Source organism: Janthinobacterium sp. PSPC1-1 (assembly GCF_049897625.1).
Taxonomy (GTDB): domain Bacteria; phylum Pseudomonadota; class Gammaproteobacteria; order Burkholderiales; family Burkholderiaceae_D; genus Janthinobacterium; species Janthinobacterium tructae.
In genome coordinates this window covers 1-55,600 of sequence record NZ_JAFCWP010000002.1, presented here as the reverse complement: position 1 = coordinate 55,600, position 55,600 = coordinate 1, and the positions used below count along the sequence as shown (strand labels likewise).

53 protein-coding genes and 1 tRNA gene (1 of these 54 cut by a window edge) are annotated in these 55,600 nt (G+C 62.9%); 21 read left to right on the top strand and 33 right to left on the bottom strand.

Annotated features, from left to right (window positions below):
* The 4 genes from ACP7EG_RS07775 to ACP7EG_RS07760 form a co-directional block, all read right to left on the bottom strand.
* On the bottom strand, nucleotides 1-1,221 hold the 5' portion of the coding sequence (locus ACP7EG_RS07775) for a methyl-accepting chemotaxis protein (protein ID WP_426087192.1). It extends 441 nt beyond the left edge of the window; the window shows 1,221 of its 1,662 coding nt (coding positions 1-1,221); its start codon is at nucleotides 1,219-1,221; its stop codon lies off the left edge, out of view.
* Between the two features lie 195 nt (nucleotides 1,222-1,416).
* A complete protein-coding gene (locus tag ACP7EG_RS07770) occupies nucleotides 1,417-3,525 on the bottom strand; it encodes an EAL domain-containing protein (RefSeq protein ID WP_426087191.1) in 2,109 nt (702 codons plus the stop codon).
* Nucleotides 3,526-3,569: 44 nt separating this feature from the next.
* Nucleotides 3,570-4,001, bottom strand: a complete 432-nt coding sequence (gene yiaA / locus ACP7EG_RS07765) for an inner membrane protein YiaA (RefSeq protein ID WP_426087190.1) — start codon at nucleotides 3,999-4,001, stop codon at nucleotides 3,570-3,572.
* A gap of 85 nt (nucleotides 4,002-4,086) precedes the next feature.
* Nucleotides 4,087-5,034 carry a DUF808 domain-containing protein gene (locus ACP7EG_RS07760; RefSeq protein WP_426087189.1) on the bottom strand — a complete coding sequence of 316 codons (948 nt, stop codon included), beginning with the start codon at nucleotides 5,032-5,034 and terminating at the stop codon, nucleotides 4,087-4,089.
* 177 nt (nucleotides 5,035-5,211) lie between these two features.
* On the opposite strand from ACP7EG_RS07760, the gene ACP7EG_RS07755 reads away from it, so the two are divergent.
* Together ACP7EG_RS07755 and ACP7EG_RS07750 are read left to right on the top strand one after the other, a co-directional pair.
* Nucleotides 5,212-5,853, top strand: a complete 642-nt coding sequence (locus ACP7EG_RS07755; protein WP_426087188.1) for a LysE family transporter — start codon at nucleotides 5,212-5,214, stop codon at nucleotides 5,851-5,853.
* Between the two features lie 103 nt (nucleotides 5,854-5,956).
* The gene (locus ACP7EG_RS07750; RefSeq protein WP_426087187.1) at nucleotides 5,957-7,585 is read left to right on the top strand and encodes a DUF6600 domain-containing protein; all 1,629 of its coding nucleotides are present in this window, start codon (nucleotides 5,957-5,959) and stop codon (nucleotides 7,583-7,585) included.
* Between the two features lie 195 nt (nucleotides 7,586-7,780).
* On the opposite strand, the gene ACP7EG_RS07745 is transcribed toward ACP7EG_RS07750, so the two are convergent.
* Nucleotides 7,781-8,749 carry an IS1595 family transposase gene (locus tag ACP7EG_RS07745; RefSeq protein WP_426087186.1) on the bottom strand — a complete coding sequence of 323 codons (969 nt, stop codon included), beginning with the start codon at nucleotides 8,747-8,749 and terminating at the stop codon, nucleotides 7,781-7,783.
* Nucleotides 8,750-8,971: 222 nt separating this feature from the next.
* Between ACP7EG_RS07745 and ACP7EG_RS07740 the strand changes: the two genes are divergently transcribed.
* On the top strand, nucleotides 8,972-9,268 hold the full coding sequence (locus tag ACP7EG_RS07740; RefSeq protein WP_141171188.1) for a DUF493 family protein: 297 nt from the start codon (nucleotides 8,972-8,974) through the stop codon (nucleotides 9,266-9,268).
* Here the strand turns inward: ACP7EG_RS07740 and ACP7EG_RS07735 are convergent.
* Nucleotides 9,261-10,460, bottom strand: a complete 1,200-nt coding sequence (locus ACP7EG_RS07735; RefSeq protein WP_426087185.1) for a multidrug effflux MFS transporter — start codon at nucleotides 10,458-10,460, stop codon at nucleotides 9,261-9,263. The genes ACP7EG_RS07740 and ACP7EG_RS07735 overlap by 8 nt on opposite strands.
* A 125-nt stretch (nucleotides 10,461-10,585) precedes the next feature.
* Here ACP7EG_RS07735 and ACP7EG_RS07730 point away from each other — a divergent pair, with 125 nt between their 5' ends.
* From ACP7EG_RS07730 to ACP7EG_RS07705, 6 genes are all read left to right on the top strand, one after another.
* On the top strand, nucleotides 10,586-12,058 hold the full coding sequence (locus tag ACP7EG_RS07730; RefSeq protein ID WP_426087184.1) for a PLP-dependent aminotransferase family protein: 1,473 nt from the start codon (nucleotides 10,586-10,588) through the stop codon (nucleotides 12,056-12,058).
* 75 nt (nucleotides 12,059-12,133) lie between these two features.
* Nucleotides 12,134-12,838: a lipoyl(octanoyl) transferase LipB gene (gene lipB / locus ACP7EG_RS07725; protein ID WP_096232776.1), complete on the top strand. Its 705-nt coding sequence runs from the start codon at nucleotides 12,134-12,136 to the stop codon at nucleotides 12,836-12,838.
* Nucleotides 12,839-12,877: 39 nt separating this feature from the next.
* A complete protein-coding gene (gene lipA, locus ACP7EG_RS07720; protein ID WP_035823261.1) occupies nucleotides 12,878-13,894 on the top strand; it encodes a lipoyl synthase in 1,017 nt (338 codons plus the stop codon).
* Nucleotides 13,895-14,037: 143 nt separating this feature from the next.
* Entirely contained in the window at nucleotides 14,038-14,706 is a 669-nt protein-coding gene (gene ung, locus ACP7EG_RS07715; protein ID WP_426087183.1) for a uracil-DNA glycosylase, read from the top strand.
* A 105-nt stretch (nucleotides 14,707-14,811) separates the two neighbouring features.
* Entirely contained in the window at nucleotides 14,812-15,123 is a 312-nt protein-coding gene (locus ACP7EG_RS07710) for a DUF1778 domain-containing protein (protein ID WP_426087182.1), read from the top strand.
* Nucleotides 15,098-15,580, top strand: coding sequence for a GNAT family N-acetyltransferase (locus ACP7EG_RS07705; protein WP_426087181.1), 483 nt, complete (start codon nucleotides 15,098-15,100; stop codon nucleotides 15,578-15,580). The genes ACP7EG_RS07710 and ACP7EG_RS07705 overlap by 26 nt, the downstream gene beginning before the upstream one ends.
* 92 nt (nucleotides 15,581-15,672) lie before the next feature.
* Here the strand turns inward: ACP7EG_RS07705 and ACP7EG_RS07700 are convergent, their stop codons facing one another.
* The 4 genes from ACP7EG_RS07700 to ACP7EG_RS07685 all read right to left on the bottom strand — a co-directional run bounded on the left by ACP7EG_RS07700 (nucleotide 15,673) and on the right by ACP7EG_RS07685 (nucleotide 19,691).
* Nucleotides 15,673-17,829, bottom strand: a complete 2,157-nt coding sequence (locus ACP7EG_RS07700; protein ID WP_426087180.1) for a TonB-dependent receptor — start codon at nucleotides 17,827-17,829, stop codon at nucleotides 15,673-15,675.
* A gap of 99 nt (nucleotides 17,830-17,928) precedes the next feature.
* Nucleotides 17,929-18,267 carry a hypothetical protein gene (locus ACP7EG_RS07695; RefSeq protein ID WP_426087179.1) on the bottom strand — a complete coding sequence of 113 codons (339 nt, stop codon included), beginning with the start codon at nucleotides 18,265-18,267 and terminating at the stop codon, nucleotides 17,929-17,931.
* A gap of 67 nt (nucleotides 18,268-18,334) precedes the next feature.
* Nucleotides 18,335-19,156, bottom strand: coding sequence for a helix-turn-helix transcriptional regulator (locus tag ACP7EG_RS07690; protein WP_426087178.1), 822 nt, complete (start codon nucleotides 19,154-19,156; stop codon nucleotides 18,335-18,337).
* The gene (locus ACP7EG_RS07685; protein WP_426087177.1) at nucleotides 19,146-19,691 is read right to left on the bottom strand and encodes a YbhB/YbcL family Raf kinase inhibitor-like protein; all 546 of its coding nucleotides are present in this window, start codon (nucleotides 19,689-19,691) and stop codon (nucleotides 19,146-19,148) included. The genes ACP7EG_RS07690 and ACP7EG_RS07685 overlap by 11 nt, the downstream gene beginning before the upstream one ends.
* A 216-nt stretch (nucleotides 19,692-19,907) precedes the next feature.
* Between ACP7EG_RS07685 and ACP7EG_RS07680 the strand changes: the two genes are divergently transcribed.
* On the top strand, nucleotides 19,908-21,065 hold the full coding sequence (locus ACP7EG_RS07680) for a PepSY-associated TM helix domain-containing protein (protein WP_426087176.1): 1,158 nt from the start codon (nucleotides 19,908-19,910) through the stop codon (nucleotides 21,063-21,065).
* 91 nt (nucleotides 21,066-21,156) lie between these two features.
* Nucleotides 21,157-21,579 carry a PaaI family thioesterase gene (locus ACP7EG_RS07675; protein WP_071080114.1) on the top strand — a complete coding sequence of 141 codons (423 nt, stop codon included), beginning with the start codon at nucleotides 21,157-21,159 and terminating at the stop codon, nucleotides 21,577-21,579.
* A gap of 68 nt (nucleotides 21,580-21,647) precedes the next feature.
* Here ACP7EG_RS07675 and ACP7EG_RS07670 read toward each other — a convergent pair whose 3' ends face one another.
* From ACP7EG_RS07670 to ACP7EG_RS07640, 7 genes are all read right to left on the bottom strand, one after another.
* Nucleotides 21,648-22,343 (bottom strand): anti-sigma factor, encoded by a 696-nt coding sequence (locus ACP7EG_RS07670; protein ID WP_426087175.1) that lies wholly within the window; start codon nucleotides 22,341-22,343, stop codon nucleotides 21,648-21,650.
* Entirely contained in the window at nucleotides 22,340-22,930 is a 591-nt protein-coding gene (locus ACP7EG_RS07665; RefSeq protein ID WP_426087174.1) for a sigma-70 family RNA polymerase sigma factor, read from the bottom strand. Before ACP7EG_RS07665 ends, ACP7EG_RS07670 begins: the two co-directional genes overlap by 4 nt.
* Before the next feature lie 96 nt (nucleotides 22,931-23,026).
* Nucleotides 23,027-23,548, bottom strand: coding sequence for a peroxiredoxin family protein (locus ACP7EG_RS07660; RefSeq protein WP_305053618.1), 522 nt, complete (start codon nucleotides 23,546-23,548; stop codon nucleotides 23,027-23,029).
* 86 nt (nucleotides 23,549-23,634) lie between these two features.
* On the bottom strand, nucleotides 23,635-24,321 hold the full coding sequence (locus ACP7EG_RS07655; RefSeq protein WP_426087173.1) for a BON domain-containing protein: 687 nt from the start codon (nucleotides 24,319-24,321) through the stop codon (nucleotides 23,635-23,637).
* Nucleotides 24,314-24,910 (bottom strand): phosphoheptose isomerase, encoded by a 597-nt coding sequence (locus tag ACP7EG_RS07650; protein WP_071080119.1) that lies wholly within the window; start codon nucleotides 24,908-24,910, stop codon nucleotides 24,314-24,316. Before ACP7EG_RS07650 ends, ACP7EG_RS07655 begins: the two co-directional genes overlap by 8 nt.
* A gap of 57 nt (nucleotides 24,911-24,967) precedes the next feature.
* Nucleotides 24,968-25,327, bottom strand: a complete 360-nt coding sequence (locus ACP7EG_RS07645; RefSeq protein WP_426087172.1) for a YraN family protein — start codon at nucleotides 25,325-25,327, stop codon at nucleotides 24,968-24,970.
* An 11-nt stretch (nucleotides 25,328-25,338) separates the two neighbouring features.
* Nucleotides 25,339-26,541, bottom strand: a complete 1,203-nt coding sequence (locus ACP7EG_RS07640; protein ID WP_426087171.1) for a penicillin-binding protein activator — start codon at nucleotides 26,539-26,541, stop codon at nucleotides 25,339-25,341.
* Between the two features lie 159 nt (nucleotides 26,542-26,700).
* Here ACP7EG_RS07640 and rsmI point away from each other — a divergent pair, with 159 nt between their 5' ends.
* Complete coding sequence (gene rsmI, locus ACP7EG_RS07635) at nucleotides 26,701-27,609, top strand: 16S rRNA (cytidine(1402)-2'-O)-methyltransferase (protein ID WP_141171168.1); 909 nt, start codon at nucleotides 26,701-26,703, stop codon at nucleotides 27,607-27,609.
* A 39-nt stretch (nucleotides 27,610-27,648) separates the two neighbouring features.
* Here rsmI and ACP7EG_RS07630 read toward each other — a convergent pair whose 3' ends face one another.
* On the bottom strand, nucleotides 27,649-28,242 hold the full coding sequence (locus ACP7EG_RS07630; protein WP_426087170.1) for a hypothetical protein: 594 nt from the start codon (nucleotides 28,240-28,242) through the stop codon (nucleotides 27,649-27,651).
* A 213-nt stretch (nucleotides 28,243-28,455) separates the two neighbouring features.
* Between ACP7EG_RS07630 and ACP7EG_RS07625 the strand changes: the two genes are divergently transcribed.
* A tRNA-Pro gene (locus ACP7EG_RS07625) sits at nucleotides 28,456-28,532 on the top strand.
* Nucleotides 28,533-28,707: 175 nt separating this feature from the next.
* Here the strand turns inward: ACP7EG_RS07625 and ACP7EG_RS07620 are convergent.
* From ACP7EG_RS07620 to ACP7EG_RS07565, 12 genes are all read right to left on the bottom strand, one after another.
* Nucleotides 28,708-29,631, bottom strand: a complete 924-nt coding sequence (locus tag ACP7EG_RS07620) for a hydroxymethylglutaryl-CoA lyase (RefSeq protein WP_426087169.1) — start codon at nucleotides 29,629-29,631, stop codon at nucleotides 28,708-28,710.
* A 1-nt stretch (nucleotide 29,632) separates the two neighbouring features.
* Nucleotides 29,633-30,565, bottom strand: coding sequence for a 2-hydroxyacid dehydrogenase (locus tag ACP7EG_RS07615; RefSeq protein ID WP_426087168.1), 933 nt, complete (start codon nucleotides 30,563-30,565; stop codon nucleotides 29,633-29,635).
* 10 nt (nucleotides 30,566-30,575) lie between these two features.
* On the bottom strand, nucleotides 30,576-32,603 hold the full coding sequence (locus ACP7EG_RS07610; RefSeq protein WP_426087167.1) for an acetyl/propionyl/methylcrotonyl-CoA carboxylase subunit alpha: 2,028 nt from the start codon (nucleotides 32,601-32,603) through the stop codon (nucleotides 30,576-30,578).
* A 160-nt stretch (nucleotides 32,604-32,763) separates the two neighbouring features.
* A complete protein-coding gene (gene bioB / locus ACP7EG_RS07605) occupies nucleotides 32,764-33,810 on the bottom strand; it encodes a biotin synthase BioB (RefSeq protein ID WP_141171161.1) in 1,047 nt (348 codons plus the stop codon).
* Between the two features lie 31 nt (nucleotides 33,811-33,841).
* Nucleotides 33,842-34,633 carry a dethiobiotin synthase gene (bioD, locus tag ACP7EG_RS07600; protein WP_426087166.1) on the bottom strand — a complete coding sequence of 264 codons (792 nt, stop codon included), beginning with the start codon at nucleotides 34,631-34,633 and terminating at the stop codon, nucleotides 33,842-33,844.
* Nucleotides 34,623-35,819 carry an 8-amino-7-oxononanoate synthase gene (gene bioF, locus ACP7EG_RS07595; RefSeq protein ID WP_426087165.1) on the bottom strand — a complete coding sequence of 399 codons (1,197 nt, stop codon included), beginning with the start codon at nucleotides 35,817-35,819 and terminating at the stop codon, nucleotides 34,623-34,625. Before bioF ends, bioD begins: the two co-directional genes overlap by 11 nt.
* A 1-nt stretch (nucleotide 35,820) precedes the next feature.
* Complete coding sequence (gene bioA, locus ACP7EG_RS07590; protein ID WP_426087164.1) at nucleotides 35,821-37,149, bottom strand: adenosylmethionine--8-amino-7-oxononanoate transaminase; 1,329 nt, start codon at nucleotides 37,147-37,149, stop codon at nucleotides 35,821-35,823.
* A 19-nt stretch (nucleotides 37,150-37,168) separates the two neighbouring features.
* A complete protein-coding gene (locus ACP7EG_RS07585; protein ID WP_096232729.1) occupies nucleotides 37,169-37,957 on the bottom strand; it encodes an enoyl-CoA hydratase/isomerase family protein in 789 nt (262 codons plus the stop codon).
* Nucleotides 37,958-37,978: 21 nt separating this feature from the next.
* The gene (locus ACP7EG_RS07580; protein WP_070312650.1) at nucleotides 37,979-39,601 is read right to left on the bottom strand and encodes a carboxyl transferase domain-containing protein; all 1,623 of its coding nucleotides are present in this window, start codon (nucleotides 39,599-39,601) and stop codon (nucleotides 37,979-37,981) included.
* Between the two features lie 40 nt (nucleotides 39,602-39,641).
* On the bottom strand, nucleotides 39,642-40,103 hold the full coding sequence (locus ACP7EG_RS07575; RefSeq protein ID WP_426087626.1) for a YchJ family protein: 462 nt from the start codon (nucleotides 40,101-40,103) through the stop codon (nucleotides 39,642-39,644).
* Between the two features lie 68 nt (nucleotides 40,104-40,171).
* Complete coding sequence (locus tag ACP7EG_RS07570) at nucleotides 40,172-41,458, bottom strand: D-amino acid dehydrogenase (RefSeq protein ID WP_426087163.1); 1,287 nt, start codon at nucleotides 41,456-41,458, stop codon at nucleotides 40,172-40,174.
* A gap of 91 nt (nucleotides 41,459-41,549) precedes the next feature.
* A complete protein-coding gene (locus ACP7EG_RS07565) occupies nucleotides 41,550-42,887 on the bottom strand; it encodes a serine hydrolase domain-containing protein (protein WP_426087162.1) in 1,338 nt (445 codons plus the stop codon).
* 227 nt (nucleotides 42,888-43,114) lie between these two features.
* Here ACP7EG_RS07565 and ACP7EG_RS07560 point away from each other — a divergent pair, with 227 nt between their 5' ends.
* Nucleotides 43,115-43,855 carry a GntR family transcriptional regulator gene (locus ACP7EG_RS07560; RefSeq protein WP_426087161.1) on the top strand — a complete coding sequence of 247 codons (741 nt, stop codon included), beginning with the start codon at nucleotides 43,115-43,117 and terminating at the stop codon, nucleotides 43,853-43,855.
* 2 nt (nucleotides 43,856-43,857) lie between these two features.
* On the opposite strand, the gene ACP7EG_RS07555 is transcribed toward ACP7EG_RS07560, so the two are convergent.
* Nucleotides 43,858-44,991, bottom strand: a complete 1,134-nt coding sequence (locus ACP7EG_RS07555; RefSeq protein WP_426087160.1) for a nuclear transport factor 2 family protein — start codon at nucleotides 44,989-44,991, stop codon at nucleotides 43,858-43,860.
* 142 nt (nucleotides 44,992-45,133) lie between these two features.
* A complete protein-coding gene (locus ACP7EG_RS07550; RefSeq protein WP_426087159.1) occupies nucleotides 45,134-46,192 on the bottom strand; it encodes a helix-turn-helix transcriptional regulator in 1,059 nt (352 codons plus the stop codon).
* Nucleotides 46,193-46,379: 187 nt separating this feature from the next.
* On the opposite strand from ACP7EG_RS07550, the gene ACP7EG_RS07545 reads away from it, so the two are divergent.
* The 7 genes from ACP7EG_RS07545 to ACP7EG_RS07515 all read left to right on the top strand — a co-directional run bounded on the left by ACP7EG_RS07545 (nucleotide 46,380) and on the right by ACP7EG_RS07515 (nucleotide 53,846).
* Nucleotides 46,380-47,261, top strand: coding sequence for an N-acetylmuramic acid 6-phosphate etherase (locus tag ACP7EG_RS07545; RefSeq protein WP_426087158.1), 882 nt, complete (start codon nucleotides 46,380-46,382; stop codon nucleotides 47,259-47,261).
* Between the two features lie 45 nt (nucleotides 47,262-47,306).
* Complete coding sequence (locus tag ACP7EG_RS07540; RefSeq protein WP_426087157.1) at nucleotides 47,307-48,605, top strand: MFS transporter; 1,299 nt, start codon at nucleotides 47,307-47,309, stop codon at nucleotides 48,603-48,605.
* A 91-nt stretch (nucleotides 48,606-48,696) separates the two neighbouring features.
* Nucleotides 48,697-50,358: a glycoside hydrolase family 10 protein gene (locus ACP7EG_RS07535; RefSeq protein ID WP_426087156.1), complete on the top strand. Its 1,662-nt coding sequence runs from the start codon at nucleotides 48,697-48,699 to the stop codon at nucleotides 50,356-50,358.
* 94 nt (nucleotides 50,359-50,452) lie between these two features.
* A complete protein-coding gene (locus ACP7EG_RS07530; RefSeq protein WP_426087155.1) occupies nucleotides 50,453-51,400 on the top strand; it encodes an N-acetylglucosamine kinase in 948 nt (315 codons plus the stop codon).
* Between the two features lie 30 nt (nucleotides 51,401-51,430).
* Nucleotides 51,431-52,246, top strand: coding sequence for an N-acetylmuramoyl-L-alanine amidase (locus ACP7EG_RS07525; RefSeq protein ID WP_426087154.1), 816 nt, complete (start codon nucleotides 51,431-51,433; stop codon nucleotides 52,244-52,246).
* Between the two features lie 83 nt (nucleotides 52,247-52,329).
* A complete protein-coding gene (locus ACP7EG_RS07520; RefSeq protein ID WP_426087153.1) occupies nucleotides 52,330-53,232 on the top strand; it encodes a LysR family transcriptional regulator in 903 nt (300 codons plus the stop codon).
* Entirely contained in the window at nucleotides 53,232-53,846 is a 615-nt protein-coding gene (locus ACP7EG_RS07515) for a M15 family metallopeptidase (RefSeq protein ID WP_099761433.1), read from the top strand. Before ACP7EG_RS07520 ends, ACP7EG_RS07515 begins: the two co-directional genes overlap by 1 nt.
* Here the strand turns inward: ACP7EG_RS07515 and ACP7EG_RS07510 are convergent, their stop codons facing one another.
* Nucleotides 53,847-55,226 (bottom strand): sodium-dependent transporter, encoded by a 1,380-nt coding sequence (locus ACP7EG_RS07510; protein WP_426087151.1) that lies wholly within the window; start codon nucleotides 55,224-55,226, stop codon nucleotides 53,847-53,849.
* Between the last annotated feature and the right edge of the window lie 374 nt (nucleotides 55,227-55,600).

The following is a 55,600-nucleotide window of genomic DNA, read 5'->3' as shown; positions in this document are numbered from 1 at the left end:
CACTTCACCCGCCACCACGGCGAAGCCCCGGCCCTGTTCGCCGGCGCGGGCCGCTTCCACGGCCGCGTTCAGGGCCAGGATATTCGTCTGGAAGGCGATGCCTTCGATCAGGCCGATGATGTCGACAATTTTCTTCGACGAGGTGTTGATCTCGTCCATGGTGGTGATCACTTCGGAAACGATCTCGCCACCCTGCACCGCCACTTTCGAGGCGGCCACGGCCAGCTCGTTCGCCTGCACCGAGTTGTCCGCGTTCTGTTTCACCGTCGACGAGAATTCCTCGATGCTCGAGGCCGTCTCTTCCAGGCTGGCCGCCTGCGATTCCGTGCGGCCCGAGAGGTCCATATTGCCAGCGGCGATTTGCTTGGTGGCCACGGCCATGGTTTCCACGTTGATACGCACGTCGCGGATGGTGGCGATCAGGTTGCTGTTCATCTGTTGCAGCGCGCGCAGCAATTGCCCCATTTCATCCGTGCTGTCCGTTTCGAAACTGCCCGACAGGTCGCCGGCGGCAATCGCCCGCGCGCCGTTCAGGGCCTTGCCCAGCGGCTTGAGCACGGACATGCGCAAGGTGTACCAGAGGAAAACGTTGATCAGGAAGCCGAACAGGGTGGCGCCGAAGATGGCGTAATTGGTGATCTTGCCGCCGCTGGCGAACAGGCTGATGACGCACACCAGCAGTTGCACACAGTTGACGATGGAGGTGGCGGCCCAGATGCGCAGGTTGAGCGACATGTGCGTCAGGTTGTGCAGCAGGTGCGCCAGGCCCGGGCGGACGATTTGCCCGTTCTTGATGACAATGTTGCCGCCTTCCTTGTTGCGGATGGCCGCGTAGGCTTCCTCGGTCGCCTTGACCTGATCCTTGTCGGCCTTCACGCGCACCGACATGTAGCCGATGGTCTTGCCCGCTTCGCGAATGGGTGTGACGTTGGCGCGCACCCAGTAAAAGTCGCCGTTCTTGCAACGGTTCTTGACCAGGCCCGTCCACGGCGTGCCGGCCTGGATCGAGGTCCACAGGTCGGCAAACGCTTCGGCCGGCATGTCCGGGTGGCGCACGATATTTTGCGGCGAACCGATCAGCTCTGCCTCGCTGAAGCCGCTGACCTGGCTGAAGTACGGGTTCACATACACGATGTTGCCGTTCATATCCGTTTTCGACACGATGGCCTGATCGTCCAAGACGAGAACTTCACGGTTAGTCACTGGCAAATTTTGGCGCATGGTCGCGGCTTCCTGATCAGTTAAAGAGCTAATTGGTGAGTAAGACTTGCACGATTGCAAGAATGGAGATCAGTGTAAGGAGTCGCCTGCGCAAATTTATTGATGTAGATCAAAATCCTCCAGATTGGTCGTGCTTGCACGCATTTAGGGATAGCAATGCGGCATTGTTTTAAAGCTACTGGTTGCCGGTGGAGGCTAATCCACGCCCGCCGTCAGGGGCCGCAAGCCGCCCACGGCGTAGCCTTGCGCGTAGTCGACGCCCAGTTCGCGGATGATGGCCAGGGTTTCCGCGTTTTCCACGTATTCGGCCACCGTTTTCAAGCCCATGACGTGGCCTACTTCATTGATGGCCTTGACCATGGCGCGGTTGATGGCATTGGTGGCGATGCCGCGCACGAAGATGCCGTCGATCTTTAAATAGTCGACGGGCAGGGCCCGCAGGTAGCCGAACGAGGAAAAGCCGCTGCCGAAGTCGTCGAGCGAGAAGCGGCAACCCACGGCCTTGAGCTGGCGCATGAACACTTGCGCTTTTGGCAAGTTGGCGATGACGGCCGTTTCCGTGATTTCAAAGCAGATTTGTTCGGGCGCAATCGCGTACTGCACGAACTGCGCCGTGATGTAGTCTTGCAGGCCGGGGTCGGCCAGCGACATGCCCGACAGGTTGACGGAATACATGGCCGGTGCCCGGCGCCGGCTTTCCGCCAGCGCTTCCAGTGGCGGCAGGCTGTCGCGCACGCTCTGGATATGCTGGCAGACGGCGCGGATGACCCAGCGGTCGATGGACAGCATCATGTCGTAGCGTTCGGCGGCGGGAATGAATGCGCCGGGCAGTATCAGGTCGCCCTTGCCGTTGCGGATGCGGATCAGCACTTCGTCATGTTGTTCCGGGCTGTCGCGCAGGTGCACGATGGGCATGGCGTACAGGCGGAAGTAGTCGTGTGTGAACGCTTCGTTCAGGCGTGAAATCCACAGCATTTCGCCATGCCGCTGCGCCAGCATGACGTCCGACTCCTGGTACACGTGCAGGCGGTTGCGACCCTGCTCCTTGGCCAGGCAGCAAGCCTGGTCGGCGGCGCTCAGCAGCTCGCTCATGGACTTGCTGTCCTGGTTGATTTCCGCGATGCCGATGCTTACGCCCAGTTCGAAGCTGTGTTCGTCCCAGGCGAAGGGGAATTCGCGCACGGACTGACGCAGCTGTTCGCCGATCAGGCGCGCATGCTCGAGCGGACAGTGCGGCAGCAGCACGCCCAGTTCGTCGCCACCGAGGCGCGCCAGGATGTCGCTGTCGCGCATCTGTCCCTGCAGCATCTTGGCCAGCAGCTGCAGCAGCACGTCGCCGGCGCCATGGCCACAGGTGTCGTTGATGATCTTGAACTGGTCCAGGTCGAGGTACAGCAGCGCATGCGCGTGGCCGCTTTCTTTGGCCGTATGCAGTGCACCCGCCACCAGGTGTTCGAATTCGCGTCGGTTGATCAGGCCCGTCAGGGTGTCGTGCGTGGCTTGCCACGACAATTGCTGGCTCAGCTTGCGTTCGTGGCTGACGTCGCGAAACACGACGACGGCGCCGAGGATCTCACCGTCGCGCGACCAGATGGGCGCGGCGGACTCTTCAATGGCGATGCGCCGGCCTTCGCGCGTGATCAGCTGCGAACGGGGGGAAATACCGATGGCCTGGCGCTGTTGCAGGCAGCGCATGGCCACGTGCTCGCGTGCTTCGCCTGTGCGCTCATCGGTCAGCGGCAAGGTCAGCCCGATGTCCAGGCCCTGTGCCATGCCGTTGCTCCAGCCCGTCAATTGCTCGGCCACGCGGTTCAGGTAGCGCGTCTTGCCCTGCGGATCGGTGGTGATGACGCCGTCGCCGATGGAGCTGAGCGTCACTTCGGCCAGTTCCTTGCGCTCGGCGATCATGAGTTCGCGCAGTATGTGCTCGGTGACATCCCAGATGATGCCCAGGGTGCGTTCGGGATGCCCGCCGCCATCCATGAAGACGTGCGCCTGGGCCGCCAGCCAGTGTTCGCTGCCGTCGGGCCAGATGACGCGGTATTGCAGGGCGTAGCCGCCGCGCCGGCGCACGCCGTCTTGCAGCACTTTGATCACCTTGTCGCGGTCATCGGCATGCACGCAGTCGAGGAAAGCGGGGAAGGAATGTGTCAGGGCGCGCTCCTCCAGGCCCAGCAAAGCCGCCCCCCTGGCCGACCAGATGACCGTGCCGTCGATAACCTGGCCAGCGACGATGCGCGAATCCCAGATGGCCATGTGCGCTGCTTCCAGCGCCATCTGTAAACGTTTCTGCTGGTCGCTCATCGTCTCTCCCGCTATGGATATAGAGATAGACGCGCCGTTGGCACTTAAGTTCCTGGCGCGTCGGCTGGCGTGGCGGCCGGGGCGCGTGCCACATCGCGCACATTCTTTTGTACGGCCACGGCGGCAAACAGGCTGAGCAGGAATGCCATGGCATAAAAGCCCTTTTCGCTGTTTTGCAGGGTGGCATTCCACAGGCCGACGGTGAGCAGCAGCAAGGCCAGCAACACGGAAATCCAGCACAGGCCGAAATACATGCCCGTCACGGCGACGCCTTCGCTACGGTCGCGCACGGATTTTTGCAGCGAGATGGCGGCGAACAGGCCATACATCAGGAGCGTGAAGTAATAGCCCTTCTCGTTGAGGGCCATCGTGGCGTTCCACAGGCCGGACAAATAGGTGATGGCGCCGATCAGCAGTGCCGCCCAGGAGGCACCGATGAAGGCGTTGCTGGGGCGTTGGATGGGGGAAGGCTGCATAGGGTCTCCATGGGCAGGCAGGCGCCGCCGGCATGGCCGGGGCGGCAGGCACGGATGCGCCTGCCGCCCCATCAGACCAGAAAGTTTATTTGTTTGGCTTGATCATGCGCAATAAAGCTGACACGGCCGTGACGCCGGCCAGCACCAGGCCACCGGCGATGACGCCGGCCACCGCGTTGATCAGGCTGGGGGTGACGGCGGCCAGCACGGGGCCGACGAGAGCCATGCCGCCGACGGCTTCTTCCGCGTGGTGCAGCATGGCGCTGGCCCACGGCCAGCCGTGCGTCAAAATGCCGCCGCCCACCATGAACATGGCCAGCGTGCCCACCACGGAGAGGAATTTCATCAGTTTCGGCGCCGCCGACACGAGCATGCGGCCAAATGCACGCACGCCGTTCATCAGCGCGCCCGCGCCCTTGCGCGCGGCCAGATAAAAGCCCGCGTCATCGAGCTTGACGATGCCGGCCACCAGGCCGTACACGCCCACCGTCATGATGATGGCGATGCCGACGACGACGGCCACCTGCTCGGCGAAGGTGGCCGCAGCCACCGTGCCCAGGGCGATGACGATGATTTCCGCCGACAAAATGAAGTCAGTGCGGATGGCGCCCTTGATCTTGTCCTTTTCCAGCGCCACCAAGTCGACCTGCGGGTCGCGCAGCGCCTGTGCCAGCTCGGCCTTGTGGCTGTCATCCGGATGCAGATACTTGTGGGCAATCTTTTCGAAACCCTCGAAGCACAGGTAGGCGCCGCCCAGCATCAGCAGTGGCGTGATGGCCCACGGCGCAAACGCGCTGATGGCCAGCGCGGCGGGCACGAGGATGGCCTTGTTCTTCAGCGAACCGACGGCGACGGCCCAGACGACGGGCAGTTCGCGCTCGGCGCGCACGCCGGCCACCTGCTGCGCGTTCAGGGCCAGGTCGTCACCGAGCACGCCGGCCGTCTTCTTGGCGGCCACTTTGGTCATCAGGGAAACGTCGTCGAGGATGCTGGCGATGTCGTCGAGCAGGGCCAGCAGGCTGGAGCCGGCCATCTCAGCGTGCTCCCACGGTGGCGGCAGGGGATCGTGGAGCGAGGAAAGTGTTGTTTTTCATGATGTTATTCTTGGTTGTACGGCAAGGGGTGACTGCGATCTTACCCCAGGGCGGGCCGGCAGGGCCGCACTGAGCGGGTTAAAATTGCCTCTTGTTACCATTTTTTGGGAAACCGCATGCATTTCGCCACCTGGATCACCTTTGTCATCGCCGCCTCCATCATTGCCGTCTCGCCCGGCTCGGGCGCCGTGCTGTCGATGTCGCACGGCCTGTCCTACGGGGTGAAAAAGGCCAGCGCCACCATCCTCGGCCTGCAGCTGGGGCTGCTGGTGGTGCTGGGCATCGCCGGCGCTGGCGTGGGCTCTTTGCTGCTGGCCTCCGAAGTGGCGTTTAATATCGTCAAGACGGTGGGCGCCTTGTATCTGATCTACCTGGGCCTGTCGCAATGGCGCGCCAGGGTGGCGGTGACGGGCGACCTGCATGCCGACGCGGTGGTGCCGTCCATGCGCCGGCGCGTGCTGACGGGTTTTCTGACCAACGTGACGAATCCGAAAGGCATTATTTTCATGGTGGCGGTGTTGCCGCAATTCATCAGTCCCACGGCGCCGCTGCTGCCGCAATTGCTGATCCTGGCCGTCACCATGTGCACGATCGATCAGATTGTCATGCACGGCTACGCTTTCCTGGCATCGTCGATGCAGCGCTTTTTCCGCGATGCCAAGGCCGTGAAGAAGCAGAACCGCTTCTTTGGCGGCTTGCTGATGGCCGTCGGCACGGCATTGTTTTTCGTCAAGCGCGGTAGCCAGGCGGCGTCCTGAGTCCGGTCAACATGCAAACATTTGTAAGCCCGCTTGCGATGCCCGTACTATGCGGATGTAATCGATAGCAATCATCCTTGTACGTCTTGCCTGGAGCGCTGCCATGCGTCCTATCCTGTCTCTCCCCCTCTTGAATACGGTGTGCGCCATGCTGCTGTCGTCGGCGTGCACCTTCGCCCTGGCGCAGGACCCGCCTGCCCGCGTGGGGCGCATTTCCACCGTCGAAGGGCAAGTGCTGGTGCGCGCCGGCAATGGCGAGGCGCAAAATGCCCTGCTGAACTGGCCCGTCACGACGGATAACCGCCTGAGCACCATGCGCGGCGCGCTGGCGGAATTGCGCGTGGGCGCAGCCGCCGTGCGCCTCGATGGCGATTCCGAGCTGGAAGTGAGCGAGCTCGATGACGACAGTTTCAAATTGCACCTCAGCTATGGCACGGTCAGCGTGCGCGTGCGCAATCCCGACGCGCTGCGCGGCTTCGAGCTGACCACCGCCCAGGCCCGCGTGATCCTGACCCAGCCGGGCTGGGTGCGCATCGAGGCGGGGCGCCAGCCCGGCACCAGCGTCGTCAGCATGCTCGACGGCGCGGCCGACGTGGATGGGGCGACGGGCAGCGTGACCTTGCGTGCCGGCAAGCGCGCGGAATTGACGGACGAGGAGTTGCGCACGGGTGCCTTGCAGCGGATCGCTTTCGACAACTGGCCCGAAGCCTTGTCCGCCGCCGCGCCGGCCTTGCGCTATGTCACGGACGATACGACCGGTTATGAAGAGCTGGACCGCTACGGCGCCTGGCAGGACGATGCGCAATACGGCCCCCTGTGGCTGCCCAGCGCGGTGCCTGCCGGCTGGGCGCCGTACAGCGACGGGCGCTGGACGTGGATCGCGCCATGGGGCTGGACCTGGGTCGATAATGCACCGTGGGGCTATGCGCCCTCGCATTACGGCCGCTGGGTGCTGCTGGGCCAGCGCTGGGGCTGGGCGCCGGGGCGCGAGCGCGGCCGCGTGCCGTGGGCACCGGCCCTGGTGGGCTGGGTCGGTGGCAATCACGGGACAAACCATGACCAGCGCCCCGGCGTGGGCTGGTTCCCCCTGTCGCCGCATGAGCGCTACGTGCCCGGCTACCGCGCCAGCGCGGAGTATGAACGCCGCATCAACCGCGTGGCCGAGGGGCGCCGCTCCGTGGCGGGTGAGCGCGAACGGCGCGAAGGCATGACGATGCTGCCCGGCGAGCGTTTTGGTGGATCGCGCACGGTCGATGTGCCGCGCCGCAACCGCACCACCATGCCACCGCCCGTGATGCAAAGCTTCCCCTTGAGCACGGCGCCTGCGCCGGCGGGCAACTGGCAGCGTCCCGTTGATGCGCCGCGCGGCGACCGCGGTGTCCGGCGTGACTGGGTCAACCGTCCCGGCCGCCTGCAGACGGACGATGGCCAGACACACCTGGCGCCGCGTCCCATGCAGCCGAACCGGCCGCCCGTGCCGGCCCAGCCGCAACAGCCGCAACAGCCACCGATGCCGGCCCAGCCCTTGATGCCGGCGGTGCCAGCCTTGCCGCCCGTGCAAGACCAGGTGGGCCGCCCCGGGTGGCGTGGCGAAGAACGGCCGCGCGCCGAGCGGCCGCAGCCGCGTCCCGTCAGCGAACGCAGCGGGCCGCCACGTGAACGCAGTAATGACAGAGGCAATGAGCGCGGCAATCCTGGCCGCAATGGCCGGATACAGGAAGCGGAGCGTTGACGGCCGCACCGCCTGTCGCGCCGTAGCGACGTTCAGGCCGAGAAAGTGGCAGTTCGTCACATACCGGAGGTAAAGCCGGCGTAGTTTGGCTACAGTACGACCACTGCTTATCCTCCAAGTGACAGCACGACTTTTCCGGCTATTTTGTCCAAACGAAATAGTTTTCGCCAGCTGATAAAGCTGGCTTTTTTTTGGCTATGTCACCGTCAGATGTGGAAATGCTCCCAGGGTTGCCTTCAGTAATGTTTCTGGTGAACGGATGCGCCGGGCGTCAAGGATCCAGCGCCATCCCAGGTAGTTCGGCAGGTAACGCGTCGCCACGCCGTGAAACGGCCGTAGCCATTCGCGCAAGCGGCTGTGATACGCATTGACGTTCTGCACATGCGCGGCGCCCCGCACGCGGATGCCGGCGCGCAAGTTGACGGCCTGATGGCTGATGCCCGCCTCCCTGGCGAAGGCCCGGTAGGCGGCATGGCCATCGGTCACCAGCAAAACATCCTTGTCGATGACGGGCAACAAACAATGGTGTAACTGCGCCTTCGTCAGCGCCCCTTTGCCCGTAACAAAATCGAGGGTTTGTCCCGTGCGGTCGCGCGCCACCAGGATGCAGACCTGCTCATTGGAAATGCCGCGTTGGCGGGCATGGCCGCCCCGGCGGCGGGCCGGACGCGTCATTCGCCTGGCTCCCTTTTCCGATTCCAGCAGATATAACTCGTCGGCCTCGGCGATGCCGTGCAGGCCATGCGGCCGGTCCGTCTTGGCGACCGTTAAAAAACGGTGGCGCCAGCGAAAGGTGGTGTTGCGGTGCACGCCCAGCTGCTGAGCAGCTTGGCGCACCGAGGCGGAGTCGAGCAGACAATCGGCATACTCGATCCATAGCGCCTTGTGGCGCAAGCGGGCCAGCGGCGTGCCCGTCAAGGCATTGAAGGTACGCCCGCACGGCACGCAACGGTAGCGCTGCAAGCCGTGTGCATGGCCATGCCGGTGCAGCTGAGGCGAGTGGCAGGCGGGACAGGCCAATCGCGGTTGCGCCACACTTTCCAGCAGCGCGACGGTCGCGTCGTGTGGGGCATTGCCACGCAGCAGCGCCATTCCAGCCTGCCGCTGGCGTCGGTTCAACTGCGCAAACTGGGCGATAAAGCTGATCCATTCGGCTGCCTGCATGATCTGCTCCCTGTCAGGTGAGTATGCAGAGTCAGACAGCACTGTCAAAGGAAGATTCCGGCATTTACCCTACTTACCGGTGACAGAGCCTTTTTTTTCCGCGCCCCTGGCGCCATGGCAACGGCGCAGGCGCCCCCAAAGTTGGCTACAATACGTCTTTATGCAGCCGTCGCGCGATGTATGCTGCGCCGCCTGTCCTGACCGGCACTGATTGGATTTCCCATGCAAACGACCCCTCCCACCGAACACATCATTCCTCCCAGCGAATCGCTGATCGAATACCCGAGCGACTTTCCCATCAAGATCATGGGTCCGACGCATGTCGACTTCGCGCCGACCATGCTGGAACTGGTCATCAGCCACGATCCGACCTTCCATGAGGGCCGCATGGAAGAGCGCCCATCGGGCAAGGGTAATTACACGGGCCTGACCGTCACCGTGCGCGCCATCAGCCGCGAGCAGCTCGACGCCCTGTATATGGCGCTGTCGGGCCACCCGATGGTCAAGATCGTCATGTAAGGCTTGCTGCCGTCACGCTGGCGCGGCTTTTCGTGAGCAGCCAGACGACGGCAAAGGCCGCGCTGGCCGCTGCCGTCACCCACAGCAGGGGCTTTTCGCTGCCATCGGTGATGGCGGCGATGACGGCACCGCAGGCGGCCGTGATGGCCATCTGCACGAAGAAGAACAGGCCCGAGGCGCTGCCCGCCTGGGCGCCATAGGGCTGCAGCACGGCCAGCTGGCAGGCGGGAATCGCCATGCCCACCGACACCATCACCAGCAGCATGGGCGCCACCAGCGAGGCCACGTGCTGCGGCGCCAGGCTGCCAGCCAGCAATAAACTGGCCGCCCCCGCCACATTCAGCAGCACCGCCACGCCCAGCAGGTAATCGGCGCCCAGGCGCGGTCCCAGGGCACGAAACAGGCTAGCTCCCGCGATATAGCCGCTGACCGTCAGCCCGAACACCAGCGCATACGCGTGCGGCGACAGATGCATGCCCCTTTGCAACAGCACGGACGATTCCGCGATGAACGGGAAATATGTGCAATACACACAGCCGATGGCCAGCGCATAGCGCAGGAAATACGCATCGCCCAGCAGGCGGCGGTACAGGGCCAGGGTATTGCCTTGGGGGACGGCGTCGGCCGACCTGGTTTCCGGCACGTAGGCGGCGATCAGGCCCAGCGACAGCGCGCCCAGCAGGCACAGCACGCCAAACACGGCGCGCCAGCCGAACGCCGCGTCGAGCACGCTGCCGGCCAGCGGCGCCAGGATCGGCGACAAGCCCATCACCATCGAGATTCTCCCCAGCATGCGCGCCTGCGTGGCGGCGTCAAACCGGTCGCGCACCATGACCCTGCCGATGATGGTGCCGCTGCAGCCGCCGAACGCTTGCAGCACGCGTGCGGCGATCAGCACGTGCACGTCGCTGGTGAAGGTGCAGACGATGCTGGCGAGCACAAAAATACCCGTGCCGGCCAGCAGCACGGGACGGCGTCCGTAACGGTCGGCCAGCGGCCCGCAAGCGAGCATCGAGGCGGCCGAGCCGGCCATGAACAGGCTCAGGGTCAGTTGCAGCTGAGCATCGCTGGCGTGCAGGGCATCGGCCATGGCTGGCAGCGAAGGCAAATAGATGTCGATGCTGATGCGCGACAGGCAGACCAGCAGCAGCACGATGCCGCCCCAGGCCCATACAGCGAGTTGTTTCTGCATTGTTTTACACGATCCTTGCAAACGTGCGCCCCGCTGGCGCACCGGAACGGTGAGAGTAGGATGGTTGTGGTGTAATGCGAAGTGCCAGTCATCAGAAAATTCATTGGACCACTTGGACGATCATCATGCCGCGAGGAAAATCACCGCACGCCCTGGACTTGCCGCGTCCCACCAGCTGGCTCGACAAGGCGGGCGTCAACAAGCAGGATGGCGCGTATGAAGCGCTGCGCTCGGCCATCCTGACGAAGATGCTGCCGGCGGGTAGCCGTCTGCCGTCCAGCCGCACCCTGGCCGAACGCTGGGCATTGTCGCGCGGCACCATCGAAACCGTATTCGACCGCCTGCACGCGGAAGCCTATGTGACGCGCGTGCCCGGTTCCGGCACGCGCGTGTGCGCCGTGGTGCCGGAACGCTTTTTGATGGCAGGATTTACAGATACCACCCCAGTCGGGCCATTTTCCGAGCCGGTACCTGTGTCCGATACGGGCGTGCGCGACGGCTTGCCGTTTGTGGCGCGGCGCGCCGACGCCAGCCTGTTTCCCATGGCCGCCTGGTCCAAGTGCGCCACGCGGGCGCTGGCGGCCGCCACGCCGGAGCAGCTGTGCAGCGCCGATCCGGCCGGCTTGCCCCAGCTTCGCCAGCAGATCGCCGACTTCCTCGCCAAGTACCGCGGCATCCGCTGCGACCCGCAAGACATCGTTGTCACCACCGGCATCCGCCACGCGATCGATTTGCTGGCGCGCGGCATCGTGCGCGATGGCGACAAGGTTTGCCTGGAAGAACCGGGGTACCCGGCCGCGCGCGCCCTGTTCGCCCTTGCCGGCGCCGTGCCGGTGGACATTGCCGTCGACGCCGAGGGCATCGATTGCGCGGCCCTGGCCGCGCACACCGACGCCTGCCTCGCGTATGTGACACCGGCGCACCAGTCGCCGCTGGGCGTGACCATGTCCGTCACGCGCCGCCTGGCCTTGCTGGAATGGGCGAATGACAGCGGCGCCTGGGTGGTGGAAGACGATTACGACAGCGAATTCAATTACCACAGCGCACCGCTGGCGGCCCTGAAGGCGCTGGACCAGTACCAGCGGGTGATCTACTGTGGCAGTTTCAACAAGACCCTGTTTGCCGGCCTGCGCGTGGGCTTCATGGTGCTGCCGCCCGCCTTGCGACCGCCACTGCTGCGCATCGTGCAGTTGACGGGCCGCTCCGTGGGTGTGACGCAGCAGCTGGCGCTGGCTGCCTGGATGGAGGAAGGCGCCTTCGTGCGTCATTTGCGCCTGGCGCGCCTGGCCTACAAGGAGCGGCGCGACCTGCTGCTGGCTTGCCTGGAGCAGGTCGCCCCTGGCCGCTACACGATTTCAGGCCAGCAGGCGGGCTTTCATTGCGTGCTGTGGCTGCCGCCCGATGCCGACGAACGGGCGTTTTGCGCGCGCGCCGCGCAAGAGGGGCTGGCACTGCAGCCGCTCGGCGACTTTTGCCATAGCGCCAGGTTGGCGCCGGCCGTGCTGCTCGGTTACACGGCACTGAGTCTGGCCCAGGTGCGCCATGCTGCACAAAAATTGGGCAGATTGCTGCTGTTGCCGGCGCCCGGGGCTGAATGAAACGGCGGCCTGGCTTATAATCACGGCTTCGCCGCAGCGTCCGCAGGGCGCCGGCAGCTGATTACAGAATCTGTCATGACCACCACCCGCACCGAAACGGCGCTGATCCGCGAGCTGGGCCGCGTCGATTACGAGCCGACCTTTGCCGCCATGCGCGCCTTTACCGACGCGCGCACGACCGACACGCGCGACGAACTGTGGATCGTCGAGCATCCGCCCGTGTTCACCCTGGGCCTGGCGGCCGACCGCGGCCATTTGCTGGCCGGCGCCGAGAATGTGCCCGTGGTGCAGACGGACCGTGGCGGCGAAGTCACCTTCCACGGCCCAGGCCAGGTGGTGATTTACCTGCTGATGGACTTGCGCCGCAACAAGCCGGGCGGCAAGCTGTATGCGCGCCAGTTCGTGCATAAAATCGAGCAAGCCATCATCAACGTGCTGGCGGCGTATAATCTTGCTGGCGAACGCATCGATGGCGCGCCTGGCATCTATATCGCCGGCGGACCAAGCAAGGGTGCGAAGATCGCCGCGCTGGGATTGAAAGTGCGCGGCAACGGCTGCACCTACCATGGCGTATCGCTCAATGTGGCGATGGACCTGGCGCCGTTTTCCTGGATTAACCCCTGCGGCTATTCCGGCCTGAAGACGGTGGACATGCGCAGCATGGGCGTTTCGGCGCCGCTGGCCGAGGTGCAGCGGGCCCTGGCCCATGAATTGACCGTATTACTCGATGTAAGCGAAGTAAACAGCGCCGCAGGCGCGCCTCAGGCAACGGATGCCTGAGCAAACAAACCAAACTTTGCCCCTCAAGGGCTTGCAGCCATGACTTCTGAGACCATTTCCAGCACCGCCCCCGCCGCGACCGCCGCTCCAGCGTACAACCCGAGCGAAAAGCAAAAAGGCGCCAGCAAGACGTCGCGCATCCCGATCAAGATCATTCCGATCGAGCAAGTTGAGCGCCTGAAAAAGCCGGACTGGATCCGCGTCAAGGCCGCCTCGGCTTCGACCCGTTTCTATGAAATCAAGGATATCCTGCGCGAAAACAAGCTCGTGACGGTGTGCGAGGAAGCCAGCTGCCCGAACATCGGCGAGTGTTTTGGCAAGGGCACGGCCACCTTCATGATCATGGGCGACAAGTGCACGCGCCGCTGCCCGTTCTGCGACGTCGGCCATGGCCGTCCGGACCCGCTGGACAAGGAAGAGCCGGCCAACCTGTCGAAAACCATCGCCAAGCTGCGCCTGAACTACGTCGTCATCACCTCCGTCGACCGCGATGACTTGCGCGACGGCGGCGCCGGCCATTTCGTCGAGTGCATCCAGCAAACGCGCGCCCTGTCGCCGAATACCCGCATCGAAGTGCTGGTGCCGGACTTCCGTGGTCGCCTGGAAAAAGCCCTGCTGTTGTTCAAGGATGGCTTGCCTGACGTCATGAACCACAACCTGGAAACGGCGCCGCGCCTGTACAAGGAAGCGCGTCCCGGCTCCGACTACATGCATTCCTTGAAACTGCTGAAGGATTTCAAGGCCATGTACCCGGACGTGAAAACCAAGTCCGGCATCATGGTGGGCCTGGGCGAGACGGACGAGGAAATCCTGCAAGTCATGCGCGACATGCGCGAGCACGACATCGACATGCTGACCATCGGCCAGTACCTGGCGCCATCGAACAGCCACTTGCCCGTGCGCCGCTACGTGCACCCGGACGTGTTCAAAATGTTCGAAGAAGAAGCGTATAAAATGGGCTTCACCCACGCCGCCGTCGGCGCCATGGTGCGCAGCTCGTACCATGCGGATGAACAGGCGCACAGCGCCGGCGTGGAATCGGCGCTGAATTTCTAAGTAACCTTGCGCCACATCAAAGCCACCCGCTCACGCCGGTGGCTTTTTTTTGCCTGTTCGTATCGTGTCCACTTCATGCGGCTGAGCGTCCTATACTGGCAGGCTGAAAAAGCATGGTGGACGAATCGGCTATGAGGTGAGGCATGGACGTACGCATCGACGCATCGTGGAAGGCGCGGCTGGAAGGGGAATTCGCCCAGCCCTACTGGGAACGCCTGACGGCCTTCGTCAAGGCGGAATATGCGGCGGGGCCGTGTTGTCCTCCCGGCAAAACCATTTTTCGCGCCTTTGACCTGACGCCGTTCGAGCAGGTGAAAGTCGTGATCCTGGGGCAAGACCCGTATCACACGCCCGGCGCGGCCATGGGCTTGTGCTTTTCCGTGCCGGACGGCCATTCGCCGCAGCCGAGCTTGCAGAATATCTTCAAGGAGTTAACCACGGACGTGGGCGTCGAGCGCACGCGCACGGATCTGTCTGATTGGGCCGAGCAAGGGGTATTTCTGCTCAACAGCGTGCTGACCGTGCGCGCCGGGGCGGCCGGCTCGCATGCGGCCAAGGGATGGGAAACGCTGACGGATAGCGCGATTGGCCACCTGTCCGCCGAGCGAGAACATCTGGTTTTCCTCCTGTGGGGCGGCTATGCGCAAGCCAAGCGCAGCCTGATCGACTCCGGCAAGCACCTGGTGCTGGCGGCGCCGCACCCTTCTCCCTTGTCGGCCAGCAAAGGTTTCTTTGGCAGCAAGCCATTCAGCCAGACAAATGCTTATCTGCGGGCGCATCAACATGCCGAAATCAGATGGGACAATACATAGTGGTGACATTTTGTCTCCGATGTAGCTTGTTTTGTCTCCGCCATATGCTATGCTCATTGAGATACCCGACGACATCCGAACAAACCCGAAGACACGAGCTAAATAATGAGTGCGACTGAAGAACGCGGCCGTATTACGGCCAGGGTTTCCAGCTCAATTGCCGAGAAACTTCAAGAAGCGGCAGAGCTGACCGGCGCTACCTTGAATCAATTCCTCGTGCAAGCTGCATTGGAAAAGGCGGAAATGATCATCGATCGCGAATACCTGATTCGCTATTCCCGTCGCGACGCCGCCATGATGATCGATTTGCTGGAAAACCCGCAGGGGCCGAATGCGGCTTTGACGAAGGCTTTTGAAAATTATGCACAGAAAGTAGAGAATGGCGTACTTCGTGACAGTACTGAAAGCACTACATGATGTAACAAGGTTTCATTGCGGTACACCAGTATTGGATACGTGGTTGCAGACAACAGCAAGGCAGCATCAGCGACACGGCGCATCGCGAACGTTCGTGCTGGTCGATGAAGCTGATCCTACGGAAATTATTGGCTATTTTTCATTGGCCATTCGTAGCATGACCCCAAGGGAATCTATTCCCGTCGCCATGATGAAGAAGCTGCCCAGCAACGTACCCGGCTTTACCTTGGCGCGGCTTGCTGTCGCGCAGCGGCATCAGCGTCGTGGCTTTGGCGCATTGTTGCTGGTCGCGGCCATGAAGCGCGTGAAAGCCGTCGCAGCGGAAGTGGGCGGCTTTGCCCTGTTTGTCGATGCCAAAGAACCGCAAGGTACGCAGTTTTATCAGCAGTATGGTTTTACTCCCCTCCCCGATGATCCGCTGACCATGCTGCTACCCATCGCCGATATTCCTCATTAAAACAGCATCCCGATAGACGCCACGAGATCGTTTCTCAACGGCAACCGACAGCGGCAGGCGTTGCACCCTGCCGCTGTCTTCGCGCGTAACTTTTAGAAGCTTGTGGATAGGCCTGCGTAGAAACTGCGGCGGGCGCCGTATTGCGGCGCCCCCACGCCCACGCCGGAACCGTCGCGCAACAGATACGACTTGTCGAACAGGTTGATCAGGGCCAGCCGCCCTTCCACCTTGCCCACGGGAGTGTTTTTCCACGTGTGCGTGAGCGCCGTGTTGACGGTGAAGTAACTTGGCAAGTGGCCGGAATTCGGTGCGCCGCCCTCCGGGGTCATGCGCAGGCCGCTGCCGTACAGGAAGTCAGCGCTCACTTGTGAATCGCCAAAGTGATAGTGGCCACCACCGGACAGCGTGTATTTCTGGTCATGATCGAGGTAGACATAGTGGGAGCTGATGTAGTTCAACTCATCGGCGCCAAACAGGGCTTGTCCCGAATTGATGTTGCGGCCCTGCGCCTTTTGTGTGCTGGCGTTGAGGAACAGGCCCCAGTTTTTCTCGCTGTAGATGGCGGATAACTCCAGGCCCTTGGCGTAGCCATCCGCATAGTTGAACGGCGTCAGTATCAATGCCTGGCCGAACTGGCCTTCGTCCAGCAGGTTGTTGATCTTTTTATAGTACACATCGGCCGTCACGGTCAGTTTTGAATTGACCTGGTGGCTGATGCCCACGTCATAGTAGTGCGTGCGCTCGGCCTTGACGTTGTCGGACTGGCCGATTTCCGGCGCATTCGTCGTGTTCGCGTACAGGTCGATGCTGCCTTGCGCCGCCAGTTCCTGCGGCGGCGGCGTGAAGTAGCGCGAATAGCCCGCGTGCAGGGCCGTGCCCGGCGCCAGCTGGTAGGCCAGATTGACGCGCGGGCTCCATTGCTGCTCGCTCGTATAGGCCGAGACCTTGTCGAAGCGCGCGCCATAGTTCAGGGTCAAGGGTTTACTGATATGCCATTCATCCTGCAGGTAAAAGCTGGCCAGGGTGCCCGTCTTGCCGCTGTTGTCCAGGATGCTGACCGGCGTGGTGGACGTTTGCGCGCCGTCCATGGCGGGGAAGACGGCCACCGTGTTGTCGCTGGTGGTCTTCTGGCGCGTGTAGGCCAGGCCCGCGCGCACGGTGTGGTCCTGGTGCAATTTGTAGCTGATGTCGAATTGCGCGCCGGAAGCGCTGTTGGCACGGCGCGAGTCAGAAGCCACGCCGTTGTAGATCAGGTCGCCGATGGTGTCGGGCGTGAAGTGCAGTTCCGAATACTGGTGGAAGGCGGACACCTGGTAATTGATGTCGCCCAGGCTTTTTTGCAGCGACAGCACCAGAAAACGGTTCACTTCGCGCTGGTTTTCATTCAGCTGCGACGACGGTAACGTGGACGTGCCCGCCTGCGCATCACTGTGGCCATCCAGGGAGAAGGCCGGCGCCTGGTTCGGGTTGTTGGGGATCTGGAAGCGGCCGTTGTAGGTGCCGAACATGGCGCCCAAGCGCGTATTGTCATCAAGGAAATACGACAGGCTGCCGAACGATTTGTTCTGGCGCGTCTTGTCGTGCAAGGCGCTGCGCGTGGCTTGCGGATTCTCCACGCCCAGCGCATTGCCCAGGTAGCTGCCGGACAGGTAGTAATTGAACTTGCCCACGCTGCCGAAAAATTCGGCACTCGGCTCCACATGGTCGTGGCTGCCGAGCATGATGCCGATGCGCCCGCCAGGCGTCAGTCCGCCCTCTTTTGTTTCAATATCGACGATGCCCGCCGTGCGCAGGCCGAACTGGGCCGGCAAGGCGCCCGTCATGAAATCGGTCTTGTCGATCAAACGAGTGTCGATCGACTGGCCGAAGCCGCTGATGCTTTCCGGCAGTTGCACGCCATTGATGCGGTATTGCACGTTGGCATGGTCATCGCGCACGTGCAGGGCGCCGGAGCCCTTCGAATCCTGCGACACGCCAGGCAGGCGCAGCAGCACCTCATTGAATGGCGTGTTGTCGCCCTGGCCCAGCATGTCGACCATGTGGCTGTCGATGCTGTAGATGGTGGTGCCGACTTTCGGCGACAGTTCGATGCGCGCGCTTTTCAAATGGGCGGAGGTGACTTCGACCTTCTGCATGTCTTGCGGGACAGCATCGGTATTGGCCTCGGCAGGCTCGGCGGCATGGGCGGAAAAGCTAAACAGGCTGGCAAGGGCGAGCGACAGCGCGCTCAGACGTGGTGTGTGTTGCATGGTAAACCTCGAAAATAGTCAACGCCAGGCGGCCCGGCGCGCATACGGAGGACGCGACGCGCGGCGGTGCAGCCTGAAAAAGGAAAAACGGCGTGGGAACTACAGTGAGGCGGCAGGCGGGCCGCGCACGGGCGGCAGGATGAGGATGGCGGCGGGCGCCAGGGTAGCGGGCGCCAAGGCCAGCAGACGGTACGGCAGTAATTGGGCAGGCGGCTCGGTGATGGCCGGCGGCACGGCGAGATCGGCCACCTTGTCGATGACCGTGGCGCACAGCGCGCACTCTTCCGCGTCGAGCGTCGTCTTGTGCAGGTGCGAGGCGGCCGTCGACAGCAGCAACACGAGGGCCAGCGCACTGAACAGGGCCACGCACAGCTGCCACGGCGTGCGCGCGAGGGCGGACACCGGGTAAGGCTTGCGGGATGGCTGGCGGGAAGACATGGGCGCATAGTAGCAAGAAAATCGCCCGGCTGTCAGCGCTTGTTGCGTGATTTTCGCTAGCGCGAGCTTACAGGGTGGCGCGCAGCTCGCGCGGCGACAGGCCGTAGTGCTGGCGGAAACGGGCCGCGAAGCGCGAGGGCGAGGCGTAGCCGCAGGCGGCCGCGATGTCGCTGATGGGTAAGATGCCAGATTGCAATTCCTGCAAGGCCAGTCCCAGGCGCACGTCTTCCAGGATGGCGCGGAAATGGCGTTGTTCCAGGGCCAGCTGGCGGCGCAGGGTGGAGGCGCCCACATGCAGTTTCGATGCCACCTTGGCCACGCTCCAGTCGGCGCCCGGGTCCAGCAGCAGCACTTGCTGCACGCGCGCGGCCAGCGGATCGCGGCGGTCCAGCAGTAGCGCGCCGCAATGGCCACCCAATGCCAGGGCCAGCAGCAAGCCTTCCGCCTGGTGCGCCAGCAGCGCGGGCGGGCTGCCTGCGACCAGGCTGGTCATCAGCTGGTCCCAGGCCAGCGCCGCATGCACGTCGAGCGGCACGCACAGGCTGGCCGTGGCCGCCTGGTGCAGCTGGGTATCGACGAGGCCGCCATGGCGCGCACGGAAGCGGGCGATCAGGGCTGGTGAAAAGCTCAGCACTTCCGCCCGGTAGCCTTGTGTGCCGGGCAGGTTGGCCACGCCCAGTTCCTGTCCCGCCGGCATCAGCACCACATCGCTGGTCGTGGCGCGCACCTGGCGCGCACCCCATTCCAGCAGCTTGGTTCCGTGCCGCACGCGGCACAGGGCGCTCTGGAAGACGGGCACGCGGCGCAGGGTTTGCGCGCGGCGCGCTTCGATGGTGCCGTGGGCGATGCGCAGCTCGCTCAGGGCCACCGCTTCCATGTCATCGGCCATACAGTCCTGTCAGCTGCGCCTTGCCCAGCGCATTGGCGTTGAGCATGTAACCGAGCATGGCGCCGCTGGCGTGCTGATCCAGTGGCAGCTTGTCCACGCTCAAGGCCCAGACCGTGAGCTGGTAGCGGTGCGCCTTGTCGCCCGGTGGTGGGCAGGCGCCGCCGTAGGCGCTGTCGCCGTAATCGTTGCGTCCTTGCACGGCGCCGGCCGGCAAGGTAGCCGCTGTCGTTCCCGCAGGCAAGGACGTGGTGCTGGCGGGCACATTGAAGACGCTCCAGTGCCACCAGCCGCTGCCGGTGGGCGCGTCCGGGTCGTACAGGGTGACGGCATAGCTTTTGGTGCCGGCTGGCGCATCGTGCCACGACAATTGCGGTGACTGGTTGCTACCCGTGCAGCCGAAGCCCTGGAACACCTGCGCGTGCGCCAGGGTCTGGCCGGGGGCGATGTCGGTGCTGGTGAGCGTGAAATCGGCGGCGTGGGCGCCCAAATGCAGAGCGAGGCCCAGCGTGACGGCGAGGAAGCGGGAAGTGGTCATGGTTTTCCTTTCGATAAGTATAGGCGAAAGTGTATGCCGTGCAACATTTCCCCGCGATGCCGATGCGCTCGCTGATGGTGCCGAAACGCTCGTTTTTGCCCGATGCCGACGTTCCCATGAGCGTGTTGTACGGTGTGCCGCTTTCTTGCCGCACGTGATTTTTACTGGGGGGCTTTCATGCTATCGTTCCGCAGCCCAAAATTTTCCAAAGTTTCCATGTCGCAACGCCCCAGCAAGTGGTTGATCAGCAAACTGCACCTGTATGCGGGGCTGTGGTTCGGCGCCCTGTTCGTCCTCTTGGGCTTGACGGGTTCCGCCATCGCCTGGATGCCGGAGCTCGATGCGTATCTGAATCCGAATTTGTTGCAGGCGAGCACGCCCGCGCCCGGCCAGGTGTTCCACGTCACGCCGCGCACCGTGCAGGCGGTGGTGGACACTCTTGTGGCCGACCCCGCCTACGGCAAGCCTTCGCAGCTCAATCCGCCCGCCGATGCGCGCGATGTGTACGTGGCCTCGTATCGCCAGGCAGGCAAGCCGTCCCCCTTCAGCCAGGCCATCGTGCGCCAGGTGATGGTCGACCCCTACACCTTGCAAGTCAAAGGCGAGCGCGACTGGGGCCGTTTCGGCCTCACGCGCCCGCTGCTAATGTCGGGCATGTTTCATTTGCACCGCTATTTATTGTCGGGTGAGGTGGGCAAGACCATCACTGGAGTTTCCGGCGTGATGCTGCTGCTGATGGCGCTCAGCGGCATCTACCTGTGGTGGCCGCGCCTGCAGTGGACGGCGATCAAGCGCGCCCTGACGGTGTCGCATGGCGGCTCCTGGCCGCGTTTTAATTACACCTTGCACAAGGCAGCGGGCTTCTTTGCCGCGCCCGTGCTGGCCGTGCTGGCCTTTTCCGGCATCTATTTCAATTTGCCGCAATTGATCGTGCCCCTGGTAGACCTCGTATCGACGGTGCCGGACACGGCAAAATTGAAAAATGTGGTGCAGGATGGCGCCCTGCTCGATGCGGGCCAAGCCATGGCCGCCGCGCAGCTGCTGTATCCGCAGGCGCGCGTGTCGCGCATCGGGCTGCCAGCGAAACAGGACCAGCCGTACGAGATCCGCGTGCGCCAGCCTGGCGAAATCGCCGAGGGCGACGGCGCCACGCGCATCACCCTAGACGCGCGCAGCGGCTTGCCCTTGCGCATACGCGATCCCTTGCGTGCGCCGGCCGGAGACGTTTTCCTGGGCTGGCAATTCCCCCTGCATTCGGGCCAGGCATTTGGCGTGGCTGGGCGCAGTTTCATGACGGTGTTCGGCCTGATGCCCTTGCTGTTCCTGCTGACAGGGACTTTGGTGTGGTGGAAACGGCGGCGCAGCCGGAAATAAGCGGTCGCCAAACCGATGCGGGGAAAGTTGCTATCATCATAGTATTTTCCGGCAGAGTCGCTGTCCGGATTCACCCCGCACAAGGACCCGCATGAGCCATCCCGACATCACCGTAGCAATGTTAAATGAACGCGGCACAGGCCGCTTGCCCGGCCACCTGGGCATCGTCATCACGGCCGTGGGCGACGGCCAGCTGACGGCGGAATTGCCCGTGCTGCCACATCTGCTGGCGCCGAACGGCTATCTGCACGCGGGCAGCGTGGTGACCCTGGCCGACACGGCGTCCGGCTATGGCTGCATCGTCAACCTGCCCGAGGGCGCCAACAATTTCACCACCATCGAGTTGAAATCGAACCACCTGGGCACGGTCCGCGAAGGCACGCTCACCTGCACGGCGAAAGTCGAGCACAAGGGCCGCAACACGCAAGTGTGGGATGCCGTGGTGAAAAACAAGGAAACGGGCAAGACGATTGCCCTGTTCCGCTGCACGCAGATGATTCTTTACCCAAAGTAAGGTAAGCAACCCAAATCAACTGCTGGGGTCAGACCCGACGGGTCTGACCCCGGATTTTTGCCTTCGGGTTAAATTTTTATCCAGTTACCCTTATACAAAACCGGTCCCGTCGGTCCGTTCGGATTGGGCGAACCGCCTTTCGGTTCCAGGGTGACGGCCAGCAGGGCCACGTCGCTGCCGATGGCGCGCTGCGACAGGGCCAGTTTTATATTGCCCTTGCCGGCCAGCAGACCCAGCGAACGGGGGTTGCCGCTCTTCGGCACGGCCCACAGTTCCAGGTCGCGATCAGCAGGCACGGGGGCGTTGCCCAGCATGCGCACCTCGAGCGCGCCGTGGCGGCTGTCGGCCGTCAGCAGCAGGGCCGTTTGCGCTTTCTCGTCCGTCAGGCTGGCGACATAGCTGATTTGCGGCGCGTCCAGCAGGCGCGTGGCCACGACGATCACCAGCAGCGCGGCGATGGCGCTCGAGGCCAGGCCCAGACCACGCCAGAACGACAGCGCATCGCGCCATAGCGACCAGCGGCCCTTCGGTGCCAGGTGCAAGCGCTGCTCGATCTGCTGCCAGACGCGCTTGGGCGGCGCCACGGGCCTGGCAAATTCCGCCATCGGTTCCAGGCGCTGGCGCCATTCGGCCGTGATATGGCGCAGGTCGGCATCGTTGTGCAGCCAGCCTTCGAAACGCCGCCGCGCGCCCCCTTTCAGGGTGCCCAGCACGTATTCGGAGGCCAGTTTCTGGCGCAGCACGTCATTGCCGCGGATATTCATGAAGCCTCCCGTTTCGCCAGGCACGTGCGCAGCCGTTCCAGGCTGCGGCGTATCCACGTCTTCACGGTGCCGATCGGCAGCGACATCTGCTGCGCCACTTCGCTGTGCGACAGGTCGTGATAGAACGCCAGGGCGACCACCTGCCGGTGCAGCCCTTCCAGGGCCGACATGCAAAACGCCAGCGCCTTGGCGTCACCGCTCATCTGCAGTGATTCGATGGGCGTGGCCTGGGGGTCTCGCAGTGCATTCATGACTTCGCTATCAAACTGGTCGGCATCGATTTCCACGGTATCGTCGCTGCGCCGCAGCACATCGAACGCCTTGTTGCGCACGATGGTGGCCATCCAGGTCATCGGCGCGGCCAGATGGCTCTGGTAAGCGGCGGCGTTGTTCCAGATGGCGACGAAACCCTCTTGCAAGGCTTCTTCAGCGAGCTCTTGCTTATGCAATATACGCAGCGCGAAGCCAAACAGTTTCGATGCGGTGGAGTTATATAGCTGGCGGAACGCCGTGGCGTCCTTGTTGCCGGCGGCAAGCAGCCAGGCTTTCAGTTGCTGCGGGTCGAGCGATTGAGCGGCGAGGGGCACGGCTGGCCTTCACAAGGTGAATGGGGTCACGCCTGGGAAGGTTATAACAACTTGGCAACCTTTAGCAACAAGGTTTTGTGCGGTGCCGGGACTGGATCAGCCTGCGATGGCTGACTCAAGCAGCTTGTGCAGTTCGGCGAATTCCGGCTTGCCCACGTAGCGCTTGAGGATCTTGCCCTGCTTGTCGAGCACGAAGGTGGTGGGCGTGAGGGCCACGTCGCCATAGGCCTTGGCCGCCTCGCCCGTCACGTCGAGCGCCACCTTGAATGGCAGTTGGCGCGTTTCGGCGAAGTTCAGCACGTAGTTGGCAGGATCGTATTTCATGGCCACGGCCACGAATTCCAGGCCCTGCCCCTTGTACTTGTTGTAGGTGTCGACCATTTCCGGCATTTCCGCCACGCACGTGGTGCACGAAGTAGCCCAGAAATTGACCATCACGACCTTGCCGCGCAAGCTGTTTGAGGTGATTTTCTCGCCATGGATGCCGTGGAAGGTCACGTCCGGCGCGCTTTGCTTGTCATTCAGCGACAGATAGCCGGCTGCCGCCACGCCCGCCACGAAGACGGCGATGAGGGCTGGCTTGATCCAGGACTTGCTGGCGGAGGGCGAAGTTGACATGGCGAAGTTTCACTAATGTAGAGCAACGATGCGGCCATTATAGACGCATCGTCAGTCTGGCGCCGTAGGCCGGATGGGGGAGGACCTTACTGTTGGACCGTGTCGCTGACCGTGCTGGTTGTGCGCGGTTGCGGCGGATCCGGCTGCAATTGCTTCAATTCCGCTTCCGAAATGTAGTCGAACAGCTTGACCACTTTCTGCACGCCGCCCACGCCGCGCGCCACGTCGGCCGCGACCGTGCCTTCGCGCTGGGTAACGCGGCCCATCAGGAACACGGTGGCGTTTTCCGTGACGACCTTGAACGAAGCTGCCGAGATGGTTTTCATGTCGACCAGGCTGGCCTTGACCTTGGTGGTGATCAGCGCATCGTTCGAGCGCGAGGTGTAGCTGGCCGGGCCGGCGATGATCAGTTCATTGGCCACCGATTCCACGCCTTCGATATTGCGCACTTCGCGTTCGACGGCATTTTTCATCGCCTCATCGCGCACTTCGCCCGTCAACAGGACGCGGCGGTTGAAGCTGGTGACATTCACATGGCCCACGTCGCCGACGATGGAGGGGATGCGCGACTCGCCTTTCAGGGCGATCGACTTGTCTTCGGTCTGCGCGCCCAGGGTGCGGCGGTCCGCTGCGGCAACGCCGCCCATCACTGCGCCGCCGACCATCAGTTCGATGCAGCCGGTGAGCGAGGTGAGCATGGCGCCGCACAGCAGTGCGGTAGCCAATGGGCGTTGTACGCGTTTCCAGCCTGGGCCAGTACCGAATTTAGTCATTCACGTCTCCTCCGAATAGCGCGACATCGATGCCGTCGCAGATGCAATGTATGGTGGTCAGATGGACTTCCTGGATGCGCGCCGTACGCTCGGCCGGCACGCAGATATGCACGTCGGCGTCCGTCAGCATCTTGCCGATGGCGCCGCCGTCCTTGCCCGTCAGCGCCACGACGCGCATTTCGCGCTCGAGCGCCGCTTCCACGGCGGCCAGCACGTTGGCCGAATTGCCCGACGTGGAGATGGCCAGCAGGATGTCGCCGGCCTGGCCGAACGCCTGCACCTGCTTCGAGAAAATCTCGCGGTAGCTGTAGTCGTTGGCCACGGCCGTCAGGATCGACGTATCTGTCGTCAGCGCCAGGGCTGGCAGCGGAAAGCGCTCGCGTTCGAAGCGCCCGACCAGCTCGGCTGCGAAATGCTGGCAGTCGGCGGCGGAACCGCCGTTGCCGCAGGCGAGGATCTTGTTGCCGTTGGACAATGCATAAAACATCAGGTCGATCGCCTGCGCAATGGGTTGCGCCAGTACGGTAGCGGCCTGGATCTTGAGTTCGGCACTTTCGTGGAAGTGCGAGAGGATGCGTTGATTATTCATAGTCTGCCGATTATAGTGCAGGCGCGCGGCATGGCGGACAAGCACTGTTAAAAATGCTTACATATCGAGGATGTTCTTCAGCCAGCTGATGTGCCCGCCATCGATGGCCAGCGCGTCGAAGCGGCACGGCGGCAAGGTCTTTTTCCCCTGCAGCCAGGTTTGCGCGGCCACCACCATGCGCCGCTGCTTGGCTGGCGTGATGCTGGCCAGGGCGCCGCCGAAGGTTGCACTGCTGCGTAGCCGCACTTCGACGAAAACGATGCAGGCGCCATCGCGCATGATCAGGTCCAGCTCGCCGCCCTTGCACAGATAATTGCGCTCCAGCAGCACCAGGCCTTGCAGCAGCAGATACGCGAGCGCATCGTCTTCCCCCTGCCGTCCCCGTTCCCGTTTGTTCCAGAAAGCCAAGGGCGGCATGGCGCATGTCCTTACTGTACCGGCGGCGTGGCCGGCGCGGCCGGCGGCCAGGTGCCCAGCACGCCCTGCTGGTAGCTGGCGGCCTGTTCCGTGCGTTCGAATACGCTTTGATCATTCTCAAAACGTATGGCCAGGCGGCCCGTCACGCCATCGAGCGTGAACGGCGCGTTCGGGCGCAGCGCCACTTCGCGCGCCACGCGGAAGGCATCGATGCCCAGCGCGTACAGGCGTTCCATATCGGCCGTCAGGCGGACGTCACCTGGCTGCGGCGGCTGTGGATACACCATCACTTGCGGATGGTCGCGCTGTACTTGCCACGGCAGGTCCAGCAGGCGCGCGCCGTCGAGCTCGGGGCCGCTGGCGCCGCGTCCGGCGCCGGGATTCAAGGACGAGGTGCCATACAGGGGCAAATCGCTGCCGATGGCCACGCGCAGCTGGCGCGCCTGGTCGGCGTCGAGCGCGGCAAACAACAGGCCCGGCGGCGTAGCGGCCAGGCGCGCGCGCAGCTGCACCAGTTCGGCATCGCTCAGGTAGCCATTCGTGGCCGTCAAGTCCATCGTCTCGATCTTGCCGCCCTGGCGCAGCCATTCCTGTTTGAAGGCGGCGCTGATGCGGCGCTGCGAGGGCGAACCGGCCGACAGGATCAGCGCGCTGGCTCCCGGCTGTTCGCTGGCGGCCCAGGCGGCGACCTGGCGCGCTTCCGCCTCGATGGACAGGCCCATCACCAGCAGTTTTGCCGGCAGGCGCGCCTCGCCGCGGTTGTCAGGGTGGTTCAGGGCGATCGTTGGTTTACGCACCAGGTCGCTATTTGCCACGGCCGTCACGGCCGAGCGCGACAAAGGCCCCACGACGATGTCCTGTTCCTCTTGTGCTTGCGCAAACTTGTTCAGGACATCGCTGCTGCCGTCGCCCGTGTCGATCACCGTCACTTCAAAGCCGCTGCGGTCGCGCTCATACGCGGCCATGAAGCCGGCGCGCAGCAATTCGGCGGCCGGGCCCAGGGAAGCCGAGCGCAGCGGCAGCAGCAGGCCGATGTGGTGGACCTTGCCGTCGGACGGTGCCGGCGCCGTGGCGGCCGGCATGTCCTGCGGCGTGCCGGTCGCCGGCTTGTTCTGGATGGGCGCCAGCGGTGCACCGTTGCCGTCATACGCGGTAATATCGGGTACGGCCACGGCAAACGTCACCGGTTCGGGCGCGGGCGGCTTGGGTGGCACGGGCAGCGGCGTCGGTGGCGGCAGCGCCCTTGTGTTAGATTCAATAGGCGCGCACAATTGCCCGGGCGCGTCGCAAGGCGTGCTGCAAGCGCTCAGCATGCCGGTCGCGGCACAAACAAGCAGTAACTTCACACTATTAGCAAGCATTTAACCTCCAAAATGACCGTACAAGAAATCAGTTCCATCGCCAGCCTGCCCATCATGACAGAGGCGGCGCACCAGGTCTATCCTATCGCAACATTGTATATAGTGGCCACGCCGATCGGCAATGTGACCGATATCAGCCTGCGCGCGCTGCATTTGCTGAGCATTGCCGACGCCGTCGCCTGTGAAGATACGCGCAACACGGCGCACCTGCTGACGCGCTTTGGCCTGAACAAGCCGTTAATTGCGGCGCATCAACATAACGAGCGCGAAGTGGCGCAGACGCTGATCGCCCGCCTGCACGCCGGCGAGCGCATCGCCCTCGTCTCGGATGCGGGCACGCCGGCCGTCTCCGACCCGGGCGCGCGCATCGTCGACGCCGTGCGCGCGGCCGGCTTGCGCGTGCTGCCCCTGCCCGGCCCGTCGGCGGCGATTACCGCCATTTCCGCCAGCGGGCTATTGAATGACCAGTTTTACTTTGTCGGCTTCCTGCCAGCGAAGGCCAAGCAGCGCGAAAACATGCTGCACAGCCTGCGCGGCGTGACGGCGACGATGGTGTTTTATGAAGCGCCGCACCGCATCCTCGATTGCGCCACGGCCCTGGTGGAAGCGTTCGAGCCCACGCGCCAGGTGGTGTTCGCGCGCGAACTGACGAAAATGTTCGAGGAAATCCACCGCTGTCCCCTGTCCGAGGCGGAAAGCTGGATACGCGCCGACGCGCACCGCGAAAAGGGAGAATTCGTCGTCCTGCTCGAAGGCGCCACGGAGGCGCAGGACGCGGAAGACGTGGAAGCGGAACGCATCCTGAACATTTTATTGGCCGAATGCAGCGTCAAGCAGGCGGCCAATCTGACGGCGCAAATCACGGGCCGCAAGAAAAACGCCCTGTATGAACGGGCGCTGCAGTTGAAAGGGCAGGAATAATCTTGCCGGCACGCCCATCTTGGGTGTGTTATTAAATAATCACCACTTGCAGCCGCTATCCTTCTTGTCGAGCAACATCAGCACGGGTGCCAGCAAGCCTGCGCCTGCATAGGCGCTGCGGCAATCGCCGCGCTTGCCTTGTGCTATATCGCGTGCCAACTGGGTTTCCGTTTGCAGCGGCTTGTCGGGGATTTGTCCCACGGCCGTGCCCACCTTGGATGGATCGCGCTCGCCGGCCATCTTGCGCGCCGTCTTCCTGGCCGCCTCCATATCGAATTTCGGTGTTTCTTGCGTGAAGGTATCGGAACTGGCCGCCGGCGTGGCCGGTGAGGCCGGCACGACCGTGATGGCTTGCGGACCTGGCGCTGGCGCCGTGGCTGCCGTTGGCGTTTCCCGGGCAGTGGCGAGTTTCGGCTTGCTGACGGGTTTTGCTTCGCGCTTCGGCTTGATGACCTCGACAGGCGGCGGGGGCGGCTTGGCGGCCAATGGCCGTATCCACACGGCGATCGACTCCATGCGCGGCGCCGTGTCCGGCGACACAGGAGGTTGCACATGGCGCCATAGAAAGATCAAGGCGCCATGCAGCAGCAAGGATACGGCTATGCCCAGCGCGATGCTGCGGCGATGCGGCAAGGGTTGGCCACCGCCGCTTCCGCCGTTTCTTTCAATACTGAAATCCATTGCCGTCGTCGCCTTCATGTCTGATCGGGAAAACTTGCAAACCGAGTGTCGCATATTTCATGCATGCTGAAAATACAGGGCTTCCAGTGCCGCGCGTAAATAATTTACACAGAGTTTCACCTGACCCTTGACCGAAGTCGATACGGCCTGTATTATCTTGGTCTTCGGAGTGTGGCGCAGCCCGGTAGCGCACCTGGTTTGGGACCAGGGGGTCCAAGGTTCGAATCCTTGTACTCCGACCAAATTTGTAGAAAAAAACCCAAGAGTTTCGACTCTTGGGTTTTTTTTCGTCTGTACGCTTTACGTACGGTCGGGATCGGTCGGGGTAGGTCGGGTTAGCGCGCAGCGCGTAACCCGACAACATTGTTGGCCATGTCCCTGGTGGCGTCGGATTACGCGCTTGCGCGCTAATCCGACCTACGCCGCGGCGCGTTTCGCCGCGATGGCGTTGCCGGCGCGGCTAGATCCCTTGCGCCCCAGCTGCTGCGAGATGAACTGGCCCGCATCGACCACCAGGTCCAGGTCGATGCCGGTGTGTATCCCCAGTCCTTGCATCATGTACAGCACGTCCTCGGTGGCTACGTTGCCGGTGGCGCCCTTGGCGTACGGGCAGCCACCCAGGCCGGAAACGGACGAGTGATAGATCGCGATACCCACCTCCAGGCTGGCGTAGATATTCGCCAGCGCCTGGCCGTAGGTGTCGTGGAAGTGGCCGGACAGGCCGCCCACGTGGAAGGCTTGAATCGCGCGTTGCATCACCGCCTGCGTTTTGCGCGGCGTGGCCACGCCGATGGTGTCGGCGATGTCGATCTCGTCGCAACCGAGGTCGCGCATGCGGCCCACCACGTCGGCCACGGCATCGAGCGGCACTTCTCCCTGGTAGGGGCAGCCGAAGGCGCAGCTGATGCTGCCGCGCAGGCGCAGGCCGTGTTCCTTGGCCGCCTTGGCCACGCCTTCGAAGCGGGCGATCGATTCGGCGATCGAGCAGTTGATGTTCTTTTGCGAGAATGCCTCGGAGGCGGAACCGAAGATCACCACTTCATCGGCCTTCGCCGCCAGCGCCGCCTCAAACCCCTGCATGTTCGGCGTCAGCGCCGAATAAATCGTGCCTGGGCGGCGTGTGATCTTTTCCATTACTTCCGCGCTGGTGGCCATCTGCGGCACCCATTTCGGCGAGACGAACGAAGCCGCCTCGATATTGGCGAAGCCCGCCAGGGTCAGGCGGTCGACCAGTTCGATCTTGACGGCGGCGCTGATGGTGTCCTTTTCGTTTTGCAGGCCGTCGCGCGGACCCACTTCGACGATCTTGACCTGTTTCGGCAAATGCGGTTGATTGCTCATCTCAATATCCTTGCAAACGGTTGACGATGCCGGCGACAGAGTCTCCGGCGTGCAGGCGCCGTATCTTGGCGGCGATCTGCGCCACGCTTTCGCGGCGCAGGGTGGCCGCCGAAATATGCGGCGTGATGGTGATGCGCGGTTCTTGCCAGAACGGGTGCTGCTGCGGCAGCGGCTCGTTGCGGAACACGTCGAGGGTCGCCCCGGCGATATGCCCGGAGCGGATCAGTGTCAATAAATCCGGTTCGGCGAGATGCGCGCCGCGCGCCACGTTGATGACGTAGGCGCCCGGCAGCAGCATCGACAGGCGCGTGCGGTCAAGCAGGTTGTGCGTCTCCGGCGTGAGCGGCAGCATGCACACCAGCACGCGCGCGCCGCGCAAGAATGCTTCGAGCCCCTCCTCGCCGGCAAAGCACGCGACGCCATCGAGCTGCTTGCGGCTGCGGCTCCAGCCGCGCAGCGGAAATTCGAATTGCGCCAGCGCTTGCAGCACGCGCGTGCCCAGCACCCCCATGCCCAGCACGCCGACGGGGAAATCCGCCTTGTCGAAGGCGGGCAACGGCTGCCAGATGCCGGCGCGGCCCTGCGCCTCGTAATCGTCGAAACGGCGGAAGTGGCGCAGCACGGCGTGGCTCACGTATTCGGCCATCTGCACGCCCATGCCCGCATCGTCGAGGCGTACCAGCGGCACGTGGACGGGCAGCGCGTCGCCGAATTTCAACAGCGCGTCCACGCCGGCACCCGTGTTGAAGATGGCTTTCACGCAGCCCAGTTCCGGCAGCATGGTGGCGGGCGGCTGCCATACGACGGCGTAGTCGCACGGCGCGAACGTGTCGCCTTCGCGCCAGAAGACAATCTCGGCTTCGGGCAGCAAGTCCTTGAAATCGGCGATCCACGCCGCTTGCTTGCCGTCCGAGCGTTGTAACAGGATGCGCATGTGCTTACCTCTATGCGGCTGCCTTGAAGGCCAGTAGCGGCGCGCCGTCGGCCACCTGGTCGCCGACGGCGTACAGCACGTCTTCCACCAGGCCGTCGTGCGGCGCGGCGATCGTGTGCTCCATCTTCATCGCTTCCATGATGACCAGAGGCTCGCCCTTCTTGACGTCCTGGCCTTTGTTCACCAGCACGGCGACGACCTTGCCCGGCATCGGTGCCGTCAAGCGGCCGCCTTCCGCTTCCACTTCACCCGCATGCGCCATCGGGTCGCTGTAATGCAGGGTGTGGTGCAAGCCGCTGGTAAACACGTGGAACTGCTCGCCGTCGCGCAGCACAGTACCGTGCACGGCACGCTCGCCCAGCTTGATATGCAGCTCGTTGCCTGTGCGCGCCGTCAAGGTCAGGGGCTGGCCGTTGAACAGCCAGCCATCGGTTTTATAGGCGATGCGCGCGGCATAGGCCTTGCTGTCGCTGGCCAGCGCGAATTCGTCGGCAAACGCCAGGCTGCGGCCCAGGGTGCTGTTCAAGCGCCAGCCCAGGGCATTGCCCCACGGGTCGGCGGGATTGCTCGACTGCGCTTCGGACGCGGTTTTTTCTTCTGTCAGCAGGCTGACTGCCGCCAGCGCCAGGGCCGTGTCGGGTGCCGCCTGCAAGGCGGGGAACAGCGACTCCTGATTGCGCTCGATCAAACCCGTGTCGAGATCGGCGCTGGCAAATGCCTGGCCTTCGACCAGGCGTTTCAAGAAGGCGATATTGCTGGCCAGGCCGACGATCTGGTATTCCGACAGCGCCTGCGCCATGCGCGCCAGCGCTTCGCGGCGGTCCGCGCCCCAGACGATCAGCTTGGCGATCATCGGGTCGTAGAACGGAGAGATGGCGTCGCCTTCGCGCACGCCCGAGTCGATGCGCACGGCGGCCGGCACCAGCGTGCCACCCAGCTCGAACGTGACGGCCGATGGCGACTGCATGTGGCGCAGGGTGCCGATCGATGGCAAGAAACCCTTTTCCGGGTTTTCCGCATAGATGCGCGCCTCGATGGCGTGGCCGTGGATCGTCAATTCGCTCTGTTTTTTCGGCAGCGGCTCGCCAAAGGCGACGCGCAACTGCCATTCCACCAGGTCGGTGCCGGTGATCATTTCCGTCACCGGATGCTCCACCTGCAGGCGCGTGTTCATCTCCATGAAGTAGAACGAGCCATCCTGGTTGGCGATGAATTCCACCGTGCCCGCGCCCACGTAACCGACCGCCTTGGCGGCAGCGACGGCCGCTTCGCCCATGGCGGCGCGGCGCTCCGCTGGCATGCCCGGCGCCGGTGCTTCTTCCAGCACCTTTTGATGACGGCGCTGCACCGAGCAATCGCGCTCGAACAGGTAGATGCAGTTACCGAGCGTGTCGGCAAACACCTGGATTTCGATATGCCGCGGACGCGACAGGTATTTTTCGGCCAGTACCTTGTCGTCGCCGAAAGAGCTGATCGCTTCGCGCTTGCACGAGGCCAGCGCGGCCTTGAAGTCGGCGGAGTGCTCGATGACGCGCATGCCCTTGCCGCCGCCGCCGGCCGAGGCCTTCAGCAGCACGGGATAGCCGATCTTGTCGGCCTGCGTGTGCAAAAAGTCCGCATCCTGTTCCTCGCCGTGGTAGCCGGGCACCAGCGGTACATTGGCCTTTTCCATCAGCGACTTGGCGGCCGACTTGGAACCCATGGCGCGCATGGCGGACGCCGGCGGGCCGATGAAGACCAGGCCTGCAGCGTGGCAGGCCTCGGCGAAATCCGCGTTTTCGGACAAAAAGCCGTAGCCGGGGTGGATCGCCTGCGCACCTGTCGCCAGCGCCACGGCGATGATCTTGTCGCCGCACAGATAGCTTTCCTTGGCCGGCGCAGGGCCGATCAAGACGGCTTCGTCGCACACGGCGACGTGCTTGGCGTTGGCGTCCGCCTCTGAATACACTGCGACGGTGTGGATACCCATGCGGCGGGCGGTAGCGGCGACACGGCAAGCGATTTCGCCGCGGTTGGCGATCAGGATTTTAGTGAACATGGTCTCTCTCTATTCTCTCAAAAAGGGGCAGCTGTCTCTTGGCGGACGTTGTCTGCTGGTTTGTCGGTTTACGCGCTACGCGCTAAACCGACCTACGCATGGTGAGGCTGGATATCGTAGGTCGGGTTAGCCGGCACGGCGTAACCCGACAAGGCTGTCATCAGCAGCCGCACTTCTCTTTCTGTACCGAGTCCAGCATGGCGCCGCGCGTCTGCAAGCCCAGTTTACCGAGCAGGACACGGTCGTCTTCCGCTTCCGGATTGTCGGTGGTGAGCAGCTTGTCGCCGTAGAAGATGGAATTGGCGCCAGCCAGGAAGCACATGGCTTGCACGGCTTCGCCCATCTGGCGGCGGCCCGCCGACAAACGCACGCGCGCCTTTGGCATGGTGATGCGGGCCACGGCAATCGTGCGCACGAATTCGAACGGGTCCAGCGCTTCCAGGCCGAACAAGGGCGTGCCTTCCACCTGCACCAGGTGATTGACGGGCACCGATTCCGGATACGGATTCAAATTGGCCAGTTGGGCGATCAGGCCGGCGCGTTGCAAGCGCGTTTCACCCATGCCGACGATGCCGCCGCAGCACACTTTCAAGCCCGCTTCGCGCACGCGGCCCAAAGTATCGAGGCGGTCCTGGTATTCGCGCGTGGAGATGACGTTGTCGTAGAACTCGGGCGCCGTATCGAGGTTATGGTTGTAGAAGTCCAGGCCTGCGTTTTTCAGGCGGTCCGCTTGTCCCTCTTCCAGCATGCCCAAAGTAGCGCAGGTTTCCAGGCCCAGCGCCTTCACCTTGGTCACCATCTCTTCGACTTTTTCCATGTCGCGCTCTTTCGGGCTGCGCCAGGCGGCGCCCATGCAGAAGCGCGTGGCGCCGTTGGCTTTGGCCTGGCGCGCCGCGTCGAGCACCGTGTCGATGTCGAGGATTTTTTTCGCTTCCACGCCCGTGTCGTAGCGGGCCGCTTGCGGGCAGTAGCCGCAGTCTTCTTCGCAGCCGCCCGTCTTGATCGACAACAGGGTCGCCAGTTCCACGTCGCCATCGGGGAAATTGATGCGGTGGGTTTGCTGGGCCTTGAACATCAGGTCATTGAATGGCAGGTCGAACAGGGCCAGTACATCGGCGACGGGCCAGGTGGCCGCTTCCGGTACGGTGATGCGCGCCGCAGGGCGGTGCAGTTCGACGGTTTTTGCTGCTTCTTGGACGTGAGACATGTGATTCCTTCGCTTCTATTTTTGGATACGTTTAAGTGTTGGGATGCTGCGCCGGCCAGTTGGGCAAGCCGGTGAAATCGAGATACGCCGCCGCCGCTTGCGCGCTGGGCTGCGCAAGGCGCGGCACCCTGCCCAGCAGCGGCGCCGGGATGCGCTCGATCAGCGCATCGATATTTTCGTCGAGGAAGCGCATTTCCACTTCCAGGGTGTTGGCGACCCAGCCGATCACCGTCAGGCCGCGCGCTTCGATGGCTTCCAGCGTCAGCAAGGCCTGGCTGATGCAACCCAGACGCATGCCGACCACCAGGATCACGGGCAGGTCGAGCTGCTGCGCCAGGTCGGCCGAGTCAAAACCGATTGAGAGCGGCACGCGGAAACCGCCCACGCCTTCGACCACCACGGCGTCCGAGGCGGCGGCGATTTCCAGGTAGGCGGCCAAAATCGGCACCGACTCGATGCTGACGCCTTCAAGCGCGGCGGCGATATGCGGCGCCGCCGCTTCCTTCAGCATGTAGGGCGTGGTCAGGTTGCGCAACATGGTGACGTTGCCGGCGGCGATCAGGCTGTCGGCGTCTTCATTATGCAGTTCGCCGTCGCGCATCTCGGCGCCGGCGGCCACCGGCTTCATGCCGCAGGCACGCACGCCGCGCGCGACCAGCGCATGCAGCAGGGCCGACGAGGTCAAAGTCTTGCCGATTTCTGTGTCGGTACCGGTGACGAAACAGGCAAAGCGCGACGGCAGGCCGGCAGTGGCCGGTGCCGGCTGCACGGCCGGCACCAGGTCCGCCAGCACTTCGGCCACGATAGGGTCATCAAGGCTCATGGCGTGTCCTTTCCAGGGTGTTGACTGCGTTGATCAATTGCGCCACTTCCTGCGCCGTGTGGCCGGCCGACAGGGTCACGCGCAGGCGCGCCGACCCCGCTGGCACGGTGGGCGGGCGGATGGCGCCGACCCACAGTCCTTGCTGGTACAGTTGGGCGGCGACGGCCAGCATGTCTGCATTTTCGCCGATGATGACGGGCTGGATGGCGGACAGCGACGGCAAGGCTTGCCAGCGTTGCAGCTGCAAGCCCTCGTTCCATTGCGCCACCAGCGCCGCCAGGTGCATCCGACGTTGTTTTCCTTCGTCACCGGCGATGATGTCCAGGCTGGCCAAGAGCGCATGCGCCAGCGCTGGCGCGGCCGCCGTGGTGAAGATGTAGGGGCGCGCCTTCTGGATCAGCGTTTCGATCACGGCTTCATGCGCGCAAACAAAAGCGCCACCCACGCCGGCCGATTTGCCCAGGGTGCCCACGTAGACCAGGTGTGGCGAATGCAGGCCGAAGTGTTCGAGCGCGCCACGGCCGTTGTCGCCCAGCGCGCCGAAGCCGTGCGCATCGTCGACCACCAGCCAGGCGCCGTATTGCTCGCACAGGGCCAGCAGCGCGGGCAGCGGCGCCAGGTCGCCATCCATGCTGAAGATGCTGTCGGTGACGACGATTTTGGTTTTGGCTTTGCTGTCCGCCAGCAGGGCCGCCAAGGCAGCCAGGTCCGCATGCGGATACACGTGCGTCTTGACGCGGGCCAGGCGCGTGCCGTCGATCAGCGAGGCGTGGTTCAGCGCTTCCGAAAAAATCTCCGTGTCCGCATCGCCCGCCGCCAGTGCCGTGAGCACAGCTAAATTAGCCATGTAGCCTGTGCAAAAATACAGGGCGCGTGCCTGTTCCAGGTTGGCGCCGACGAAAGCGGCCAGCCGTTCTTCCAGCTGCGCGTGGGCGCGGCTGTGGCCACTGATCAGGTGCGAAGCGCCGCTGCCGGCGCCATACAGGTCGGCTCCTTCCTGCAGTGCGGCGATGATGCGTGGATGCGACGCCAGGCCCAGGTAGTCATTGCTGCAAAAGGCCAGCATGTCGCGCCCGTCCACCGTCAGGCGCGGCGCGCACGGCGTGTCGACGGTGCGGCGGCGGCGGATCAGGCTGCGCTCTTCCAGCCCTTGCAGTTGCTGTTGTAATCGCGTGATCAGCTCCATCTCAGGCCCCGATCACTTTGTTGAAGACGGCCAGCGTCTGCTGGCCCAGGCCCGCGATTTCCGCATCGTCGAGGATGTAGGGTGGCATCAGGTAGACGGTGGAACCGATGGGGCGCATCAGGAGTTCGTGTTCCAGCGCCGTGCTGAAGAAGCGGCGAGAAAAATCGGGCGCCGCATCGACGGCGTCAAACGCCCAGATCATGCCCTGCTGGCGGAAGTGTTTTACGCGCTCGTGCTGCGCCAGCGGCGCCAGGGCGCGCGTGATCTTGGCGGCGCGCACCCGGTTGGCCACCAGCACATCGTCTTCCTCGAAAATCGACAGGGTCGCCAGCGCTGCGCGGCACGCCAGCGGGTTGCCCGTGTACGAGTGCGAATGCAAAAAGCCGCGGCGCACGTCGGTGCTGTAGAACGCCTGGTAGATGTCTTCGCGCGTCATCACCAGCGATAAAGGCAGGTAGCCGCCGCTGATGCCCTTGGACAGACACACGAAGTCGGGCCAGATGCCGGCCTGTTCGCACGCAAAGAAAGTGCCCGTGCGGCCGCAGCCGACGGCGATTTCGTCGAGGATCAAATGGACTTGATAACGGTCGCACAGGGCGCGCACCAGCGACAGGTACAAGGGGTCGTGCATGGCCATGCCGGTGGCGCATTGCACCAGCGGCTCGATGATGATGGCGGCGATCTTGTCTGCCTTCTGCTGGAACAGCTGTTCCACCTCAAAGGCGGCGCGGCGCGCCACGTCCTGCGCCGTTTCGTTTTCAGCTGCCTGGCGGAAGTCGGGCGACATCACCGTCTGCGTGGCGCGCAGCAGAGGGCCGTAGGCATCCTTGAACAGGGCGACGTCGGTCACGGCCAGCGCGCCGATGGTTTCGCCGTGGTAGCTGCCCTTCAGGCAGACGAATTCCTGCTTTTCACTTTTGCCGCTGTTGCGCCAGGCGTGAAAGCTCATTTTCAGGGCGATTTCCACGGCGGAGGCACCGTCGGACGCGTAAAAGCTGTGGCCAAGCACGCCGCCGGTCAATGCCGACAGCTTTTCCGACAGTTCGACCACCGGTGCATGCGTGAAACCGGCCAGCATCGCGTGTTCCAGCCGGTCCAGCTGGTCCTTGAGTTCCGCATTGATGCGCGGATTGGCGTGGCCGAACAGGTTCACCCACCAGGAGCTGATGGCGTCCAGGTAGCGTCGGCCCTCGTGGTCGTACAGCCAGGCGCCGCGGCCATGGCTGACGGGGATGAGCGGAACCGTCTCGTGATGCTGCATTTGCGTGCAAGGGTGCCACACGCTGCGCAGACTGCGTTCGACCCAGCCCGATTGTTTTTCTGCTTTCAAAACTGCTCCAATGATATTGCTAGCCCATGAGCCAACTCGGCTTGCGCTTGTCGAGGAACGATTGCACGCCTTCGCGTCCCTGCTCCGAGGCGCGGATCTGCGCGATGCGCTCGGCGGTGTCCGCCAGCAGCGCGTCATCGACCGGCTGGCCGGCGATCTCGCGCACCAGCGTTTTCGCTTGCGCCACGGCGTGCGGGCTGTTGCCCGTCAGCGCCTTGAGCACGTCAAAGGTTTTCGCGTCCAGCGCGCTTGCCTCGACTACCTCGTGGGCAAAGCCGATGCGCAGCGCTTCCTGTGCAGAGAATCGCTCGGCGGTCAGGAAATAGCGGCGTGCCGCGTTTTCGCCCATGGCCTTGATGACATACGGTGAAATAGTGGCCGGGATCAGTCCCAGCCGCACTTCGCTCAGGCAGAAATGCACGTCTTCCGCAACCAGAATGATATCGCATGCGGCGACGAGGCCCATGCCGCCCGCATAGCAGTCGCCCTGGATCTTCGCCACCACGGGTTTCGGACACAGGTAAATCGTGCGCAGCATCTGTGCCAGCTGCAGCGCGTCGGCCTGGTTTTCGGCATGCGTGTAGCCTGCCATCTTCTTCATCCAGTTCAAGTCCGCGCCGGCGCAAAAGGCCGCGCCATTTGCGGCCAGCACGATGGCGCGCACCATCTCGCTGCGCCCCAGGCCTTCGAAGGCGCGCGCCAGTTCGGCGATCGTCGTCTCGTTGAAGGCGTTGCGCACGTCGGGGCGGTTCAGGGTCACGGTGGCGACATTGCCCTCGATGACCAGCTTTAAGGTTTCAAATTCCATTATCTTCTCCCTTAATGCCGCTTACATGCGGAATACGCCGAACTTCGTGTCCGGGATTTCCGCGTTCAAGGCGGCCGACAGGCCCAGGCCCAGCACCATGCGGGTGTCGGCCGGGTCGATCACGCCGTCGTCCCACAGGCGCGCGGTGGCATAGTATGGGTGGCCCTGATGTTCGTATTGATCCTTGATCGGCTGCTTGAAGGCCGCTTCCTCGTCCGCGCTCCATGCGCCGCCCTTGCCCTCGATGCCGTCGCGCTTGACGGTGGCCAGCACGGAGGCGGCCTGGTCGCCGCCCATGACGGAAATGCGCGCATTCGGCCACATCCACATGAAACGGGGAGAGAACGCGCGGCCGCACATGCCGTAATTGCCGGCGCCGAAGCTGCCGCCGATGATGACCGTGAATTTCGGCACGGCGGCCGTCGCCACGGCCGTCACCATCTTGGCGCCATTGCGGGCGATGCCTTCGTTTTCGTACTTGCGGCCCACCATGAAGCCGGTGATGTTTTGCAGGAAGACGAGCGGGATCTTGCGCTGGCAGCACAATTCGATGAAGTGCGTGCCTTTCAGCGCCGATTCGGAGAACAAAATGCCGTTATTGGCGATGATGCCCACTTTGACGCCGTAGATATGCGCAAAGCCGCAGATCAGGGTGGTGCCGTAGCGCGCCTTGAATTCGTCGAAATCGCTGCCGTCGACGATGCGCGCGATCACTTCCCTCACATCGAAGGGCTTGCGCGTATCGACGGGGATCACGCCATACAGTTCCTGCGTCGGGTATTTCGGTTCGACGGACTCACGCAGGGCCATCTGCTGCGGTTTTTTACGGTTCAGGTTCGAGACGATGGTGCGCGCCAGCGACAGCGCGTGCAAGTCGTTCTGCGCCAGATGATCGACCACGCCGGACAAACGCGTGTGCACGTCGCCGCCACCGAGGTCTTCGGCCGTCACCACTTCGCCCGTCGCCGCTTTCACCAGCGGCGGGCCGCCGAGGAAAATCGTGCCCTGTTCCTTGACGATGATCGATTCGTCGCTCATGGCCGGTACATACGCGCCGCCCGCGGTGCAAGAGCCCATCACCACGGCGATTTGCGGGATGCCCTTGGCCGACAGGTTCGCCTGGTTGTAGAAGATGCGGCCGAAATGGTCGCGGTCGGGGAAGACGTCGTCCTGGTTCGGCAGGTTGGCGCCGCCCGAATCGACCAGGTAGATGCAGGGCAGGTTGTTCTGGTCGGCGATTTCCTGGGCGCGCAAATGCTTTTTCACCGTCATCGGGTAATACGTACCGCCCTTGACTGTGGCGTCGTTGCAGACGATGACGCATTCCTGGCCCGAGACGCGGCCGATGCCGGTGATGATGCCAGCGGAAGGCGCCGCATCGACGCCCTTGGCGTCCTGGTACATGGCATAGGCCGCCATCTGGGAAAACTCGAGGAAGGGCGTGCCGGGATCGAGCAGCATCTGCACGCGGTCGCGTGGCAGCAGTTTTCCGCGCGCCAGGTGCTTGGCGGCTGCCGCTTCGCCGCCGCCGGCCGCGATCTTTTCCACTTTGTCGCGCAGATCGTCGACGATGGCTTGCATGGCCGCGGCATTGGCCTTGAAATCTTCACTGCGCGGATTGAGTTTGCTTTCGATGTGCGGCATTGCGGTTCCTTTTTATGATCGCCCGGTCTCTCGGGTCGCGCTATTCGGGAAAACTGCCGTCGAGATAAAACCAGCGCAGGGCACCACCGCCCTCGCCCGCCTCGCGCACGAAGCGGCTCACTTCATGCAGGCGGTGCGCGCGGCCGTTGACCTTGTAGCGGGCCACGAATTCGACGCTGTCGCGGTGTATCTCTTCGGCTTGATCTGCTGATACTGCTTTACGTTGACGTAAACGTAAAGCAGATTTTACCTCAAGTCCCAGCCAGTGGACTTTTTCTTCTTCGGCAAATAAGGCGTCGGTGGGACGGGTGCTGGCGTGCCAGGTGGCGCGCAGGTAGGGCTCGTCGCGCAAGGTAAACGCCGTGTAGCGCGAACGCATCAGGGATGCAGCCGTGGGCGGCAAGGCGTCGCCCGCGATATACGGGCCGCAGCAGCTGGCGTAGGAGGCGCCGCCACAGGGGCAGGCGGCAGATGTCGAGGGTGTGGGCATGCGGACGCGGATAGGGGAACAGGAAAGTTCCCCAATTATCCGCCATATCGGCAGCGGCGCGTGCGCGCCGCCTTGGCCGGTTACTTTTTCGGGCTGAGGAAGTCCAGCGCAAACGGCGGCGACTTGCCGGCCATGAGATCGGCGAGGATGCGCGCCGTGCCGGCGGCAAAGGTAAAGCCCAGCGGGCCATGGCCCACGTTGAGCCACAGATTGCCAACTTTGCTGGCGCCCACCAGCGGCGCGCTGTTCGGCGTGGCGGGGCGCAGGCCGGCCCAGGCCGTGGCCTGGTCGTAATCGGCGCCGTGCGGCATGGCTTCGCGCGCCAGCCGTGTCAGGCCGGCGATGCGGTTCCAATCGATGCTGTTGTCGGCGCCCACCATGTCGACCATGGCGGCCACGCGCAGGTCGCTGCCAATGCGCGCATACAGCACCTTGCGCTCAAAATCCGTGATGCTGATCTCGGGTGCCTGGTCTTGCGCGCGGATGGGCGCCGTCAGGCTGTAGCCCTTCAAAGGGTACAGCGGCAAATAAATGCCCGCCGTGGCGGCTAGGTCGCGGCTCTGGATACCGGCCGCCAGCACATAGTGATCCGCCTGTAACAGGCCCAGGCTGGTGTCGACGCCCGTGATCCTGCCCTTGTGCGTGACGAGGCGGCGCGCCTCGCCTTTTAATATGAGCGAACAATTCGGGTGCTGCAGCAGGCGTGTTTCCAGCGCCAGGCAAAAGGCGTGGCAATCGGCCACCGCTTCGCCCTCGGTAAAGATGCCGCCCGCCAGGGAACCTTGCAAGGCGGCCAGCGCCGGTTCGCGTTGCACCGCTTCAAGCGGGGACAAGACGAGGCGCGCCTCTTCCGATTCCGGCCGCGCCACGGCCCGCTGGAAGATGGTGGGCGAGCGGTAGACGATGAGTTTGCCCGCATCGCGCCAGGCATACGCCTCGGGCGGCACCGTCAACTCCAGCTGCGCCATGCCGGCGCGACTCAGTTCACCCAGTTGCAGCAGCTTGGCCGTCGTGCGGGCATTGCTGGCGCTGTTGCAATTACGCAAGAAACTGGCCATCCAGCGCCACTGGCGCCAGTCGGCCTCGGGCCGGAAGCGCAGAGGGCCATCTTTCTGCAGCAGCCATTGCAGGGCTTTCAGGGGGACGCCCGTGTCCGCCAGCGGTGCCACATAGCGATAGCTGAGCTGGCCGCCATTGCGGTAGCTGGCGGCGATCGCCACTTGTTCATTGCGTTCGAGTAAGGTGACCTTGTAGCCGGCCTCGGCCAGCCACCAGGCCGATGTCAGGCCGACGACGCCGCCGCCGATGATGATGACGTGTTGCTGCATGTTGCCTCGCTGCGTTGCGCTCCCATGGTGCGGGAGCATTCGGGAAGAGCTTAGAGGCTGGCCGTTCAGGGAGCCAATGAAACATCATGGTGCAGCCATAACTTTCAGGAATGCACTGTTTCAGTGCAAATTATTCATGCTTGTCAATCGCACCACGGTATAAGGTGGTGAGTATCAATTCCTCGCTGCGCCCCATGGCGGAATACGTGCCCGGATATTGCGCGGGATCGCTGCCCGTGCCGCCCACCAGCATCACCATGCCATTCCTGTTCTTGAAATCGAGCACGAAGGCGGAGACGAGGCCATACGCGTCGCCCAGGTGGCCCACGGCCGTGAAACTGGCGCCCTCGACCAGGCCGTTGCCTCGCCCTGCCAGCGCATCGAACTGCTGGTTGCCCAGGCCCCAGACGCGGTACAGGCCCTGTTCGCTGTTGCCATTGCCTCCATCAGGCGCCAACTGCCATTGCCGGGCAAACATCAAGGCGATGCTGGCTGGCTGCAATAGCTGCTTGCCCTGATGGCGGCCACCGTCGAGCAGCATCTGCATGACGGTGCCCAGGCCGGCGGCGGAGATGCGCAAGCCGCCCGTGGGACTGAAGACGGTGGCGTTGCTGCCGATCACGTAACGTTCGATGCCGGCTGGCGGGCGCTGGTAAACATCATCGGCCTGGGCGATCCAGGGGCCGTGCGGCCGCCACTGTTCCGTCTCCAGCGTGCGCTTGCGGTACAGGGTGGCCGTGTTCGCCAGCTCTTCCTTGGAAAATGCCGCCGGATTGTAGCCGCCGCGCACATCGAGGGGATCGAGCAGCAAACGCCGCATTAGCAGGTCGAAGCGCTCGCCCGTGACCTTTTCCATCACGGTGCCGATCACGCCCCAGTTCAGGTTGGAATATGTAAAGTAACTGCCGGGCGCCGCAGCCGTATCCCACATCGCGTCGCCACCGGCTGTAAACACGTCGCGCAAGCTGCGTTCGGGGCCCCAGGTATAGCCGCCCGCATCGCGCAGCGAGGAAGTGTGGCTGAGCAGGCTGCGCAGGGTCAGTGCTTGCTGGGGGAAATGCGGGTTGCGCAGGGAAAAGCCCAGATAGATGCCCACGTCCTGGTCCAGGCTCAGCTTGCCCTGCTCGACCAGCCGCATCAGGGCCACAGTGGTCATCATCTTCGATACGGAGGCGATGCGGAACAGCGTGGCTGGCGTCACGGGCAAGTGTTCTGCCGGCGTGGCGCCGATGTGCCGATAGCCAAATTGCTGCTGATACGACACCTTGCCGTGGCGGATGGCCAGCACGGACAGACTGGCCAACGGGTGAGCCGTATCATCGACGATGGCCGACAGTGCCGCATCGAGCGCGCGCTGCTGTGCCTGTGGCACGAGTTGCTCAGTGCCGCTGCCGGGCGGGGTGGCCAGTGCAGTCCAGGTCGTGCCCAGCAGCAGCAAGCCCAGCAAACCCGTCATTTTGTTGATCATGCTTTCCCTGTGTCATGGTGAATGGAGGCCTTGCCAGCATAGGGTGCGACGGTTGACTACGCCAATGAAAATTGCTTATTTATCTATAATGCAAAGCTATACCCACGGTAAAACATTGTTTTTTTAAGTGTATAACCGTTATTTATGGTCATTTTCCATATATTCATGGGTGGACGGGCTACGCGCAAGCGCCATCGCTATTACACTAGGAGGACAAGGAGAACTGTATGAGCCAGACCAGCGTAGAACTCAAGGTCGATTTAAATGACAATTCGCCTTTATATATGCAGATCGCCCGCAAGCTGAGCGATGACGTACGCAACGGCCGCTACCAGGTAGACCAGGCCCTGCCCTCTGAACGTACCCTGTCCGAACTGCTTGACGTATCGCGCGTGACTGCCCGCAAGGCCATCGACCAGCTCGTTGAGCAAGGCCTCGTCGTGCGCCGCCGTGGTTCGGGCAACTATATTGCTCCACGCATCGAGCAGCCGCTGTCGAACTTGTCGAGCTTTTCCGAGCAGCTGCAGCAGCGCGGCTACCGCCCCGGCTCGCGCTGGCTCAAGCGCGAAGTCGTCATCGCCAGCAGCGATGAACAGCTGAGCCTGGGCCTGGCGCAGAACACAAAAGTGGCGCGCCTGGAGCGCCTGCGCCTGGCCGACGACGTGGTGATGGCGTATGAAGTGAGCGTGCTGCCCTTCAGCGTGGTGCCGGACCCGGCCGCCATGGGCGATTCGCTGTATGAATACTTGAGCAGCATCAAGAAGGCCCCCGTGCGCGCCTTGCAGCACATCCGCGCCATGAATGCGACGGCCGTGCTGGCCAAGCAGCTGGGCATCCCCGATGGCCAGGCCGTGCTATTTATTACGCGCATCGCCTACCTGGAGTCGGGTGAAGCGGTGGAGCTCACGCATTCGTATTGCCGCAGCGATCATTACGATTTTGTGGCGGAAATGCGCCGCGCTCCATAAATCTACTGCTCGAGCAGGCGCATCATGGATTCGGCCACGCCGACGGACGACTCCCAGCTCATGCCGGTCACCAGCCGGCCATCGACCTCGACGTGACTCTTGCCGTTGGCGCCGTGTCTGAATATGCCGCCATGGCGCTTGATGCTGGCTTCTGCCGAAAAGGGATAGGCCTTGTATACCGGCGATTCCTTGTTGAGAAACGCATCGGGGAACGAGGTGAGCACCTTGCCCTGGATGAGGAAAGTACCGTCACTGAGCTTCAGGTTCTTGATGCCCTCGGTGCCATGGCAGATGGCCGCGATCACCCCGCCCTGTTGTTCGTAGATGCGCACAGCGATGTCCTGCAGCGGCTTGTTTTCCGGGATGCCGACGATGGCCGCGCCGCCACCGACGAAAGCCATGCCCGCATACTCGTCTGCCCTGACCTCGGCGACGGGTTTGGTATGGGCCAGTGCCCACATGAAATCACTGTCGTACAGATGCTTCTTGAGCAACTCATCCGACGTGACGATCATTTCCAGGGGAATAGCGCCACCGTCGGGACTGACGAAGTCGACCGCGTACCCTGCTTTGCGAAAGGCATCATAGGTATACGCCAGCTCGGGAAAATTATTGCCTGCGTTAATTTTTGTGCCCGGATATTGATGCACATTCGACACCACCAGCAGCACCTTGCGTGCCTGGCGCGGGGCTGCCGGCTCGCGATCGGCCGACTTGCTGATGATCTTCCAGTTGCCGGCGATCTTTTTCAAAAGAAACACATCCACATAGCGCACGCCTTGCTGGGGAATGTGGATCTCGGCCTTGGCGCTGGCCACCTTGCCGCTCACTTCCACCTTGATCAGTCGCCCATGGCGCCCATTGAATTGCCCTTTTTTCTCCTCGGTAAAGAGTTTGGCGTATTCCGGACCGCTCAACTCCCATGCCGCATCGTTTTTGCCGTCGAGGTAAAGACGGGCGGTGGCATGGAAGGCCTGGTTGATCTCGTCCGGTACGTTGAAGCTGGTGCCATGCAGATACAAGCGTACGGTCTCCCGGACGGCATTTTCGTCCTGGTCTGCGGTGGCGGCGGTGCCAGCGGCGGCGCTGCTGAGCAAGCAACAGGCGAGTACCGTGCGCATTAAAAATTGAATCATGGATTTACCCTGCATGTAGAACTGCGTTTATCGGAGCAACGACTATGTCAGATCGTTGCTGGTCGATAAGTTATCGAAATGCAGGGGAATTGATGTCGCCAAACAGGATTTCAGACTCCGGAATGGCGATTCCGGAGCGGTTTTACGCGGAAACAGCCCTGGCCACCGGGCTGAATTGGGCGCGGAAGCTGGCGGGAGTCTGCCCAGCAATTTTCTTGAAGGTGGAGTAGAAGGTGGAACTGGAATTGAACCCGCAGCGCTCGGCAACGATATCCATGTTCAGTTGCGGTTCGTCCGTCAATAGCTGTTTCGCTTCGGCGATACGGTATTCGTTGACGTAGGTGTTGAAGCTCTTGCTCAGCTTGTCATTCAGTACCTGCGACACCTGCGCCTGCGTGCATCCCGCCCGCTTGGCCAGTTGGGCCAGGGTCAGGTTCGGATTCAGATAGGATTTCTGCCCGCTCATCTGTTGTTCCAGCGCAGCGAGCACGGCAAGTCCATCTTCGTGCGTCAGGCGGCTATTCTTGTATTTCTGCCTGGGGTCGGCAAGCGTCGAGGTTTCCTTTCTCAGCAGAAAGACCATGACCGCGACATGCAGCGAGAAGGTGAACGACAAGGCGCCGACAATATAGGACGTGAACGGCGTGCTCGCGTACGCCGCCAGCATGACACAGCTGCCTGCAAAGACGCTCAGCAGTAGCGCGCTGCTGGTGGCCATCCGCTGTCCTTCGTTCAGCCATGCATGGCGGTTTTGCCAGAGCAACTTGGCAGTTGCCAGCAGGTAGCCTAGCCAGAACACGTGAATGGCATGACTCGACAAGTCCCAAGCAGAACGATATGCGGAATACGGAAAGGCAACGCCTATGCCTATCAGCAGGAAGGACAAGCCGAGATGCCAGCGCCATTGCTGGCCGGCAGGCAGTTGCGCGCGCCCGGCCAGGAAAGAGCGCACATAGAGATAGGTCAAGGGACCGATCAGCAGGCAGGCCGACAGGCCCAGCTGGCGCAATTCGATGGCGATCGCCGGGTTGAAATAGAGGAAGGCGGATTTGGCGGTGCGCACCCCGACGGCAAGCAACAATGCACCGAGCATGCAGTCGGCCAGGCTGCGGGGCCGACGGCTGAAAAAATAGACGGCCAGGAAAATGCCGTTGATGGCGCCAAGGGCGCTAAACAGGAACAGCAATTGGCGAGCGATCATGGGGCGTGTCGTGGATTAGGGCGTCGAATCGAAGTATAGACACAAATGGGAGCGTATCGAAGTACAAGTAGCACACCACCTTCCTGCACTAGCCATAAGCTTCCGTTATGCCCGTCCGCCAAGCTTTCATGGCTGATCTTGCACATCGGTATTAAACTGGTTTCACGTTCAACTATGTTCTGAAATCATGTTGAAAACTGAAACCCCGAGCCGGCGGCATCCGGATCTGGATCTGTATCCCGTGGAGCAACTGGTGGCGGCGCTGGTCGATGACCAGTTCTGGGCCGTCGAAGCCGTGCGGCTGGCCTCGCCCGCCATCGCTGCCGCCATCACGGCCGCCCTGCCCCGTATCGCGGCCGGCGGACGCTTGCTGTATGTGGGGGCCGGCACCTCGGGCCGCCTGGGCGTGCTCGACAGCGTTGAATTGACTCCCACGTTTTCCTGGCCGCCCGAGCGGGCCGTCGCCATTCTCGCTGGCGGCGCCGGTGCCATGTTTGCGGCCGTCGAAGGGGCGGAAGATGATGTACAGCAAGGCGAGCGGGATTTGCTGGCCCTGCAGCCGCAGGTCAACGATGTGGTGATCCTGCTGGCCGCCTCCGGTGCCACGCCGTACGTGCTGGGCGCCCTGCTGGCCGCGCGCGCGGCAGGCGCCTTGACGATCGGCATCGCCAACAACGTGGGCGCCCCCGTGGCGCACGAGGCGCAATGCGGCATCGTGCTCGACACGGGCACGGAAGTCATTTCCGGCAGCACGCGTCTGAAAGCTGGCACGGCGCAAAAAATCACCCTGAACACGATTTCCAGCGCCCTGATGGTGGGTTTGCACAAAACTTACGGAAACTTGATGGTAGACTTGAAGCCGACCAACGCCAAGCTGATCTGGCGGGCGGTGCGTCTGACCATGCATGCCACGGGCGCCAGCGAAATGCAGGCCAGGGCCGTGCTGGAGCAATGCCACTATCACGTCAAGGTGGCGATTGTTGCCTTGATCAAAAAAATCAACACAAACCAGGCACAGGCATTGTTGGCCGGCGCGGACGGCAGTGTGCGGGCGGCACTGGCGGCGTGATCCGATGGCACGGCATTCTTCTGTCTGGGAGACCAAGAAGGATGTATGGAGCTAGTGAAACAAACCACCGCGGCGCGCGCGAACAAGCCGTGGCTGTGGATCCCTTCCCTGTATTTCGGCCAGGGCATCCCCTATGTAGTGGTCATGACCTTGTCCGTGATCATGTACAAGAACTACGGTTTTTCCAATACGGATATCGCCCTGTACACCAGCTGGCTGTACTTGCCCTGGGTCATCAAGCCCCTGTGGTCGCCCTTCATCGACATGTACCGCACCAAGCGTTTCTGGATCGTCGGCTTGCAGCTGGTGATCGGCGCCGCGCTGGCGCTGGTGGCCCTGACGACGTCCTTGCCGCATTTTTTCCAGATCAGCCTGGCCATCTTCTGGCTGATGGCCTTCAGTTCCGCCACGCATGACATCGCCGCCGACGGCTTTTACATGCTAGGCCTGGAAGAGCACCAGCAGGCGGCCTTTGTCGGCGTGCGCAGCACGTTCTATCGCCTGGCGATGATCGCGGGCCAGGGCGGCCTGGTGTTTCTGGCCGGCTATCTGACGCATGCGACGGGTAATGTGCAGCTGGCCTGGTCGGTCGTGTTCGCGATTCTGGCGGGCCTGTTCATCGCCCTGTTCCTGTATCACTATTTTGTCTTGCCGAAACCGAAAGATGACCGCCCCAGCATCCAGGATGCCGGTGTTTCTCCGTTGCAAGAGTTCGTCGCCACCTTTGCCGCCTTCTTCAAGAAGAAGGATATTTTCGTCATCCTGGGCTTCTTGCTGCTGTTCCGCCTCGGCGAAGCGCAACTGCTCAAATTGGCCGCGCCCTTCCTGCTCGACCCCGTCGCCAAGGGCGGCCTGGGCCTCAGCACGGAACAGGTGGGCCTGGTCTACGGCACCATCGGCGTGATCGCCCTGACCCTCGGCGGCTTGCTGGGCGGATTCATCATTTCCCGCTTCGGCTTGAAACGCTGTTTGTGGATCATGGTGCTGTCCGTCCACTTGCCCGACCTGGTCTTCGTTTACCTGGCCAGCGCATTGCCCAGCAGCATCTATGTGATCGCCGGTGGCATTGCGTTGGAGCAATTTGGTTATGGCTTCGGTTTCGCGTCCTACATGTTGTACATGATCATGGTGTCCGATGGCGCGCATAAAACGGCCCATTACGCCATTTGCACGGGTTTCATGGCCCTGGGCATGATGCTGCCGGGCATGGCCAGTGGCTGGATACAGCAAATGCTCGGTTACCAGCACTTTTTCATCTGGGTCTGCATCGCCACCATTCCTGCCTTCATCATGGCCGCACTGGTCAAGATCGATCCCGAATTCGGCAAGAAGGCCGAGGCCTGATTCTTTTGAACCGTGCGCCCGCAAGGATGGCGGGCGCACAGTAAAATGCCCGCACCGATACACCTGCGCTTCACCACTGCAAGGAATTGTTTTGTTGTCTACTTTGAAAAAACGCCTGGGCGCCACGGCTGGCGTGCTGGCCGCGCTGGCCACCGCCACATTGCTCAGCAGCTGTACCAGCACCAAGCTGCCCTCTGCAGTGACGCCGGGCGACGCGGGCTTGCCGGCTGTGCCGCCCGTGCAGCACATCACGGGCGAAGTGCCGCCGCCGGCGCCGCGCGAATTCCGCGCCGCCTGGGTCTCGACGGTCGCCAATATCGACTGGCCCAGTCGCAGTAATTTGCCGGTGGCCAAGCAGCAAGCCGAGGCAATCGCCATCCTCGACCGCGCCAAGTCCTTGAATCTGAACGCGATTGTGCTGCAGGTGCGCCCTAGCGCCGATACGATTTACCCGTCGCAGCTGGAGCCATGGTCGGAATACCTGACCGGCAAGCAAGGCCAGCCGCCATTGCCCATGTATGATCCGCTGGCCTTCTGGGTAGCCCAGGCGCATGCGCGCGGCCTGGAATTGCACGCCTGGTTCAATCCTTATCGTGCCCGTCACGCGACGGCCAAGTCGCCGCTGGCGCGCGACAGTTTCGCGTCCACCAACCCGACGTCCGTCAAGCAATACGGCCGCTACCTGTGGATGGATCCGGGCGATGCCGCCGCCTCGAAGCACACGACGGACGTGGTACTCGACGTGGTGCGCCGCTACGATATCGATGGCGTGCACATCGACGATTACTTTTATCCGTACCCGATCGACGCGCCCGGCGCCGGTGCGGGAGCCGAGACGGCCGCGCTGGACGCGGGCAATGGCGCCGCCAAGCGCGAACTGCCGTTTCCCGATGAGCCTTCCTGGCAGCAATATCTGCTGGCCGGTGGCCAGCTGGACCGATCTTCCTGGCGCCGCCAGAACGTCAACCAGCTGATCGAATCCTTGTATACAGGCATCCACCGCGAAAAGAGCTGGGTGCGCTTCGGTATCAGCCCGTTCGGTATCGGCCGCCCCGACCGCCGCCCTGCCGGCATCGTCGGCTTCAGCCAGTACGATAAATTGTATGCGGATGCGGAACTGTGGCTGGCCAAAGGCTGGCTCGACTACCTGTCGCCGCAGCTGTACTGGCCCGTGGCGCAGGCGCCGCAAGCGTTTGGCGTGCTGCTCGACTACTGGCTGGCGCAAAATCCGTATGGCCGCCACGTGTGGCCAGGTTTATATACAAGCCGGATCGACAATTCCGCCAAGTCCTTCACGCCGCAAGAGATCATCAAGCAGATCGAAGTGACGCGCACGCGCCCCGGCGCGAATGGCCAGGTGCATTTCAGCATGGTGCCCTTGATGCAGAATCGCAAGGGTGTCAGCGAGCAACTCAAGGCGACCGTGTATCAAAGCCCTGCCCTGATTCCCGCCACGCCGTGGCTGGGCAAGGAAGCGCCGGGTACGCCCTTGCTGGCCTTGCGCCGCGATTCCACCAGCCTGAACGTCAAATTGACGGCGGGCGGCGGCAAACCCGTGGCGCAGTACGCCGTCTGGGCCCGCTACGGCGAAGACTGGCGCTTTAGCGTGGTCACGGGCGTGCAGGGCGAGCTGACCCTGGTCGATGATGCCACCGGTAAAATCAATGCGGTGGTCGTCAGTGCCGTGGACCGTCTCGGCAATGAAAGCCCTCGCGTCACCGTGCGCGCACCGTTTACGGCCGCCGCCAAGTAATTGTTGGCCGTTCAACGGTAGTCCATAACCTGCAGGCATGAAACATGCGCAAGCTTTCATGCCTGCAAGCTCAGCTTGGCTTTACACTCTTGCCATGATTTCCTTCCCTACAGCCAATAATGCGGTACCCGTGCTGGGCCTGGGCATTGACGCGGGCGGCACGCAGACGCGCTGGGCCCTGGCCACCGTTGACGGCGTCATCGTGGCCGACGGCGCCGTGGAAGGCTTGTCTGCCTTGCAAATGAGCAGCGATGCGGGCCGCGCAGCCGTGCACGCCACGTTCACCGGGCTGTGCCGTGCCGTGCTGGCCGTCGGCCGGCCGCGTGCCGTGGTGGCGGGCTTGACGGGTTTTGGCGGCGACGATGCTGTGCTGGTGCAAACGCTGGCCACTTTGCTGGCGCTGGACGCCGCCCACGTCAGCGTGGGCAACGATATCGACATCGCCTATCGCGACAGTTTTGAACCGGGCGAAGGTTATCTGGTCTACGCTGGCACGGGGTCGATTGCCGCCTGGATCGATGCGGATGGCGTGTTTCACCGCGCGGGCGGGCGCGGCGTGCTGCTCGACGATGGCGGCGGCGGCTACTGGATCGCGCGAGAAGCCTTGCGCCACATCTGGCGCCGCGAAGACGAGGCGCCCGGCAGCTGGCAAAGCTCGCCCATGGCCGAAGCCGTGTTTGCGCATATCGGCGGTAGCGACTGGTCGCTGTCGCGCGCCTTCATGTATGGCCAGGACCGGGGCGCCATCGGCCGGCTGGCATTGGCAGTGGCTGCCAGTGCGGACACCGACCCGCTGGCGCTGGACATCTTGCAGCGCGCGGGACAGGAACTGGCGCGCCTGGCGCTGGCCCTGACGGCGCGCTACGGTCCCCGTCCCGTGGTGCTGGCGGGGCGCGCGGCGCAGTTGCACCCGGCTATCGCCACTGCCATGCGCGCCGCTTTGCCTGTATCGTTGCAGATGGAGCAAAAAGTTGCCCGGTCGCATGAGGCCGCGGCCAAGCTGGCAGCCAGGACGGCCAGCTTGTGTGCCGGCAAAAACTGACTATTTTATTAACCCGAACATGGATCTTTCATGAAAAAAATCGCCCTCGCCCTGCTGGTGGCCCTGCTCTCCGCCTGTACCACGCCCGCGCCGCACCTCGACCATAGCTTGACGGCGCGCAGCCAGAGCCCGCGCGTGAAATTCATCGTCATCCATTACACGGTCAGCGACTTGCCCCGCTCGATCAAGATCCTGACGGAACAAGTGGTCAGCAGCCATTATTTGCTGACCGACACGGACAAGCCGAAGTTTTACGTACTGGTCGACGAATCGCGTCAGGCCAATCACGCGGGTGTGAGTAACTGGAAGACTTATACACAGTTGAATGTCAGCTCGATCGGCATCGAGATCGTCAACCCCGGCTACAAGGACACGCCGGAAGGCCGCCTCTGGTATCCGTTTCCGCAGGCACAGATCGATGAGCTGATTCCACTGCTGAAAGATATCCAGGCCCGCTACAACATCGCGCCGGAAAACATCCTGGGCCATAACGAGATCGCCCCGCAGCGCAAGCAGGATCCGGGCCCCCTGTTTCCATGGCGCCAGCTGGCCGCTGCCGGCCTGATCGTCTGGCCGGACGCGAACCGTGTGGCCGCGCAGCGCCTTATTTTTGAGCAGCAAGTGCCGGACGCCGTCTGGTTCCAGAAAAAGCTGGCCCAGCACGGCTATGCGACGCCGAATACGGGCATCTTCGATGAAGCGACGCGCAATGTGCTGATCGCCTTCCAGATGAAATACCGCAACACATTGTTTGACGGCACGCCCGATGGCGAAACGGCGGCCCTGCTGGAAGTGCTGACGACGCCGGCCCCAGCGGTTGCAACACCCGCTGTTGCAACAAAGTAGCATAGCCGTTCCAGCCCATGACTTTTTCTTATATGCTGAACGTTGACGGCCCAGGCGGCCACGGCAAGGTAAAGGAATAGTTCATGCGGCTGCGTCATATCGAAGTGTTTCACGCCATCATGCAAGTTGGCACCATCAGCGGCGCCGCCCAGGTGCTGCATATCTCGCAACCGGCCGTGACCAAGGTCTTGCAGCATTGCGAGTTGCAGCTGGGCATGCCGCTGTTCGAGCGCGTGCGGGGCAAGCTGTACCCGAAGCCGGAGGCGCACCGTTTGTTTGTCGAGACGGAAAAGCTCAACCGCGATTTATTGGGCATTCGCCGTCTGGCGGCCAGCCTGAAGGGCCATGCGGTGGAAACCATCCGTTTGGTTTCCACGCCAACGCTCGCCATCAGTGTCTTGCCGTTTGCCATGACGGAGTGGCGGCGCGACTTTCCCTACACGCGTTGCCAGCTGGCTACCCACCACACGGGCGAGATCGTCAATACCCTGCGCCTCGGTGAAGCGGACCTGGCCGTATCGCTGCAAGACCCGCGTCATCCGGGCATCGTGGCCGAACCGCTGGCGCACGGTGTCATGACGGTGATCGCGCCGGCTGGCACCTGGCATGCGGCCGATTGCGGCACGCCCTTGACGGCGCATGGCCTGAATGGCGAGCTGATCGGCCATGCGGACAATGATCCGCTGGGCGAACTGGTGGTGGCCGCCTGCGAGGCGCAGGATATCCACCCCGTCTTCAGTACCGTGGTGCAGACCTATCAAATTGCCCGTTCCCTGGTGGAAGCGGGCGCCGGCATGGCCGTGGTCGACCCGTTTACGGCCGCGTCCGGCTCACCCGAGCGCTTGCAGCGCCGTCCCTGGGCACCCACGATACCGATTCAACTGTATTTATTGACGGCGAGCCACTCGCCGCTGTCGCATGGCGCGCGGCGCCTGGCCGACAGCATCGGCGTGGCGGCGCGTCAGTGTCTGGAAAGAGGAGTCTGATGTCTGTTGCAATTTTGCAATTGGAAGCGGTCGGCAGCGATCCGCAATTTCGCCACCTGAGCAGCATCGCCGGCATCGCCGTCGACTTGCGCTATGCCACGCCCGACAATTTCGTCGGCCGCGACTTATACAGCCCCATCGATTGCGCCTGGCTGCACCGCGATGCGGCCGCTGCGCTGGAACAGGCCGTGGCCTGGCTGGCCGCGCATCGCCCCGATCATCATCTCTTGGTGCTCGATGCCCTGCGCCCGCAGCGGGTCCAGCAGCAATTGTGGGATGCGCTGCAGGGAACCGAGTTGCTCGGCTACATCGCCGAACCGTCGCGCGGCTCGATTCACTCATTTGGTATGGCGCTCGACATCACCATCGTGGGACCGGATGGGCAGGAACTGGATATGGGCACGGGATTTGACGACTTGAGTGAACGCTCACACCCGGCGCTGGAGCTGGCTTTGCTGGAAAGCGGGGAGATTACGCAGGAGCAGGTGGCGCATCGCCGCTTGTTGCGCGACGCTATGTTCCAGGCGGGCTTCTTCGGCATCAACAGCGAATGGTGGCATTTCGATTGCGGCGACCGGGTGCTGGTGCGCCAGACCTACACCCGGGTACTCTGATTAGAAGACCTTTAATCCCTTCAGCATCACGATCAGGATCAATACAGGCGAGACAAAGCGCAGCAGGAACAGCAGCACATGCGCCAGAGTTTGATTCTGCAACTGGCCGTGATTGCTGATCGCCTCGATGAAATGCTGCTTGCCCCAGGCCCAGCCGGTAAACAAGGCAATCGCGATGCCGCCCAGGGGCAGGAAGATATTCGACGAGACGAAGTCGAACAGATCAAACATATTCAAATTAAACAGCTTGAAGTCCGCCAGGGTGCTGTTGCTCAGCGCGCATACGGAACCGAGCACGGCCAGCAGCAGCATGGTTACCACGGTGGCCTTGGTGCGCGTCCAGCCGAAGCGTTCATGGAAGATCACCACCGGTACTTCCATCAGCGACAGCATCGCGCCCGTGGCGGCCACGGCGGCCAGGATAAAGAACACCACCATCAGCGCTTGCCCCATCGGGATTTGCGAGAACACGGCCGGAATCGTGATGAACACCAGCGACGGTCCCGCGCTGGGGGCGAAACCAAACGTGAACACGGCAGGGAAGATGGCGATGCCAGCCAGCATGGAGACACCGAGGTCGGCCGCCATCACGCGCAGGGTAGTGACAGGGATATTCTGGTCGTCGCGGAAATAGCTGCCATAGGTCATCATCGTGCCCATGCCGACGGACAATTTAAAGAAAGCCAGGCCCATGGCCGTCAGCACGACGGAAGCCGTCAGCTTGGAAAAATCAGGACGAAACAAAAAGGCCAGGCCTTCACTTGCTTTATCCAGCGACAGGCTGACCGCACAGAGCAGCAGTAGTAACAGGAACAGCAACGGCATGAGTTTCTTGGCGATCGCTTCGATGCCCTTGGTCACGCCCAGCATCAATATGCCACCGATAAACAGCAGCACGCCCCATTGCCAGAGCAGCGACTGCAGGGGATTGCTGATCAGGGAGGCGAAGGCCGCTTCCGTCACCAGTTTGTCGCTGCTGAGGATGGAGCCGTCGATGGCCTTGGCGATATACGCAAACACCCAGCCCACCACTTCCGAGTAAAACGCGACGATCAGGAAGGCGGCGATCATGCCGATCACGCCGACCAGCCACCACGGTTTGCCCTTCGGTGCCAGCTGTTCCATGGTGGAGATCGGGTTGACCTTGGCGCGGCGCCCCAGGGTAATTTCCGCGATCATTACGGGCAATCCCACTAATAAAGTGGCGAGTAAATAGATGAGCAGGAAGCCGGCGCCGCCATTCGCGCCCGTCAGATAGGGGAACTTCCAGATATTGCCGAGACCGACTGCGGAACCGAGGGTGGCGGCGAGCACGCCGAAGCCAGTGGTAAAGCCAGCTCGTTTCAGGGTCAGGCCTGATCCTTGAGCTTGTTGTTTCATGGTGAATCTTCTATGGTGGGACGCGAATTTGCGCTGAGGGGGCGAAATTGTAGCAGTTGGCCGCAAATACCCCGGAAAAGCCTTGCTACTGGCGGGGCGCTTTGCTATAGTTCGCCTCCCCAATGAGACGCAGTCAAATGCGGCACTTGAGGATCACCGGAAACGGCGATGAGCAGGAAAAGAAGGAGTTGACGGATGTAGTGAAATGCTTCATACTCTTCCTTCTTCGCAGCTGACAAACAAAACGCTTTGTCAATAGCGCGAAAGCAGTACCGAATACCGTTCTTTAACAATTAACAGTCGATAAGTGTGGGCATTTGATGTAAGTGCAGCGTCAATCTTCGGATTGGCGTCTAACTTAAAATATCAAATGT

What these genes read in the sequence shown, in the direction of transcription:
- lipA (WP_035823261.1), top strand. Translation starts at nt 12,878, where the DNA reads ATGACTTCTGAGACCATTTCCAGCACCGCCCCCGCCGCGACCGCCGCT.
- ACP7EG_RS07530 (WP_426087155.1), top strand. Translation starts at nt 50,453, where the DNA reads ATGATTTCCTTCCCTACAGCCAATAATGCGGTACCCGTGCTGGGCCTG.
- ACP7EG_RS07670 (WP_426087175.1), bottom strand. Translation starts at nt 22,343, where the DNA reads ATGAATATCCGCGGCAATGACGTGCTGCGCCAGAAACTGGCCTCCGAA.
- ACP7EG_RS07655 (WP_426087173.1), bottom strand. Translation starts at nt 24,321, where the DNA reads ATGACTAAATTCGGTACTGGCCCAGGCTGGAAACGCGTACAACGCCCA.
- ACP7EG_RS07760 (WP_426087189.1), bottom strand. Translation starts at nt 5,034, where the DNA reads ATGGCCGGCTCCAGCCTGCTGGCCCTGCTCGACGACATCGCCAGCATC.
- ACP7EG_RS07680 (WP_426087176.1), top strand. Translation starts at nt 19,908, where the DNA reads ATGTCGCAACGCCCCAGCAAGTGGTTGATCAGCAAACTGCACCTGTAT.
- ACP7EG_RS07675 (WP_071080114.1), top strand. Translation starts at nt 21,157, where the DNA reads ATGAGCCATCCCGACATCACCGTAGCAATGTTAAATGAACGCGGCACA.
- ACP7EG_RS07565 (WP_426087162.1), bottom strand. Translation starts at nt 42,887, where the DNA reads ATGATCAACAAAATGACGGGTTTGCTGGGCTTGCTGCTGCTGGGCACG.
- ACP7EG_RS07580 (WP_070312650.1), bottom strand. Translation starts at nt 39,601, where the DNA reads ATGCCGCACATCGAAAGCAAACTCAATCCGCGCAGTGAAGATTTCAAG.
- ACP7EG_RS07570 (WP_426087163.1), bottom strand. Translation starts at nt 41,458, where the DNA reads ATGCTCCCGCACCATGGGAGCGCAACGCAGCGAGGCAACATGCAGCAA.
- ACP7EG_RS07685 (WP_426087177.1), bottom strand. Translation starts at nt 19,691, where the DNA reads ATGACCACTTCCCGCTTCCTCGCCGTCACGCTGGGCCTCGCTCTGCAT.
- ACP7EG_RS07740 (WP_141171188.1), top strand. Translation starts at nt 8,972, where the DNA reads ATGCAAACGACCCCTCCCACCGAACACATCATTCCTCCCAGCGAATCG.
- ACP7EG_RS07690 (WP_426087178.1), bottom strand. Translation starts at nt 19,156, where the DNA reads ATGGCCGATGACATGGAAGCGGTGGCCCTGAGCGAGCTGCGCATCGCC.
- ACP7EG_RS07615 (WP_426087168.1), bottom strand. Translation starts at nt 30,565, where the DNA reads ATGCGCATCCTGTTACAACGCTCGGACGGCAAGCAAGCGGCGTGGATC.
- ACP7EG_RS07520 (WP_426087153.1), top strand. Translation starts at nt 52,330, where the DNA reads ATGCGGCTGCGTCATATCGAAGTGTTTCACGCCATCATGCAAGTTGGC.
- ACP7EG_RS07755 (WP_426087188.1), top strand. Translation starts at nt 5,212, where the DNA reads ATGCATTTCGCCACCTGGATCACCTTTGTCATCGCCGCCTCCATCATT.
- ACP7EG_RS07550 (WP_426087159.1), bottom strand. Translation starts at nt 46,192, where the DNA reads ATGATCGCTCGCCAATTGCTGTTCCTGTTTAGCGCCCTTGGCGCCATC.
- ACP7EG_RS07650 (WP_071080119.1), bottom strand. Translation starts at nt 24,910, where the DNA reads ATGAATAATCAACGCATCCTCTCGCACTTCCACGAAAGTGCCGAACTC.
- bioB (WP_141171161.1), bottom strand. Translation starts at nt 33,810, where the DNA reads ATGTCTCACGTCCAAGAAGCAGCAAAAACCGTCGAACTGCACCGCCCT.
- ACP7EG_RS07510 (WP_426087151.1), bottom strand. Translation starts at nt 55,226, where the DNA reads ATGAAACAACAAGCTCAAGGATCAGGCCTGACCCTGAAACGAGCTGGC.
- ACP7EG_RS07710 (WP_426087182.1), top strand. Translation starts at nt 14,812, where the DNA reads ATGAGTGCGACTGAAGAACGCGGCCGTATTACGGCCAGGGTTTCCAGC.
- ACP7EG_RS07660 (WP_305053618.1), bottom strand. Translation starts at nt 23,548, where the DNA reads ATGTCAACTTCGCCCTCCGCCAGCAAGTCCTGGATCAAGCCAGCCCTC.
- ACP7EG_RS07540 (WP_426087157.1), top strand. Translation starts at nt 47,307, where the DNA reads ATGGAGCTAGTGAAACAAACCACCGCGGCGCGCGCGAACAAGCCGTGG.
- ACP7EG_RS07585 (WP_096232729.1), bottom strand. Translation starts at nt 37,957, where the DNA reads ATGGAATTTGAAACCTTAAAGCTGGTCATCGAGGGCAATGTCGCCACC.
- ACP7EG_RS07700 (WP_426087180.1), bottom strand. Translation starts at nt 17,829, where the DNA reads ATGCAACACACACCACGTCTGAGCGCGCTGTCGCTCGCCCTTGCCAGC.
- ACP7EG_RS07545 (WP_426087158.1), top strand. Translation starts at nt 46,380, where the DNA reads ATGTTGAAAACTGAAACCCCGAGCCGGCGGCATCCGGATCTGGATCTG.
- ACP7EG_RS07525 (WP_426087154.1), top strand. Translation starts at nt 51,431, where the DNA reads ATGAAAAAAATCGCCCTCGCCCTGCTGGTGGCCCTGCTCTCCGCCTGT.
- bioD (WP_426087166.1), bottom strand. Translation starts at nt 34,633, where the DNA reads ATGAGCCTTGATGACCCTATCGTGGCCGAAGTGCTGGCGGACCTGGTG.
- ACP7EG_RS07695 (WP_426087179.1), bottom strand. Translation starts at nt 18,267, where the DNA reads ATGTCTTCCCGCCAGCCATCCCGCAAGCCTTACCCGGTGTCCGCCCTC.
- ACP7EG_RS07645 (WP_426087172.1), bottom strand. Translation starts at nt 25,327, where the DNA reads ATGCCGCCCTTGGCTTTCTGGAACAAACGGGAACGGGGACGGCAGGGG.
- bioF (WP_426087165.1), bottom strand. Translation starts at nt 35,819, where the DNA reads ATGGAGCTGATCACGCGATTACAACAGCAACTGCAAGGGCTGGAAGAG.
- yiaA (WP_426087190.1), bottom strand. Translation starts at nt 4,001, where the DNA reads ATGCAGCCTTCCCCCATCCAACGCCCCAGCAACGCCTTCATCGGTGCC.
- ACP7EG_RS07750 (WP_426087187.1), top strand. Translation starts at nt 5,957, where the DNA reads ATGCGTCCTATCCTGTCTCTCCCCCTCTTGAATACGGTGTGCGCCATG.
- ung (WP_426087183.1), top strand. Translation starts at nt 14,038, where the DNA reads ATGGACGTACGCATCGACGCATCGTGGAAGGCGCGGCTGGAAGGGGAA.
- lipB (WP_096232776.1), top strand. Translation starts at nt 12,134, where the DNA reads ATGACCACCACCCGCACCGAAACGGCGCTGATCCGCGAGCTGGGCCGC.
- ACP7EG_RS07610 (WP_426087167.1), bottom strand. Translation starts at nt 32,603, where the DNA reads ATGTTCACTAAAATCCTGATCGCCAACCGCGGCGAAATCGCTTGCCGT.
- ACP7EG_RS07745 (WP_426087186.1), bottom strand. Translation starts at nt 8,749, where the DNA reads ATGCAGGCAGCCGAATGGATCAGCTTTATCGCCCAGTTTGCGCAGTTG.
- ACP7EG_RS07735 (WP_426087185.1), bottom strand. Translation starts at nt 10,460, where the DNA reads ATGCAGAAACAACTCGCTGTATGGGCCTGGGGCGGCATCGTGCTGCTG.
- ACP7EG_RS07515 (WP_099761433.1), top strand. Translation starts at nt 53,232, where the DNA reads ATGTCTGTTGCAATTTTGCAATTGGAAGCGGTCGGCAGCGATCCGCAA.
- ACP7EG_RS07730 (WP_426087184.1), top strand. Translation starts at nt 10,586, where the DNA reads ATGCCGCGAGGAAAATCACCGCACGCCCTGGACTTGCCGCGTCCCACC.
- ACP7EG_RS07560 (WP_426087161.1), top strand. Translation starts at nt 43,115, where the DNA reads ATGAGCCAGACCAGCGTAGAACTCAAGGTCGATTTAAATGACAATTCG.
- ACP7EG_RS07620 (WP_426087169.1), bottom strand. Translation starts at nt 29,631, where the DNA reads ATGAGCAATCAACCGCATTTGCCGAAACAGGTCAAGATCGTCGAAGTG.
- rsmI (WP_141171168.1), top strand. Translation starts at nt 26,701, where the DNA reads ATGACCGTACAAGAAATCAGTTCCATCGCCAGCCTGCCCATCATGACA.
- ACP7EG_RS07770 (WP_426087191.1), bottom strand. Translation starts at nt 3,525, where the DNA reads ATGAGCGACCAGCAGAAACGTTTACAGATGGCGCTGGAAGCAGCGCAC.
- ACP7EG_RS07555 (WP_426087160.1), bottom strand. Translation starts at nt 44,991, where the DNA reads ATGATTCAATTTTTAATGCGCACGGTACTCGCCTGTTGCTTGCTCAGC.